Consider the following 57,671-nt stretch of genomic DNA (forward strand, 5'->3'; position numbering starts at 1 on the left):
AGGGTTGAATCAAAGTTCAACAGTAAACAAAGCGACTTCTTGTCGCACCTAAGCGTTTATACCACAATGCAAAACCCGTTTTATCCCAGTAAACCAACTTGAGTTTATCTTTCGCTTTGTTGCAAAATAAAAATAAAGCGCCGGTATAGGCATCACGTTCAAGCTCACCTTCAACGATTGCGACCAAACCATCAATGGATTTTCGAAAATCCACGGCATCGCGGTGTAAGTAAATATGCTCAGGTTCAACAAACATTTTCATCAGGCAAGCTCGCGTAACAATTGGCTAAGGTAAGATACGGGTGTTGTGGGTGGTAAGCTAACGTTTGCTTTGCCGATAGCAAGAGTGATCGGCGGTTGTTGCTCAGTGATATCAAGGTGTTTAGTCACTTTAGCGCGAACAAAACTCCCTGATGATTGATTAAGCTTACTTCGCGCGGCATAAAAAGTTGTTTTTGATAAAGCATGTTGTTGGCAAAATTCAGTGATAGTTAAATCGCTGGCTTATTGTTCTTCGATAATGTTACGCCACTGCTCAAGGCTACGTGTTTTTCTCATGGCTATCTCCTAATTGAAATTAGGAGATAGCTTAATTGTTTTGATGAGAGACTGGCAGGTGCATTTTGCTAGACGCTTACAACTATATCCCTCTCTCGTAAATGCGTAACTGAGGGTAATGTAAAATCGTAACTGATAGTTATTTTCTCTCGGTCTGACCGTGTTATCGTCAATTACTAATGCACAGACTCGGTGGGGTTAACCTTGCTACTTTAAAAAATTATTTCGCATAATCACAGCCTGATACTCTTTTTCTGAGTGTAATAGTGCCGAAATTAGACGGGCGTTTTTAGCGGTCAACGTAACAGTGGCTCGTTTAAACCCTCGTCGTTCAACAAGGTCTGGAATTCCCATAGAAACACTTCTATAAATCCCATATTTATTCATAAAGGTTTTTAAAGCCTTTATGGGAGCAATTTATCAATTCACAAAGTAATTTATCTAAAACTAATCTTACTTAAATTTAGACAATTCTAAAGCTGCTGCGAATTCTCAATTTAAGTGGCGCTGGCCACAAATAAAAACAATTATCAGTTTTATGCAATTATTAATTGCGAACCGTTTACGTTTAGATTAATATACAAGCTCAAATCTAATTGAGAGTGTTTTTCATTTATGTATATCTGTTTATGTCACGGTGTGACAGATAAAAAAATTGAACAAACAATTGACGAAGGTGCCACTACGATGCGTGAGCTGAGTAAAGAGCTGAAAGTCGGAAGTCAGTGTGGCAAGTGCTGCTGCTGTACTAAAAAGATCCTCAATCGTAAACTTATTGAAATTGCGGATATTACAGATCAAGTTGCTTAAAGTTGTTGTTTGAGCTTTCTTTGAAAAAATAACGCATAAAAAAAAGCAGCCTAGGCTGCTTTTTTAGTAATAACGAAAAGTTACATTTGTGATTGAAGGTAGTTTTCAATACCTGTGCTCTTAATTAGCAACTGCTGTGTTTCAAGCCAATCAATTTGTTCTTCTTGCTCGTTTAAAATGTTGTCTAGCGCTTCACGGCTAATATAATCTTTTTTGCTTTCGGCAAGTTTGATTGCATCTTTTAAATCATCAAGCGTGTCTAGCTCAAAACTCATATTTGCATTAATCATTTCTTCGCTGTTTTCACCAATGCGTAAACGACCAAGATCTTGAAGGTTAGGTAAGCCTTCTAAAAATAAAATACGCTCAATTAAACGGTCGGCGTTTTTCATTTTTTGGATTGATACTTTGTAGTCGGCCTTATCTAAAACACTAAAACCAAAATCTTTAAACATACGTGCATGTAAAAAGTATTGGTTGATACCAACTAATTCATTCGCTAAAACTTTATTTAGTGCTGCTATAACGTCTTTATCGCCTTTCATGCTTTAGCTCCTATTCACCCATTTGTGATTGATGATAGTTTTGGCTACCAATTTTATCGATTAGGCCAAGTTGTTGCTCTAACCAATAAACATGATCTTCTTCTGTATCAAATAACAGCTTTTCAAGAATTTCACGTGATTGATAATCTTTTTCTTGTTCACATACTGCAATAACTTCTTTAACACACTCAACAACTTCTAGCTCAAGTGTTAAATCGTTTTGCATCATGCTTTTTACGTCGTGACCAATAATTAGGTCGCGGCGTTTAGTCATGTTTGGTACACCTTCGAGGAATAAAATGCGTTTGATCAGCCAATCAGCGTGATCTTTTTCTTCTTCCATTTCATGATTTAAGCGAGCATAAAGTTTATCTAAACCCCAATCATCATACATGCGAGAGTGGATGAAATACTGATCAATTGCAGCAAGTTCATTGGCTAACAACTTATTAAAGCTGTCGATAACTTTTTGATTACCTTTCATAACGGTGGCCTTTTATAAAACTCAATGTCGCTAGTGTAGTATAAAAATCAGCAATTGCAAGTTTTTCCTTTATAAATCAGGTGGTTACTATTGATTGTGATTCTCGTTTAAGTTTGCATTGTTGGTTGCTTTATGAACAGATTGTTATTTATATTTGTGGTACAAGGTTTAAGTTGAAATGCTAAGAAAGGTCTCGTTCATTGCGCAGGGCAATGAACGAGTTGCATAGTATTTAAAATTGGTATTTAACACCCAGGGTTGCAGTTGTACCAAGGCCTTTAATATTGTAACCGCCATAAGTATACGATTGTGCGCGGGCAGGGAAGTAGTCTTCATTAAATAAATTTTCAATTCCCATAAATCCTTGCCAATTGGCAGCAAATTGATATTGGCCACTTAAGTTAAATACGTTGTAGCTTTCTATTGGCCCTTGATCGCCAACATATTTACCATCATCACCTGCCTCAAAGCGTTTTCTATCGCCGACATAGAGATAGCTTAATGTAAGAGACAAATCATCACTTGGTTGCCAATTAATGTTTGCAGTTGCTTTTGGTGGGCTGATTTGCCTTGAGCCCAAATAAGTATCGGCTTGTGTATCTTTGCCTTCAACATAACTGTACGTAGCGAGTAATTTCACGCTTGGTGTTACAGTGTAGTCTACAACTGTTTCATAGCCCCAAATCTCTTGTGGCGCACGCACAGGCTCATACACACCGGTTACTTCGTTAAATGAGTTGGTAGTGCCAAACTCTGATGTACTACGATAAGCAGCTACTTCAATGCGTAGGTTTTCAAATTGCGAGTTAAAGCCAATTTCATAGTTATCAATGATTGACGCTTGGGTTTGGATAAGGCCTATATCATTCACTGTTGCAGCGCGTAGTAAACGGCCTACATCTGAGATATCAGAACCTTGCGAATAACTAAAGAATGGGCTGAATTTTTCATCTAGGTTATATTTAATACCCACGTTATAGGTTGTGGCGTCATATTCTATGGTGTCACCTTTTACGTTAATAGGCACCGAGCATTGTGTTGCTGTTTTGCATAGCTTGAGAGTACGGTAATCATCAACAGTTAAATCGATAGACTCCTGACGAACGCCAGCTTTTACAATTAAATCATCTGCAATCACCCATTTGGTTTGTAAAAAGCCTGCAATGCTTTTCATATCCATTTCTGGTACCCAAACTCGGCCATCAACAAGCGGTTGTGATGTCACATCATTTAATGCATCAATACCATAAATGAATGAAGCTTCAATTGAGTCAAAGTCTACTTGAGTATTAAATGTTGCACGTGCGCCTTTTTTATCTGAACTAATTATAGATTGGCCGCCATCGTAGTTTTCATCCGGGTTAGCAAGACTGGGTGAGAAGAAAAATACGTTTTCAATATCTTGCATATACAAGTCTAGGGTCATTTGGGTGTTTTCAAATAACGCATAGTCGGTGTATTTTAAGGTTATATTTTCGTTTCCTTCTGGGCCTTGAGGTTTCCCTTGCTTTTGCAGTTCCGGTGGGACGTGAATTGCGTAAGTTTTTTCACCTAAGCTGATATCGCCCGGTACATCACCTAAGTCAGTTTTTTGCTGTGAACTAAAATAGTTATAGCTAAACTGTAGTTGTTTTTCATCATCAAAATCATAGCCAAGCTTGGTAAAGTAATTTTGTGTAACGGCATCTGATAAACCATATTGCAAACCAAGAATGTCACCATCAGCATCGCGTTGTACGCCATTTTCTTCATAGCTTGCAGTTACTAAATAGCTAAGTTTGTCAGCGCGGCCATTTATCGCTGCTGAGAGTCTTGCACCAGCGCTTTCTTCTAATTTTACTGCGCTAAAGCGGCTTGATAAGCTAATTTCACCTTGGGCTTTGCCATCTGTTCTAGCCTGTTTGGTGATGTAGTTAATGATACCGCCTGACGCACCGTTACCGTAAATAGAGGTTGCACCTTTAATGACTTCTATTCTGCTAATTGCACTAGGGTCGAGCGTTTTTACCCCTAAGGAGCCGTTTCTCAGCGGGGTAGATTGCGGCACGCCGTCAATCATTACAAGCGGGGCGCGGCCGCGCAAAGATTGCCCTGTATTACTTGAGCTGCCCGTATCAGGCGCAAGACCTGGTACCATTTGCGCGAGCAAACTTTGCAGCTCAGGGTTTACTTTTAAGTGCTCTTCAATTTGTTTTTGGTTGATTATAGTAATGGATGCAGGTACTTCATCTATGCTTTCGAAAATACGGCTACCAGAGACTACAACTCGCTCCATTTGCTCTTCTGTAAGTTGATTTTTATTGATTGATTCGTCAGCAAATAATGAGGTACTTACCGTTAGAGCTAGCAAGGTTAAAGGCGTTTTGAACATGAAAATCCTTAAATTTAATGGGAGGTGTGTCTAATGGGCGATATGGTAAATGTAAAGAACTGTAAAGGCAAGGTTAATGATAATTGTTTTTATTGGGTTGTTCGGTGGATGTATTAATGGCTGTTTGTTGTCATGTATTATTACTATTTATAGCCTCCGATAACAAAGCTGAAACATTTACTGCATTGTGTAGCTTTTACAGTGAAGGCTGATAAAGAATACGCCAGTAAACAATATTAAACATTTTATTTGTTCGTTTTAATTGTATTATTTTTATTTTATAACCTTATAAATCAATGCTTTATTTTTGTTGGTGTTAGGTGGGATGTACCTTTGTTCTCAGTATACTTATTTATTGATAGTCGGTATTTTTTTTGCACATATTTTATTGCGACGGTTAGTTTTTGAAGATCGAGCTCTGGCTAACAGCGCAATTAAGCTTTTTATTCACTTGGAGGTGTAAGTCATGGCTACTTCGTTAAATAATGAAGAATTTGCAACAAAAATAGCTGGTATATTTGATACTAAGGAGCAAGCAGACAATGCTTTTTCAAGCTTATGCGAAGACACGGAGTTTGAATTGAGTAATATCGAAATTATTTCAGCACATGATCAACGCTTTGATGAAAAAATAGAGCCTGAAGATAAAAACATAGGGAAGACCTTGCTCAAAACTCACCTTTTGTTTGCTGTATTAGGTCTTGTTGCTGGGCTAATAATAAGCAGTGTATTTTTATTCATTGATGTTGAATTTATGCAAAGTTTTGTACTAGAAACTTACGCAGGTGTAAGCACTGTATGTATTTTTATTGCGTTGCTGGTAGCAGGGTTTGTGTCAATTCGCCCAGATCATGACCCATTAATTAATGAGGTAAGAAAAGCAACTAACTTGGGCAAGTGGGCACTTGTTGTTCACACTGACTCACATAAAAAAGGAGATAAGGCTAAGGAGTTAATCAAGCCATTTGCCACTAATGTGACGGCAACATTTTAATCATAATGATGTTAAATGCTGTATTAGCGGTAGTGCCTTTTATACCAAAAGTACAGACCTGACAAGGTAAAAAACAATGGCAATAACGCTATTAATAGCCAAAGTAGCTGTACTAAAGAGCCAGCAAAATCACCAATATGAAATTTATATTTAAAGTTCCAAGCTTGAGTGGTTAAGTTGGCTTTTGATGCATCATATGTTTGCAGTACTTGGCCTGTGTATTGATTTGCCCAAACCCAGCTGTAAGCATGACTCTCGCCAGGGTTTTTAACCCTCAGAGCGAGTGGTTCTGAGGCTAGCTTAGGGAAATAAATACGAAACAGATCGCTTTGTGGAAACGCACTTAAAGCATTTTTTAAAGCTAGCACAAAATTATCAGAATTCGCCTGTGCTGGCACTGTGAGAATCGGTGGTTTCGGCCTTGATTCAACGCTGTTTTGTGTAGTGAATTCTAGTACGGCTTTAGTTTGATCTTTCCAGTTGAATGCCATTCCTGTAAAAGCGATTAAAATTAACACTAAAAAGAAATACATCCCCAAAACTGTATGCAGTTGATAAAGTAAAATACGAAGTTTAGCTTTGGGTTTAATGACTAAACGCTTCAAACGATTTTTTGGTTTTATCCACAAATACACGCCAATTAACATATTGATAATGAAAATGAGTGCAGATATTGATACCCAGTTTCTAAGGGGTCTTTTACCGTCATTGTCTTGGTAAAGCAACCAGCGATGCAACGACATGGTAAAGCCATAAAGTGTACTGTAAAAATCGTATGTAAGGAGTATTTCACCTGTATAAGGGTTCACACTGGCATATTGTTTATCAGCTAGTTGTATTTGCCAGGCATATTCACGGTTTTGCTCTGGCATAAGTAATCTGAGATCTTGTTGGGTATGTAATCTGATTGTGTTGATAAGTTCAGGGTACGCCAATACTGCGGCTTTTGGCTCTACAGTCCATAATGCGGGGTTAATTAGGCGTTGTATATCTTTAGCGTAAATTAAAATTGCACCTGTAACGCTTAAACATATTAGAAATAATCCACTTATCAACGTAAGTAGTAAATGAGTACGACGTAACCACAGTTTCAACAGCTCACCTGACAGGTATTAAAGTTAACAGCAGGTGATGAGTATAAATGATAATAAGTGCGTTATTCAATATATAGCTACGGTTATGGTATTGCCTAGGCTGTTACATTGATCACCAGAGACAGTTAGGAAATCTCTGAAATGCATACAATAAGGCTTTGCCGCTCAAATAAGATCTGTTATTGTTTAGGCCGTTCAGACTGTTAGGTAATTTTGTTTTTGAAGCATTTAGTGGTGTTACTTTTAGCTCTATTGTTAATTCAACCAATGTTGGATAGCTTTGATGTGGCTGATTATAACGGCGCTATCAAACAGGCTTCTACTTTATTGATACAACAATCTGAATTAGATGCACATTGTATCAAAAGTGATGATCATAATACCCATCAGGCTGATCATCTTCAGCTTGCAAATGCACTTGCTGATGCGCTAGAAGATAGTCATTGTCATGTTTGCCATGTGTCTGCACTTTTTAGTCATATATGGCATTACTCTGTTTCTGCAATTGAAAACGAATCCATTAGCTTGGCAGATATTCGCTTTAAGTCGCGCCTTATTGTTCCAGATTTAAGACCTCCTATCCCTTCACTAATAAGTTAAAAAATTCGACCTAATTGGTCATTAATTTATTAGTTTAAGAATTTATCAAACCTTTATTAACCTGTAAGTAGTTACCGTGTTTATGATGCAATGCTTGGTATAAAATGCTTGCGAATGCGCATAAACTCACTGCTCTGTCGGGTTGTTTTAAAGCTATTGAAGATTCTTTGTTATGGGAAGCCCAAGATGAAGCAAATCTATTTTATTACGTTATTTATTATTTTTTCTATTTACCCTATGAGCAAAGCGGTAGGCGCTGTTGCTATAAAAGCTGAGCAAAACAAGCAGCACCAGCATGAAGAAGGTGATGGGCATGGCTCTGAGGCGAAAACCGAAGGGCTTAGCTTAACGCAAGAACAATTGAATATGGCTGATATACAAATAGCGCCGTTGGCAAAGCAGTTTTATCAGTCTCAAATTTATGCGCCAGGGGAAATCAAAGCTAACGGATACACGAGTTATTTATTGTCACCGCGCGTTGATTCTATTGTGGTAAAACGCCATGCCACGTTAGGGCAACATATAGCTAAAGGTGCGCCACTGGTGACTTTATTTAGCGCGGATGTAGCCACTGCACAAACGAATTACCGCTTAGCGCAAGCACAATGGCAACGGTTAAAAAAGATGGCCCCAGGTACTGTGAGTGAAAAAGACGCGTTAACCGCTAAGGCTGAATACGAAGTGGCTTATAGCCAGCTTGCAGCGTTTGGTTTGATCCAAAAAGATATTGAGCAATCAATACAGATACCTCCCGAAAAGCTGGGTGAATACACCTTATATGCTCAGACTTTCGGCGTCATTTTAAGTGATGACTTTGCTCAAGGGCAACGGGTTGATTCCGGTGCACAATTAATGTTGATTGCTGATGAGGGTAATCTTTGGGTTGAAGCTCAATTATCAGCAAATCAAACAGTAGAAATAGCTAAAGGCGCTCATGTACAAATTAAAGTTAATGGCAAGCGTTACCCTGCAACCGTGTCACAAGAAGCACACACAATTAACCAAGTTACCCGCTCTAGAATCGTCAGATTAAATGTTGAAAATAGTTTGCACCAGTTGCATCCAGGTATGTTTAGCGATGTGTATTTTTCGTTTCCTACTGCAGAGCAAGTGTTGGCAGTGCCAGAGCAAGCATTAGTGAGAACCGCGGATGGCGATTGGGCGGTATTCGTAGTCAACGGCGAAGGTGAGTTTGTTGCAACTGAAGTAGAGCTTGGTGTTAAGTTTATCGGGTTACAACAAATTAAAGGGCTTACAGAGGGAACCAAAGTGGTGACTCAAGGGGCATTTTTTGTCGCATCAGAGCAAGCTAAAGGCGGCTTTGATCCGCATAACCATTAGGATCGACGACTATGTTTGATAAAATAGTGAATGCCGCTGTTAAGAATCGATTAATTGTGCTTTTAGCATTGTGTATCGTGGTTGCGATGAGCCTTGTGGTGATCCCAAAATTAAACCTTGATGCGTTTCCTGATGTTACAAATGTTCAAGTGGCTATAAATACTGAAGCACCGGGTTTAGCGGCTGTTGAAGTTGAGCAATTGATCACCTACCCCATTGAAGCTGTGATGTATGCCTTACCCGATGTTGAGCAAGTAAGGTCAATATCAAAAACCGGTTTATCTGGTGTGACAGTGGTATTTAAGGAAGGTGTCGATATTTACTTTGCTAGGCAGTTAGTGTTCGAGCGTTTGCAAGCAGCAAAGGAGCTAATCCCTGAAGGAGTAGGTCTACCAGAAATGGGGCCAAATACCTCAGGCTTAGGGCAAGTGTATCAATATCTGTTATCAGCTTCTGCGCAGTCCGGTATTGATACTATGGCACTACGCAGTATCAATGACTGGATTGTAAAGCTATTACTGTTACCTGTTGATGGTGTTACCGAAGTTTTGTCATTTGGTGGCGATGTACGTCAGTACCAAGTTAATTTAAATCCAAATAAATTACTTGCTTATAAGCTGACTCAACAACAGGTTGTGACAGCACTTGAACAAAACAATACGAACGTGGGTGGTTGGTATATGAATCGCGGCCAAGAGCAATTGGTGATCCGCGGTACGGGCTGGTTCAATGCAGGCAACCGAGGCTTGCAAGAAATTGCACAAACGCCTTTAAAATCAATTAATGGTTCTGTGGTTACTATCAGTGATGTAGCGCAAGTAGCATTGGGTAGTGAGATCCGCCAAGGTGCGGCAACCATGAGCAAAAAAGATGCACAAGGTAACGTGACTACACTTGGAGAAGTCGTTACTGGCGTGGTGTTAAAACGCATAGGAGCAAATACTAAGCAAACCATTGATGGTATTAATTCTCGTGTTGACTTAATTAATCAGGCACTACCTGATGGCATATTGTTCGAGCCACTTTACGACCAAGCCGATTTGATCAGCAAAGCGGTTGATACAGTCGTGGATGCATTGTTATTGGCGTTTGTGTTTATTGTGGTGGTGTTAGCACTGTTTTTAATGAATTTACGGGCCACTTTATTGGTTCTCTTATCAATACCCATCTCAATAGGTTTAGCGTTATGTGTGATGGCATGGTTAGGGCTATCTGCAAATTTAATGTCATTAGGTGGCATTGCTGTTGCAATTGGTATGTTGGTTGATGGCTCTGTAGTAATGGTAGAGAATATCTTTCGCCATTTAACGCAATCAAACAGTCAATCACTTAAATTTAGTGAACGAATTAAATTAGCTGCGCAAGAAGTAGCTCGCCCAGTCTTTTTTGCCGCGCTGATTATACTTGTGGTATTTATGCCGTTGTTTAGTTTTGAAGGTGTTGAAGCAAAACTATTTCAGCCGATGGCAGTGAGTATTATGTTGGCGATTATCGCTGCGGTCGTTGTGGCCCTTGTAATTGTGCCTGCACTGGCGGTGTACTTGTTTGCTAATGGTGTTACGTTGCGTCGTAGTGTGGTGTTAGAGCCTTTAGATAAAGCATATAAGTTTTGTTTAAGCTGGGCTGTGTCTTCGCGTAAAATTGTTATTACATTAGCCGGTGCATTAGTACTCGTTGCGGCTTTATTAATCCCAAAGCTTGGAACAGAGTTTGTGCCTGAACTTGAGGAGGGTACTATTAATTTGCGCGTTACACTAGCACCTTCTGCGAGTTTAGAGACCGCATTAGCCGTTGCGCCAAAACTTGAAGCCATCTTATTGCAATTTCCTGAGGTAGAATATGCGTTGAGCCGTATTGGCCGCCCCGAAGTGGGAGGCGATCCTGAGCCGGTTAATAATATAGAAATTTACCTCGGACTGAAACCTGTTAATGAGTGGCGTTCAGCCTCAAATCGAGCACAACTACAAGTATTGATGGAGCAAAAGCTAGAACAGTTCCCAGGCTTGTTGTTTAATTTTTCACAGCCAATAGCGACCCGTGTGGATGAGTTGCTATCTGGCGTTAAGGCACAGTTGGCAATTAAATTGTTTGGGGCAGATTTAGATGTATTAGTCAGTAAAGGGCAAGCCATTGAGCAGGCAGTAAAAAGTGTTACAGGAGCAAAAGACGTCGCAATGGAACAAATTGCGGGTGAGGCACAATTGGTTATTAAACCTGACCGCTTAGTACTATCGCGTTATGGTTTATCGGTTGGTGATTTAATGTTGGTGGTGCAAGATGGAATTGGCGGCACAGCTGCAGGGCAAATTATAAATGCTAACGAACGCTATGATATTTATGTAAGGATGGCAAAGCAATTTCGTAATACGCCAGAGGCTATCGCTGATTTACGCCTAGCATCACCGTCAGGCGCCTTAGTACGGATAGGCGATGTGGCAACCGTAAATATCGAGTCCGGTCCACCCCAAGTACGCCGTGATGACGTACAAAGACGTGTTGTGATCCAAGCGAATGTGCAAGGACGAGATATGGGTTCCGTGGTGGCTGATATCCGTACTGCTATTACCGAGCAGGTTGAGTTACCACCAGGTTATGGTGTAAATATTGGTGGGCAATTTGAAAACCAGCAGCGCGCTCAGCAGCGCTTATCTATTGTTGTACCTCTCTCTTTGGCGTTAATAGCTTTACTGCTTTATTTTGCGTTTGGCTCTATAGGCCAAGCCTTACTTATTTTGGTTAATGTACCACTAGCCGTTATTGGTGGAGTGGTTGCTCTTTATATCTCAGGGCAATATTTATCAGTGCCGAGCTCCGTAGGCTTTATAACCTTGTTTGGTGTTGCAGTGTTAAATGGTGTAGTGATGGTTGAGAGTATTAATAACCGTGTTAAAAGCGGTGATAGCTTAGATACTGCTGCATTTAACGGGGCATTATCACGGCTACGCCCGGTATTAATGACGGCCCTTACTTCTGCTTTAGGTTTAATTCCGATGTTGATGTCAACTGGTATTGGCGCTGAAATTCAAAAACCATTAGCCACGGTGATTGTAGGCGGGTTATTTACAGCAACATTTTTAACGCTATTTGTGCTGCCCACACTTTATCCAAAATTTAGTAAACACTTAATCGAGCAGGTAAATAGCAGGGAGCTTTAATCTTTCATTATTGTGCACTAAATATCACTGGGTATAAACTTGCGTCCTGTGGTATTTAGTGCATTATTAATAAGATATAAATGGAACAGGTATTGGTTAAAAATAATAATGCAAAAAGAACAGTTTAACTATAAAGGCCAATCCATCCGCAGTAAGTTGATAGTTACATTTATTGTTATTTCGTTATTGCCTCTTTGTGTGCTCTCTTGGTTTAGCTTTAATCATGTTACGCAGTCATTAAAAAAAAGCGCCGAAGTAGAACTTAATGAATTAAGCCGCATAGGTAAGCAATTTTCCGAAATTTGGTTTACTGATCATGTTAAGGATATCTATTTACTAAATGATCAGCTCATTTATAACCCGCTACAAAAAAAATTATTTATTGATAAGTTTATAGCTCGCTATGATTTTGTTCGTAATATTCATATTGTATTTGACCCTCAAAATACGCCAAACCCGCTCAGCAATGACAATTTTGTTCATTTAGATCAAGATGCCCTTATTCCCATGCTTGCCAAATTAGAGCAAGGCGCGCAAAGCGTATTTATTTCTACCTCATTACCAGATGTTCATCACTTTATTGCCATGCCAATACGTAATAAGTCACGTGAACTGACCTCTATTGTGTTGGTTGATGTTAATTTTCAAGGATTACTAGATAGCTTACAAAGTATTCATGACGCAAACCCAAGCTTAAACTTTTACCTTGTTAAAAACGGAGTTATTCAAGGCGAAAACCAATCTTTAAGCTTTATTGCTGACAGTGTGAACAATGAAATACACCAGGGGGTATTTACATATTCTAAAAATACCAATGAATTATATTATGCAATTTTAACTGAACTTAACTTTGCCGATGCGAAAGGCTGGCAGTTACTTGTTGAAAAACCAAGTGATGTTATGTTGTTAAGTGCAAGGCAGTATAAACGAATTGCAGTAATAACCAGCAGCATAGCACTGGTGATCATTTTGATATTGTCATTATGGTTTGCACGGCGATTATCACGGCCATTAGTGCAACTAGCTAAAGCAACAGAAAACATAACGAATGGAACTCAAGAACATGTACCAATTTTAACAGATAGTGCTGAGCTACATCAGTTATCTATCGATCTTGAGTTGCTAGTTAACAGTAAAGAGCAACAGCAAACGCGTTTACAACAGCAAAGTGATGCCCTAAAACATGCTTTAAAACAATTAACCGAACAAAAAAATGCTTTAGATGAGCACGCAATTGTGGCTATTACTGACATTAAAGGCAGTATTACATTTGCTAATAACAAATTTTGTGAAATTAGCGGTTACAGTGAAGCTGAGCTGCTGGGGCAGAATCACCGTATACTTAATTCAGGCAGACACAGTAAAAGCTTTTTTAAAGGAATGTATAAAACATTAAAACAAGGCAAAGTGTGGCACGGGCAAATTTGTAATAAAGCAAAAAATGGGTCTTATTACTGGGTTGATACAACGATTTTACCATTTTTCGATGAGCAAGGCCGTACCCAAAGTTATATTGCTGTTCGTACAGATATTACAGAACTAAAACATCAAGAGCTTGAGCTGGAACAGCACAAAACCCAACTGCAGCTTGTACTTGATAGTACTGCGGTTGGGATCTGGGACTGGTATATAGATACCGATAAAGTTTATTTTAATAATCGTTGGGCTGAAATTATCGGGTATACCTTAGCCGAATTAGAGCCAACGAGTATTAATACTTGGCAAGGTAATGCACACCCTGATGATTTAATTGTTTCAGAGCAAAAGCTCGCTGAGCACTTTTGTGGCCAAACAGATTATTATTTTGCTGAGTCTAGAATGAGGCATAAAAGTGGGCAGTGGATTTGGATTTTAGACACCGGCCGTGTTGTTGAGTGGAATACTGATGGTACGCCAAAACGCATGATCGGTACCCACTTAGACATTACTGAACGTAAAGAAATCGAAACCCAATTACAACAAGGGCGTGATCGGTTTGCGTCGTTAGTTGAAAATATCCCGGGTATTGTTTATCGGTGTAAATTTGATAAACAATGGACCATGCTTTACATGAGTGATCAAGCAAGGTTAATTACTGGGTATGAACCATTAGATTTTATCAATAATTACCATCTTGATTTTGTAAATATAATTCACCCAGATGACGTGGCCTTAGTTGAGAAAAGTATTACCGCTGAGGTCCAAAAGCGCAAACCATGGTCAATTGAATATAGGTTAGTAGCATGTGATGGCAGTATTCGCTGGGTTCATGACAAAGGGCAAGCTGTTGTTAATCATGAGGGGGAATTACTCTATTTAGATGGTTTTATTTTAGATATTACTGAGCAATATAATACCCAAGCCCAATTGTATCGTCAGCAGAGCCTGCTTGAAACTATGAGTAAGCAAGGACAAATTGGCGCTTGGGAGGTTGATTTAGAGCACTCGAAAATGTTTTGGTCTGAAGAGGTAAAAGCGATTCATGAAGTCGCCGAAGACTATCAACCCAAAATAGATCAAGCCCTTGATTTTTATAAAGAGGGTATGCATCGTGATAAAATAAGCGAACTATTTGAAGACGCAATAGCTCATGGGCGCAGCTGGGATGTTGAGCTTATAATAATCACTAAAACCGCAAAAGAGCGGTGGGTAAAATCAATTGGACAAGTTGAGTTTAAAGACGGTAAATGTATACGGGTTTATGGCTCTTTTCAAAATATTGATACTTATAAACGGCTTGAATTAGAAAGCATAAAGGCAAATCAATACAATAAAAACCTAGCTAGTTTAACAGTTTCGCCGCAAATACTGTCTGGTAATTTTGATAGAGTAAAAGATTTAGTCGTACAATCTATGTGTGAGGTACTAAACGTTCAACGTGCATCTGTATGGCTGTTTGACGCTGATAGCCAAGAAATGCATTGCATGAGTTTATATATTGCACAGGAAGGTGTACAGCAGCAAGCGTTTACACTAAAAGTTGCAGAGTACCCGAGTTATTATAAAGCTATTTTTGCAGAGGGTTTATTAGCAATTAATAATGTTAATACTCACCCCGCGACTTTAGAATTTATAAAAGATTACACTAAGCCTTTAAATATTAAGTCGATTCTTGATGCTGTTATTTCTACGGGTGATGGGATTTTAGGAGTGCTATGTGCTGAAAGTATTGGTGAATACCGTGCATGGAGCCAAAATGAAGAAACTTACCTACGATCACTGGCCACACTGGTTGGCAGTGTTGTTATGTCGCAAAATCAAAAAGAAACAGCCGAAGAACTAAAAATTGCGCTAGCAAAAGCCAATGACGCGGCATTGGCTAAGAGTCAATTTTTAGCCACTATGAGTCATGAAATACGCACACCAATGAACGGTGTATTAGGTATGCTAGAACTCATAGAGCTAGAGCCTCTTAATAAACCGATACAAACAAAAGTTTCAATTGCTAAAAATAGCGCCCACTCATTACTCTCTGTGATTAACGACATTCTTGATTTTTCTAAGGTAGAAGCGGGGAAAATTGAACTTGAAAGCATTAACTTTAATGCGTGTGATTTGCTAGGACAAGTTGCTGAATCACAAGCATTGCGCGCTCAAGAAAAAAGCATTGAGATTATTCTCGATGTAGTAGGGGTTGTCCCAGCCGAACTCAAAGGAGATCCAGGGCGGATCCGGCAAATACTTACCAATCTAATAAGTAACGCAGTAAAATTCACACAACAAGGTGAGGTAGTTATTACCGCTCATTTAGTGCCATTAGATGAGCGCTATAAGTTAACAATTTCAGTGAAAGATTCAGGGATAGGGATTGATAGCGCAAAACAAAAAGATTTGTTTAGTCCGTTCTCACAAGTGGATGCGTCTACGACACGGCAATACGGCGGAACAGGATTAGGCCTTGCCATATGTAAACAACTTTGTGAGCTGATGGATGGTTCAGTTAGTCTTACTAGTGAGGTGGGTAAAGGCAGTGAATTTACTGCCAGCGTAATGCTGCTTGCGGGTAGTGAAACTCAGCAGAGCATGCCAACTATTGATATGAATCAACTGACTATCTTAGTAGTTGATGACAATGAAACTAATCGCATAGTTATTAGCCAGCAACTGGAACATTGGGGAGCCAAAGTAGAGCTTGCCTGCGACGCAGATCAAGCAATTAGCCTATGTAAAAACCGCGTAAGTAACAATTTGCCGCTTTATGATATAGGTGTGCTCGATATGCAAATGCCTGACATTGACGGGATTGAATTATGTCGTATATTAAAAGCCGATGATGCGTTTAAGGCGATGCCATTAGTGATGATGACCAGTATTGCAGGTATGGAAGGAGCACAGAGATATAGCGATGCCGGTTTTCAGGCTTATTTTCCAAAACCAATCACCACCGCTGACTTGATCTCTGCAATGGCTGTAATTGCTAATAAGAACGGGGTAGTAGATTTGCCCCTTGTAACATCGAGCTATATTTCATCTTTACGCAGTAAAAAACTCAGCAATCACATATTACTTGTTGAAGATAACCCGATTAATCAACAAGTCGCTAAGTTAATGCTAAGCAAGCTAAATTACCAAGTTACATTAGCTGAAAATGGTCAACAAGCATTAGCCACGTTGTCTAAGGTTGCTGGTGGTCACTTTGCCTTAGTGTTAATGGATTGCCAAATGCCGGTAATGGATGGTTTTGATACCACCCGTGCTATTCGTGCCGGTGTTGCAGGCTACAAACACCAAGATATTACTATCATTGCATTAACAGCTAATGCAATGGGTACAGACCGAGAATATTGTTTAGCTACCGGAATGAATGATTACTTAGCTAAACCAATTCAATTGGATATATTAAAAGATAAGCTTGAGCAATATTAAATCGAATCCAAAACCAGTATTAAAACCCATTAAAATAGTGATATTAAGTAAGGGAGCTTATGAGCGATAATAAAAAAATTACTTTAAGAGATGCACAGCCATCTGATGCAGCAACCATTTTGCACTTTATTACTGAGTTAGCAATTTATGAAAAAGAGCCTGATGCAGTAAAAACTGATGAGCAAGCAATTTTAAAAACCCTGTTTAGTGAAGGAGCAACCGCACACAGTATTATTTGCTTTGATGGCGAAGAGGCGATTGGCTTTGCTGTTTATTTTTATAACTACTCTACATGGCTCGGTAAAAATGGTTTGTATTTAGAAGACTTATACGTCAGTCCCGATAGCAGAGGTAAAGGGGCTGGTAAATTAATTATGAAGCACTTAGCACGCCAGGCAATTAGTAAAGATTGTGGCCGCTTCGAATGGGTAGTGCTGGATTGGAATAAACCAGCGATTGATTTTTACAATAGCATTAATGCAAAGCCACAAGATGAATGGATTATATACAGATTAACAGGGCAAGAATTAATCGATTTTGCAGATAATTAAAATGGCAATATAAATAAAAATCATTTGCATTAAGTTTTGTTGCTGTGTAGATTAAACACATCAATATAATTTTGTGCAGGTGATCTCATGGCACGTCCTCAACTAAATGATAGCTTAGATTTACCGCAAGTCGCTCAAGCGCTTAGTCCTTGGCAATCAAATATCATGGCAGGTAACTATGCATTTGAACGCGGTGCGTTACTCGAAGCTCGTGATAAGTACACCACAGCGCATACTCTTGCTGCCCACCTTTTAAGCCAATTTAGTCGAGCAAAAATATGCCAGTCGGTGATTGGTGCTATAGAACATTGTTGCCCGGCATTAGTCGTTGCTGCACATAACCTAGCAGACACGTATCGAGCAATGAATCAATGTGAACAAGCATGTAAATGGCTGTGTGATGTTCATATTACCTTGAGTGATTTAATTCAGCATCCGTGTAATACAGTGCGTACTGTTGTTGTTCATCATCACCATAAAACTTATTTAGAGCTTGTCCAATTTGCTAAGTTGCATAGCCAGCACCCGCACTTGATTGAAAAAATAAATTACACTTTAAGTTATTCATCAGATCAAACAGCAACCTTGCATTAATCAATAAAGCTTAAGCCTTAAAGGAGCAATCATGGCATATACACTACCCCCGTTACCGTACGAATACGATGCACTCGAGCCACATATAGACGCAAAAACCATGGAAATACACCATACTCTGCATCATCAAACTTACATTAATAAAGCCAATGCAGCGCTTGAAGATACGCATTATGCGCAGCAAGATACACAGACCCTATTGCGTAAAATAAATACTCTGCCAGAGTCACTACAAAAAGCCGTACAAGAGCATGCTGGTGGACATAATAACCACTCGCTATTTTGGACAGTGATGAGTCCGAATGGAGGTGGAGAACCACAAGGCGAATTAGCGCAAGCCATTAATACTGCATTTTCAGATTTTGAAAGTTTTAAAACGCAATTTACTAATGCTGCTGTCAGTCGTTTTGGTAGTGGTTGGGCATGGTTAAGTGTTACAGCTAATAAAGAGTTGGTAGTTGAGAGCAGCTTAAACCAAGACAGCCCATTGATGCATGGTAATACACCTATTTTAGGTTTAGATGTGTGGGAGCATGCATATTACTTGAAGTATCAAAATCGTCGCCCTGAATACATTGCCGCTTTTTATAATGTAATTAATTGGGATGAAGTGCAGCGCCGCTACCTTACTGCAATAGGTTAAGTGCCGAAAATGGCTAGTAAACTGTATTTTTTCGCGTAACCTAGTTGTAAGTAGCAGTTAGTTTGAGCATTAATTTATGGATACCAGCCATTGGCAACGTGCCCGTCAAAGCCGCGATCATCGTTTTGACGGGCTGTTTTTTATTGCAGTGAAAAGCACTGGTATATATTGTCGACCAATTTGCCCCGCTCCAACCGCAAAAGAACATAACGTAGAGTATTTTCAGTATGCTCACAGCGCAGCGCAAGCAGGGTTTAGACCGTGCATTCGTTGTCGGCCAGACAGTGCACCAGGCAGTAGCGCTTGGCAAGGTACAAAAACCACTGCACTGCGCGCAAAACAATTAATTGATAATAATTTTACCCAAGAACAAAGTTGCGAACAGTTAGCTGAACGTTTAGGGGTAACAAGTCGTTATTTACGCCGTTTGTTTAGCCAACATTTCGGTATTTCAGTGACGCAATATCGTTTATTTAATCAATGTCATTTTGCTAAAAAGCTGCTACAAGAAACCAGTCTACCTATATCTGAGATTGCTTTTGTAGCAGGGTTTAATAGTATTCGACGCTTCAATGATGCGTTTTTGAATCAATTACATATTTGTCCAAGTAAAATGCGAACCAGTGTAAAGCCTGTAAACTCAACACTCACTTTAAAAATGCCATTTCGACCGCCTTACAATTGGCATGCACTGCGACAGTTTTTAGCAAAGAGACTGATCCCACCAATTGAGTGGTTAACAGATACTAGCTATGGCCGTAGTTTTAATACTGATCATTACCAAGGGCAATTTACAGCCACGTTTGTTGAAGATAAGCATTACTTTTCAGTGGCAATCGACATAAATGAACCACGTTTGTTACAGCCAATTTTAGCTAATATACGTCGGGTACTTGATTTAGACGCAGATACCTCGATGATAGAGCAGCACTTAAACGGCCATATTAGCGGTGCGTTCACATTGACTAAAGGTTTACGTTTACCAGGCATTTGGTCAACCTTTGAAGCGGGGATCCGAGCAGTACTTGGTCAGCAGGTCAGTGTCACTGCGGCGCATAATTTAGTAACGCAGTTAGTGAAAGAACTAGGGGTAACTAACGATGAGCGGACCTACTTTGTGACACCTGAAGCAGTCGCTAACAGTGACTTAGACTTTTTTAAAATGCCTCAGGCACGTAAAAATGCATTGCGAAATTTAGCTAATTTTTGTCAACAACATCCTGAATGCGTCGATTTAGAGCAATGGCTGACATTAAAAGGAATAGGCCCATGGACGGTCAACTACGCTAAGTTACGAGGGCAAAGTCAGCCAGATATCTTACTTGATGGTGATTTAGGCGTTAAAAAAGCACAAGCGAATGCTGCGAGTTTTGACAGTGAGGCGTGCTCTCCATTTCGCAGTTATTTAACTTTTCAATTATGGCAACAACTTGTATGAACAAAGCAACACACACAATTCAAACGCAGATCGATAGTCCACTTGAAAATGTCATCATTCAAGCGACAGATAAGGGAGTGAGTTATGTTGGCTTTTACCCACCAGCACACTACCGCGAAATAAAGATTGAGCAAATCACTAACCCTCATATTATTGAATGTGCAAAACAACTTGGGCAATATTTTAATAAACAGAGACAGAGTTTTTCATTAACCCTGGATACTCAAGGGACTGAGTTTCAACAAGCTGTTTGGCAAGCGTTAATGGCGGTGCCTTTTGGTCAAACCCAAAGCTACAGTGATATCGCAATTGCATTAAATAATCCCAAAGCTGTAAGAGCTGTTGGTGCAGCAAATGGAAAAAATCCAATCAGCATTATTGTACCTTGCCATCGCATTATCGGCGCGAGTGGTAAATTAACTGGCTATGCTGGCGGGTTAAAACGTAAGGAATGGTTATTAAAACATGAAGGGATTTTATAAAATTAGCTAATTTTTTATTTTAACGTCTACACTAAAGGGGAACATTATTTAATAGGAGGGTGAGTGATAAATGAAAAGCTCATTACATGCTTTTATTTTAGTTAGTTTATTTATCTTTAGTTTACAGCTTTTTGCAAATACAGAGCTTAGGTTTTGTTATGAAGATAAAAATGTTGCACCAATGTTTCTAGGCGCAGGTCAAGAAATACCACTTAATGATCCGGGCGCATCTATTGAATTACTGAGACAGCTCGACAAAAAGCTGGATGGATTGACTATAAGCTATCAGCGTAAGCCATGGCAACGATGCTTAAACGATTTGAAAAATAATAATGTCGATGCTGTTATTGCAAGCTACCGTAAAGGGCGAGAGAGTTTTGCTGTATTTCCTAGTACCAGTAATAAAACTCCAGATCCTAGTAGAGCATTTAACCAATTTAGTAGTTGTCTAGTTGGTGGATATAAATTTAGAGATAAATGGCGCACACGAGAGATTTTTCAGCGAAGAGCATTTACCCTCGCGCTACCAAATGGTTATGGCTTATCTAAAACACTGGAACAAGAACCTTTTTTTATTCATTACACTCACTCTCGTGATAAAGCCTTTGAACTTGTTGATAAGGGAGTTGTTGATGCTACTGTTGAGCTTTGTAAAATTGGTAATATTGAAATCACCAATTTTCCTCATACCAATAAAGATGTGCAAGCTATTTATCCTCCTTATGAGTTAAGACATGGCTACTTGGTATTTTCACGGCAGTTTTATCAACAAAATAAAAAACTAAGCCTGAGTATCTGGCAAAAATTAACCTCATTAGATAGTAGTAAATTGTTGATCGACTACTTAACTCATACTCGTGAAAGTCAGTCTTTAACAGTTAGTAATCGATAATAAAAGCTAACTGTAAAGGGGCATTACAGTTAGCATTTATTGATACCAACTTTTATAGTAAATTATGTGAAGTGCGCAATTAACAGCAATAAAATGAGTGCTGAAAGAGCGAATATGCGCTAGCATACTCGCTCTTTTTTATAGTGATCAGTTCAAGGTAACTAAATGGCTCAGTTGTATTTTTATTACTCTGCAATGAATGCAGGTAAATCAACCACATTACTCCAATCGGCATTTAATTATCGTGAACGCGGTATGGAGCCGGTTATATTAACAGCAGCTATTGATGACAGAGCTGGAGTTGGTAAAGTATCGTCACGTATTGGTTTACAAGCCGATGCGCATATTTTTGATGCAGAAAAAGATGTGTTTGAACTGATCAAGGCACTTAATACTGAGCAAAAGCGCCATTGTGTTTTGGTCGATGAGTGTCAGTTTTTATCTAAGCAGCAAGTATTACAGTTAACAGACGTGGTGGATGAATTGGGTATTCCAGTTTTATGCTACGGCTTACGTAATGACTTTAGAGGCGAGCTATTTACTGGATCACATTATCTTTTAGCATGGGCCGATAAACTCATTGAGCTAAAAACCGTGTGTCATTGTGGCCGTAAAGCGAATCACGTGTTACGTACAGACGAACATGGTGAAGCAATCGCAGATGGCGATCAAGTGGAAATCGGTGGTAATAATCGCTACGTCTCTGTGTGCCGTAAGCACTATAAAGCGGCGTTAAATCTCAGCCGCTAATGCATGTATAAACGTATCGACGGATTCTTTAGTGATACCCAAGTGTGTCACTAAACGAAACGGTGCGCTTAGCGAAAACAGTATATTTTGAGCTGCAAATTGATCGAGGGCATTGATGCTAGGATCATCGCCATACACATCATCACCTAAAGGTGCAGTGTACATAGCCTCACGCATCGATTTGCATGGTTGGGTTACGGTATCAGAGCGAAGGTCAATCATGGTGTGTTCCCTATATATTAAACTCTTGGAAAATTTCTTCACGAGTTGCTTGATCAAAATAGCTCCAAGCAATAAAACGACTCACTTTTTGCCCTTGTGCCATATCGATTATTTTAACCTCTGCGACCGGGTGTTTACTCAATTCCCGTTTTAACACACTGAGCGTTTCTTTTTTTGATACAAGTGATGTAAACCACAAGCATTGTTCTGCAAAGTCGGCACTTTCTTTGATCATAGTGGAAATAAATTGGGCTTCTCCTCCTTCACACCAAAGTTCATTATTTTGACCGCCAAAATTTAAGTCTGACTTAGGTGCTTTACCTAAATTGCGCCATTTTCGCTCTGTCCCTTGCGCTGCAGCCTCAAAGCTGGCATGAAAAGGTGGGTTGCATAGTGTTAAATGAAAGAGGTCTTTGGCGTTGATCACACCGTTGAAAATATGCTCAGGTTGCTTTTGCAGTTTAATGTTGATTTTACGGTTATTAAATTGCGCTAACTGTTTGGCAAGCTTTACGGATGTCGGATCAATATCACTTCCTGTGAAGGCCCAGTTATACTCAGCACTGCCCGTAAGTGGGTAGACTAAGCTTGCGCCTGTGCCAATATCAAGCACTTTCACTTGTTTACCAGTGGGGATAAGCCCTTGATTATCAGCACTTAATAAATCGGCTAGATAATGAATATAATCAACGCGCCCAGGGATCGGTGGACATAAGTTGTGCTCAGGCAAATCCCAAAATTCAACATCATAATAGGCTTTTAGTAAAGCTTGATTGAGTGTTTTAACTGCTTTGTTATCGCTAAAGTCGATACTTGTTTGTTTTGCTGGAGTCTCAATTAAATAAGTAGATAAGGCCGGTTCTTTAGCTGTTAAAAGCGTAAAATTATAGCCTTGATTATGACGATTACGAGGGTGTAATTTTGATTTGTTTGGCGAGGCTTTCATTATTGATTACTAACTGAATATACAAGTCGTTAGTTTAACAGATTAATAAACAGAGGGTAATTTTAAACTGCCAAATTACAGGCGTTACTGGTAGGATGAGCACATAATAACAATAGGCTGCATTATGACAATTAAACAAGAATCTGTTTATATTAATTTAAGTGAGCAACAAACGCTGCATTTAAGACGTATATATAACGATGAAAAAACCGGACCTGCGGTTTTATTTGTGCACGGGGCTGTAGAGAATGGCAAAATTTTTTATACTCACAGTAATAAAGGCTTAGCCCCGTATTTAGCCGAGCAAGGTTATGTCTGCTACGTTGCTGATTTACGAGGCCGCGGCGATAGTAAGCCGGCTATTTCAAAGCATGCGCAATATGGTCAAACTGAAGCAATAATTGAAGATATCCCCGCGTTCATTGCTAAAATTACTGAGTTGGAAGGTAAGGCTCCTGCTTACTGGGTTGCCCATTCATGGGGCGGCGTACTAATGAATAGTGTATTTGCTCGCTACCCTGAATATATTAATGATGTGAAAGCCTGTGCTTACTTTGGTACTAAGCGTTCGTTGTATAATCATCATCCTAAAAAATACCTGCAAGGTAATATTATTTGGTATTTATTAGCGCCTATTTTAGCAAAAAAGCACGGCTACTTACCGGCAAAACGTTTAAAGTGGGGGAGTGATGATGAAACACAAAAATCGCATTATCAAAGCATGCAGTGGGCAAAAAGGCGGCCTTGGGTAGATTCTGATGATGGCTTTGATTACGCTAAAATTGTCGCTGGTTTAGAATTACCACCGACACTTCACATTGCGGGAGTGAAAGATAAAGCCCTAGCTCAGCCTATTGATATTCAAAAATTTATTGATGAATCGGGCAAAGGCGTGCAAAAGCTTCAAATTTATGGTCGTAAGCATGGCCATCAGCATGATTACGACCATATTAATATGCTGACTCACTCAAGCGCAAAACTTGATCAATTTACTGATTTAGTTAATTGGTTTGCGGCTCATTAAGTAAGTTATGTAGCGTAGCTTCAAAACGCTTATAATGCTCGGTTGCTTTGGTGTTTATCGGCTTTCGAACTGCTCCTTTACTGAGCGTACTAACGGGTTGCTTCGATTTATAAAAATCTAAGCAACCAGCTTCGTATTCACACCCTAAAAAATTAAAAACGTGCTGTAAAGTTTCTTTCGGCTGGTTTACTAGCTGTTCGTACTGCAATGTGAAAATTGAGTCTGAAAATGCCCTATGCCAATGCTGCATAAGGTTTTGGTATAAGCTGTAATAAGTTTTAAATTCAGGTAATGAACAAAAATAGGGTTCATTTTCGCCAAAGTAATTACTAAAAACCGACCAAGCTGTTGCATCAAAGCCGCGTTGCATATCAATAAACTTGGCGTTCGGGTAAAGCAATTTTATCAGTCCCAGCGACTGATAATTAGCAGGTAATTTATTGATCATAAAGGCACGAATAGATTTGGCATGTTTGAGTTTTAGGGTGTAAATCTCCCTTGCTTGCATTATTACAGAGGGGGTTAGTGCTGATAAGCATTCAGGGTAGGGCAGCTTGGTTTTATGCTCAATAAAAGGCACAACATCTCGACTGATTGTACTATCTTCACCTATGGTGGCAAATTCGCTATGAGTTGCAATTATTTGTTCAAGTAGGGTTGAGCCACTACGGGGCATACCGATAATAAATACTGGCGTTAAGGTCGCGGTAAAACTGCTGTGATCAGATTGGAATAGTTCTACAGGGTGATATTGTTTTATGTGCTCATAAAACTCAACGAGTTGCGCTGTTTTAAAGTCAGTTAATTGAAATTGTAATTTGTTGGCTAGAATATAATAGTTAGCCGCTTGTTCAATATCATTTAGCTTGTCATAACTTTTCGCTAAGGCGTAATAACACACCATTTTTAAGCGTAAATTATTGGTTTGTGTAAGCAAGTGGTGCAAATTACTGATGTAATTATGCTGCTCGTCAAAGCGGCCTAATTGCACTAACTCGTAAAGTATATAAGCTGTGACTGGGTAAAGTCCGATACTGAGTGCTTGAGCGAATGTAGTATGGGCTTTATCGAGTTCGCCATAGGTTAAATAATGTTGTGCGAGGTAGTAATGTGGCTCAGGGTTGTGGCTTGCAATTGATTTTGCGTATTCAAGCACGGTCAGAGCATCTGCTGGTGAATTGACCCCGTTAAACGCATCAGCAAGGGCATGCAGCGGTTCGAGCATATTAGGTAAATGCTCGCAGGCCCGTTGTAATAAGTACACGGCTGCATCAAAGCGTTCGAGTAGTAATGCTATTCGGCCTAAGCCAAAAAGCGCATTGCCGTTGTTTGGATCTGTTTTGAGCAGGGTTTTAAAATGAAACTCTGCCTCTTTTAAACGGTTGTCGGCAAGTAATTGGTTCGCTTTTTCAAGTAGCATACGTCACTGTATTTGGTTTTTAGTGTTGTTCGTTAATTAAATATAAATCGAAAAAGGCGAAATGTCTTGAGTAATTAACTCAATGCATTTCGCCCACTAGCTATTATTGATAATTAAAACGTGTAAGTTGCTTTGACGTAATAAAAGCCACCGTTAATGCCGTAAGGTGATGTTTCATAGTATTTGCCACCAAAACTATTACTTGGAATGCCTGCAGATTCTTCAAAGTCTAACTCTTCTGCATCTTGATCAAGTAGATTTTGTGCGCCAACAGAGAAGCTAATTGAGTCATTTAAGAAATATGTTACTTCAGCATCTAAGGTCACCGCAGCGTCAGCCATTTTAGCTGTTTGGTCAAAATCAACGTGCACGCCTTGGTATTCACCAAAGTAATTTAAGCGAGTAAACGCTGAAAAGCTTTCCCATTGCTGAGCCCAGCTAAGTGTGCCGCGATGATTCGGTAAGTCATTTTCTAGACGGCTTACTTTGAATGCACCGGTGATGTCACTAGAGCGCGTTACTTCTGTTTCATTCCAGTTGTAGGCTAGACTAAAGGTTGAGCTACCACCGAGTAAATCCGCAGCGTAGTTAGCCACAAAATCAACACCCTGGGTTGTAGTATCAAAGTCATTAGTGAAAAAGCTTACTTGTGCTAGGTTTTGCACATTAGGGACGCCAGCTTCTTCAAGGACGTCTTTATCTGCTTGGCTTAAAGTAATTTTTTCAGATTGGCTAATACGATCTTCAACTTGAATGTTGTAATAATCAACAGTTAAGAATAAGTCGCCGATGGTGTAAACTGCACCAAAAGTATAACTTTGTGATTCTTCGGGCTCCAACTCTGTACCACCTAATTGTGTTGCAATTGGATTGGTTGGCGGAAGCAGTGCAGAATCAACTAAAATACCGCTGCTTAGGTTGGTTTGTACATTACTGACATTGGCCTGTCCAACGGTGGGAGCTCTAAACCCGGTACTAATTGAGCCACGAATATTCAAGTCTTCAGTAACATGGTATTGACCCGTTAACTTATAATTAGTTGTTGAACCGAATGAATCATAATCTTCAAAGCGAAGTGCTAAGCCCATCAAAAAATCTTCAGTAAAAGGCGCTTCAACATCAATATAGGCTGCATAGTTACGACGGGTATATTCCCCTGCATCCGAAGGCTTAAAGCCTGGGAAACCATTAGAGCCAATACTGAAGCCTTGCTCAGTCAGAGGACCTGCAATAAATGATGCTTCATCACCTGAGGTAACAGTAAAGGTCTCTTCATGCCACTCAAGGCCACCTGCCATGTTCACGTCGTATGCTAAACCCCAATCAAAGCCTTTTGATAAGTCAAAATTAAAGTTTTTCTCAAGTTGTGAATATTTGCCAGGGCTAAAGTCACGTGGACTTTCAGCACCAAGCGATGCGTTAATGGTATTATAAATAAAGTAACGAGATTCATTTAAACCAACGGTACCACTTAAGTCATAAAAGGCACCTTTTAGGTAGCCATCGGTGAACTCACCTTTGGTGCCTATTGTTAGAGAAGTATCGGTGATGTTACCGCCAAAATTAGGCGTGAACCCACCTGGTAGCATTTCGTTAAATACAAAGCAATCAGGGTTATTCATGACATCTTGCAAACCCTGTGAATCGTTAATATTAAGGCCACCTTGATTCATGTCATCAGTAATAGGGCAGTTGCCTGAAAAGTCACCTGTCATGTCTGCGACTAAGCGATCAAATCGATTATCACCGTTTGCATCTGTTAGTGGTATTTGATCACCATTTGAATCAAGTACTGGTGAACCTGTACCATCAAGTTCATATAATTGAACACCGTAAACTCCAGGGCGTGTATTTGGGTTACGGTAATAAAAGCCACCACGAACATCACGTTCGGAGTAATTACCGAACATATAGAACTCGGAGTTGTTGGTTAGCTCTAAACCAATATTACCAAAGATTGAAATATCATCATCAACTTTAGGTGCTCCCCATACTTGGGTAATGGGGGGAATATCTGGTACGCCGTTGTCAGCCAGTATTTTCGCATCTGCACGCTGTACAGAACGGCTAGTTGCATCGGCTGTTTTATATTGAAAGCTTAAGTTAGCAAAACCGTTATCAGTAAAGGGTAAACCAATATTACCTGAAATCTGCGTGGTATCACCATCGCCTTCATAGTATTCACCTTGGCGTACTTCAAAGCTCCCGCCTTCTGAGGCGTCTTTTAGAACAAAGTTCATTACACCAGCAATGGCATCTGAGCCATATTGTGCTGCTGCGCCATCACGAAGTACTTCAACTTGTTTTAAGGCGATGCTTGGGATCACTGAAATATCAGCACCTTGTGCGCCGTCATTAATACCACCCCCTAAGAATGCAATGACAGATGCGCGATGACGACGTTTTCCGTTCAGTAAAACTAAGGTGCTGTCTGATGGCAGGCCACGTAAATTAGCTGGGCGCACCAGTGATGCGGCATCGCTGATAGGCATTTGATGAACATTAAGAGATGGAATCGCACCTTTTAATAGCTCTAGCATATCAGTATTACCTGATTTACCCAGCTCTTCGCCACCAATGATATCTATAGGTACCGGTGAATCACCAATGGAACGCGGTGCAGAGCGTGTGCCAACCACTGCAATTTTTTCGACATGTTTATTTACTTGTGTTTTTTCTGCTTCTTCAGCTAACACACTACCTGATACGAATAGACCAGCAGTCGTTGTCGTTAAGGCAAGTTTTACGGCTTGATTTAATATGTTGTTTTTAAGATTCATTCTAATTTCCCCAGTTAGAATTGTTTCGATTATTACACCAATATAATCTTAATGATTAGAGGTGTTATTCATTTATACATATTGTTAATTAATTGTTCAAGATGTTAAAATAAATGAATTTTTGTGTGTATTGTATAGAGGAAAATTAAATATGATTAACCCACTTGATAAATAACGATTTTAATTGAGTGGCTTTAATGGCGAAGCTGCTTTATGAACATAAATGGCTATTTTTTAAATGAAAAAATTTACTAATTGCTGCAGTTTCGTTTTTTAAAATAGGTTATAGCAAAGTATATCCTTTGCATTATAGCTTATCTGTAAGTGGTAACGGGTTATTTTCCCGCCATGTTTTTAATGCTTCGCGGTATTCGTCCCATACACATGGGCAACAACTTCCACCGCCACAGCATTCATCAGAGGCGGGCCTTTGTGGTTTATCTTTTTGCTCTGTCGTGGCTATTATATTGTTGTCAATCTTCATAGTCGTAGTAATTTCGAGTCGGGTAACAGCGATTATATCACAGCAAATATAAATACTGCTTTGTGAACACGCCCAGCTATGTGAAAATACTTTCATGCGATTATATAAAGTAATTCACCGTGCGCCCTTTCGGGTTGCTAAGATCAGCAAAAGACGCCAACAACTGCGTTTTAAGCGTTCTATGGTGGCATTAAAAATTGCACTTGCGCAAGAAAAACAAGAAACAAAAGAAATGCTCACCATCTACCGTCGTTATACGCACGGCGAAGTGAGTAAAGAAGATTTAAGTAAAGCCAATGCGCAATTTGTAGATATACTCAAAGGCTTGGGGTTGGGTGTTTTTGCAGTGCTTCCTTTTGCCCCAATAACTATTCCTTTAGTTGTTAAGTTAGGGCGCTATGTTGGTGTAGAGGTATTACCTAGCTCTTTTAATATTAACAAGCCACTAAAAGAAATAGATCAAAAAATAGCCGAAGATGAAAGGAAGCAGCAAACTTCGGCCCCTTCTGTAAAAAAATAATGCCACTTTGTATTATTTGCTCTGCGCTTAGCTATACCTTTTGACTAGGTATATTGGTATGCTAAAGTTCTAATTATTTTAAAAATGAGTCATTTAATGAGTGCATTAATTCATCATACTTCTTCAGCAATTCCTTTATCTTTTATTACCAAAAGTGACTTAGCTAACTGGTTGCAACACCAATCTACTTTTTTACAAAACTGGCTACAAAGTTGTGACTTTAAAAAGCAAGGCTTGGCCTTGGTAGTTGATGAGAAATCAGGGGCATTGGCACACGTTTATTGTTTGGTTAATAGCCTTGACGATTTTTGGGTAGCCGGTGAGCTGGCGACTAAACTCCCTGCTGGCTGTTACCAAATACAAGGCCTAGAGCACAAGCTAGAGCAAGTTGCGCTAGGTTTTATTCTAGGTGGCTATGAGTTTAGCGAATATAAAGCGAAAGGGGCTCCTAAAGCACAATTAGCTATTGCAGATAAAGCTATGTTTGAGCGCTTGGAACAGCAAGCAAGTGCAATTAATTTGGTACGCGATTTGGTTAACACGCCTGCGGCCGATATGATGCCTCAGCATTTATCGCAAGTTATGACCGACTTAGCTAGCACTTTTAAAGGTGAATTTAGTGAATGGGTTGGCGATGAGTTGCTTGAGCAAAACTATCCAACAATCCACATGGTTGGGCGCGCCAGTGAAAATAAACCGCGTTTACTTGATTTAAAATGGGGTGATGAAAAAGCACCATTAGTGACGCTCGTTGGTAAAGGCGTGTGTTTTGATTCAGGTGGCTTGGATCTGAAACCAAGTTCAGGTATGCGTAACATGAAAAAAGACATGGGCGGTGCTGCCCATGTTATTGGCTTGGCGCAATTAATAATGGCGGCTAATTTACCGGTGCGTTTACGTGTACTTGTTCCTGCTGTTGAAAATGCTGTATCACGTAATGCATTTCGACCAGGTGATGTGATTAAAACACGCAAAGGCATTATGGTTGAAATAGATAACACAGACGCAGAAGGGCGCCTAGTTTTATGTGATGCTTTAACCGAAGCACAAAATGATAAACCAGAATTGCTTATTGATTTTGCAACATTAACAGGGGCTTGCCGTGTCGCACTAGGTACGGAGTTACCAGGGTTCTTCTCTACGAGCCGCGATGTTGCAAACGGTATTGTTGATTCAGGTATGAATGTAAGCGATCCGGTATGGCAACTTCCTTTATTTGAACAATACACAAGCTTTCTAAAAAGCGATGTTGCAGACATGGCTAACTGTGCCAGCACACCTTTCGGTGGTGCCATAACGGCCGCTTTATATCTAAAAGAGTTTGTTGAGCCGAACACCGATTGGGTACATTTTGATGTTATGGCTTGGAACTTACGATCTTTACCAGGTCGCCCAGCTGGTGGTGAAGCTCTAGGAATTCGCGCTGTATTTAATTACTTAGCAAGTCGTTTTAACTAAGCTTTATATTTTTCCTATAAAAAAAGCGCGAAAATCGCGCTTTAAATGACGCTTCATGCGATTAATCTGTGCCTTTACATGCAGCCACAGCAGCTTCAACAAGCTCTAAACCTGTTTTGTCACATAAAGGTAGTGCCGCGTCACAGGTGTTAATAGGGGTAACACGCTCGCCCCATTTTATGTAACTTGCGGCCCAGGTTAACCCGGCACCAAATGCAGCAGACATAATATTAGCATGAGGCTTAATTAAACCTTGTTCAACAGCTTCACATAGTGCGATAGCGATAGTGGCTGCCGATGTGTTGCCATATTCGCCAATATTTACCATTACTTTTTCATCAGCCACTTTAAGGCGCTGTTGAATGGCTTGGATAATACGTAAGTTTGCTTGATGCGGGACCAATACGTCGATTTCATCTAAGCTTAAATCTGCTTGAGTTAGTACATCATCACACGCTTCGCTCATGCCTTTTACTGCACGTTTGAATATTTCGCGTCCCTCAAACAATAAATCTGATGGGCCTGCTGGACTGTACTTGTCAATATCACTACCGAAGTTGGTAATATGCAAAATATCGCGCTCTTCGCTGTCGCAGCCTGTTTTACTCGCCAATAAGCCTGATGGTGTATCGGCAGCTTCAAGTACAACGGCACCTGCGCCATCGCCAAATAATACTGCGCTGTCACGACGATCCCAGTTAACATACCAAGTCATTCGCTCAGCAGCAATAACCACTGCCTTTTTGATCATTCCTGCTTGAATTTGTGCAGTTGCAGCTTGTAATGCATACAAAAAGCCAGAACAGGCCGCATTTGTATCCATTGCCGCAGCACCGACTGCACCGATATTTTTTTGTACCAATGAGGCAGTATTTGCCACCATGGTTGAAGGTGAACAAGTGGCTAATAAAACTAAATCTATGTCTTTAGCATCAACCCCAGCACATGCAATGGCATGTTTTGCTGCAACCGTTGCTAATTCAGCTGTGCTTACGTGGCTTACTCTGCGCGCTTTGATACCCGTACGGGTTGTGATCCACTCGTCATTGGTATCAACAAGTTGGCTAATTTCATCGTTGCTAATGCGGGCTGGTGGAATGCATTTTCCCCAACCTGTTATATGTGCGTAAGACATAGTGTGTTCTCTTATAGTGGTCAGACATCTGTCATCAATACGTGTTTTATACCAAAAATCCCGTTATAAGACTAGTTGATAGCTTTGTTTATATCGTAAATAGTGGTAATTAAACGTAATTTACGTTAATGGTAGTAGAAAAAGGGGCTACTATGAAAATTAAAATAATAAATACGCTTGTCACATTGGCTTTAACGAGTTTAAGCAGTAACTGCTTTGCTGCAAAGACTCAGGTCATTTATGCTGGGTCACTGCTAAGTGGTGTTGAACAAACAGTCAAAAAACAGCAAACGGTTGTGATTGAAGATACGCTTATTACACGTATAGAAAGCGGATATTTAACAATGGAGCAACTAGCGCTAACAGACGCAGACGCTCAGGTTATTGATTTAAAGAATAACTTTGTTATGCCAGGACTTATTGATATGCATGTTCATGTTACATTTGAGCGTGATGCTAAAGTTAACCCACATCGCTGGGCAACGGAATACGAAGCTGATTATGCTCTTAGGTCAATCAAATACTTACAGCGTACATTAGAAGCGGGCTTTACTTCTGTACGAGATTTAGGTAGTAGCCATCAAGTAATTTTCCCGTTAAAGCGTGCTATTAAGCGCGGCGAAATCAAAGGGCCACGTATTTTTGCTGCAGGTGACATGATCACTCCCACTGGGGGGCATGCTGATTTGCATGGCTACAGACAAGACATAACAGATGAAATAACTGGTGGCTTAGGTGTCTGTGATGGTGCTGATGATTGTCGCCGCGCGGTTCGACAAGTTATAAAAACAGGTGCCGATGTGATTAAAATTACCGCAACAGGAGGTGTGTTAAGCAATACGGCTGCAGGCGTTAACCAACAATTAACGAACGACGAGTTAACGGCAATTGTTGATACTGCGCATCATCTTGGGCGAAAAGTAACAGCTCACGCACACGGTAATGAGGGCATAAAAGCCGCACTTCGCGCTGGTGTCGATTCAATTGAACACGGCTCATATTTAGATAAAGAAGCGATTAAGCTGTTTAAAAAACAAGGTGCTTACTTGGTTCCAACATTATTAGCGGGCGCCACCGTCAGTAAAGAAGTCTTGAGCAACCCTAATATGCCCAAAGCTATTGCTGATAAAGTGCGTGAAGTGACACCAAAAATGCGAGCCTCGTTTAAATTAGCACTGAAAAACAAGGTTAATATTGCGTTTGGCACAGACTCAGGGGTATCTCGCCATGGGTTAAATGCGCATGAGTTTGAATTGTTAGTTCAAAATGGGATGACTGAGCAGCAGGCAATTAAATCAGCTACTGTCGCAGCAGCTAAATTACTTGGCCAAAATGCACAGCTTGGTGACTTGAGTGTGGGGAAGCAAGCGGATATTATCAGCGTTAAAGGATCGCCTCTGCAAGACATAACAACAATGCGAAATGTACAGTTTGTTATGAAAGCAGGGCAAATATATAAACAACTGTAGGAGCTACTATGAGTAGCAAAATAAAGGTATCACTATTTAATCATCTTATTGATGCCGAACGCCAGCTGCTTGAACCAGAGATCCGCCAGTCAGAGCAAGCATTAGACGCGCTACTGGATGACGAGTTTATAGAAATTGCTGGTAACGGCACGGTGTTTAATAAATACCAAGTGCTGACGCGTTTGCCTTCAGAAGTGGTGCCGCAGTTTTATAATCAAAACTTTAAAGGGCGTATGCTTAGTGACAATATTGTTCAACTGAGCTATCAAGCTGCTTTCAGGCGTTCGGCGCGCGCCGAATTTAATTACTCTTTGCGGATGTCGCTATGGCGCTATAGTGACGCGTCGTGGAAAATGGTATTTCATCAAGGCACACCCTGCGCCGTATTTAATATATCAATGGATGAAGATTAACTCTTAGCTTTAGGTCTACGTAAATGGCATTTCTAATGCAAACAGATCCCGCAATCAGCCGCTTATTGATGCTACGAAGTGGCGCGATAGCGATTCAACTCTTAGCGGTGATCGCTGTTTATTTTTTATTGGAACACCAGATCCCACTCTATGAATTACTGCTTGTTATTTCTCTAGAGGCAGTATTTCAAATATTAAGCGTGATTGATTATCGTAATGTGAGTAAAGCAAAAGAGGTGGGGATGTTAATGCAACTCACCGCGGATGTTTTGTTTTTAAGTGTTTTATTGTCACTCAGTGGTGGCGCAACCAACGCATTCGTCTCATTGTTACTATTACCTATTATGATTGCAGCTGTGAGTGTAAGTGCTAAAGGGCTGGCGTATATTGCGCTGCTGGCAATATCTGCTTACAGCTTATTACTGTACAAAATTCCACAACACAGTATGCATCACATGGATATGACCAGCCACTTCGTGGGCATGTGGGTTAATTTTGTCATCAGTGCCAGCGTGATTGCTTTGGTAATTGGCACTATGAATCGCTCATTACACTCTAGAGAGCGTACTATAGCAAAGGTGCGCGAGAAACAACTACGCTCAGAGCAGTTAGTTACACTTGATGGTGCAGCTGCCCAAATTACTCATCAACTTGCCAGTCCAATAGCAAATTTACAATTACTTTTTGAAGAGCTACAAGAAGAGCAACCTAGTAATACGCTCATTAATGAAATGCATAAACCGCTTATGCAGTGCGCAACCCAACTAGATAACTTTAGAGATTTATCGGCACAATTAAGAACTCGCAGCGATATTGGGTTTATTGAATTACCTGCGCTAGCACAGCAGATCCAAGACAGTATGCTTTTACACTATCCTGATCAACAACTGATATGGAAAAATGATACACCAGCTGTCAATGTAAAAGGTGACGCAATGCTGTTATCTGCCATTCTTAACTTATTGCAAAACTCAGTCACAGCAAATCTACAAAATAAGCAAGCACAGTTAGCTTTGACTTGGCAAGCGAGTGATAATGAAGTGAGCCTGCTGATACGTGATCATGGGGTGGGGTTTTCTAGTGAACAATTAACTCAACTTGGCGGGCACATAATGGATAGTAAATCAGGTATGGGGCTCGCAGTATTACTTTCTAACGTAACACTTGAACGATTACACGGCTCTTTAACCCTTTATAATCACCCCGAAGGGGGCGGTGTTGCTAAGGTACAGCTTGCAGTATTAAATGAAGAAAAATAATGAAATTACTTATAATTGAAGATGATATAAATTTAGCAAGTACGTTGACACGACGTTTAACTAAACACGGCTTTGGTTGCGAAGTAGCACATAATAGTGCGCAAGCATTGCAACTTGTAAAACAATATAAACCAAGCCATGTGTTGTTAGATATGAAGCTAGGTGATGACAATGGGCTGTTATTAATAAAACCAATAAAGGAATTATTGCCGAGCTGCCATATAGTCTTGCTGACGGGTTTTGCCAGTATAGCGACTGCTGTAGAAGCAATGCGAATTGGTGCCAACGATTACTTAACAAAACCCGTTGATATGCCAACTTTAGTCAAAGCCTTAGATATAAATAATCAACTACCAACCGAAATCACAACTGCCCCAAGTACTGTTATGTCAGCTGAGCGTGTTGAGTGGGAACATATTCAACAAGTACTTCACTGTAACCATGGCAATATCTCAGAAACGGCGAGGCAACTTAATATGCATAGACGCACCTTACAACGAAAATTACAAAAAAAGCCTGTTAAGCAATAAAAAACCATGGCTGAAAATTTCGTTGTTGTTATTTTTGCTACACTGGAGGTTTGCTGTAATAGCATTCATTAACTAAAGTAAAGTTATCCTTTTTTATTTGCCGTCCTAATTGAGCCGTATATGGATTTTTCCCAAGTTAACTTTTTTGCGGTGTTTATTGCTTCTCTATCCTCCTTCGCTTTGGGCGGGGTTTGGTATTCCCCTTTTTTATTTCAGCGAATTTGGATGGAATCATGTGGGCTCACAGAGCTTGATTTAAAGGCTATTAATCCAAAAAGGGTATTCGTAGCTAGTTTTTTCCTCTCGTTCTTTATTGCGCTTAGTTTATCATTGTTCGTTGGGCCAGCGCCAAGTCTGGGAGTGAGTGTTGGAGCAGCATTCATTATTGGAGTTTGTTGGGTCAGCAGTGCCTATGGCATCACTTATTTGTTTGAGCAACGCCCGTTAAAACTATTTATGGTCAATAGTGGTTATCATATTTTGCAATTCACCCTGATGGGGCTGGTTTTGGGGCTTTGGCCATAACCTGTTACCCTACAGAGGTATTTGTAGTAAAAGAAGTAGTTAAAATGGCAAAACCAAATAAAAAAGGCCCCACTAAAACCGTCGATATATTTTGCAGTCAATGTAAAACCCAGTTATTCAAATACCGAAAAGGCGGGAAAGGTGCTTTAGTTAAATGCTTTAAAGAGCGCATAAACCAAGACTTCACCACAACCCCTTGTATTTGCCCGCAATGCGAGCGCCCCTTCGCCCGCGAAACCATCATTCGCGGCGCCCCTGCGTATAAAATGATTGGTGGCAAAGTTACGTTTAAATAATATACCGATGTAATGAATTAGCTTAAACGAATGTTTCTTTTTACAATCAGTACCTTAAAAATTATCGTGCTATAAGTTGCGCAAATAGGCTTCAACAAACTGAGCTTGGTTAGGTGCTTTAGGCGCTGTTTTGAAGTGAATTAATGAATCGGTATGACGCAATTTTAATTCATTAGTAAATTCACATTCTACTTTGCCAAACTGTTGTGCAACGGATTTGAATTCGCTTGAGTTTTCACATTGTTTTGCAAGAGAGTTAGCGACTTGTCCGCAATATGCGCCGATGGCATAGGTTTGTAATAAGCTGTCGTCGATTTCTTGCCAGTTTATAGTTGTTTCAATTTTGCTGCCACACTGTTTTGTAAACCTTTGCTGCGCTTTGTCTAATGCTTCAAGCGAATTTGCAATTGCTTTTTCTCGGTTAAATTTTGCGAAGTCGGCTTGAATATTATCAGCTAGCTGAGCTTGATATTGTGCGTAAGTATCCTCAGATATTGCTTTATTACGTTTGTCTTTTTGCTCAGATAAATAAATTGCTTTACGAGTGTCTGGTAAATACAAAGCGTAGCTGCAACAGGCATAACCTTGTTCACGAGTAACTAGAGCACGTTGTTGGCCATCGAAGGTATATTTATATGCTTTAATACTTCCATGGGGTAATAGGTCGGTGAGAAATACCACCTCATCGATAGGGTGATTTACGCCGACAACTTTGATCAGTGCTTGAGCTTTGTCGAGGGTTTCAACGATGATGACTTGCTCACCACGTGATGATTCAAGAACGACAGGGTACTTTTGAAACTCTAACGCAAACGCAGTGTTACAGAGTAAAGTGAGAAAAATAAGTAGTTTTTTCATAAACAAATCCTTTTAGAATAATTTATCTATTATTGTAGCAACCCCTGTTTATAAAATGAATACGCTGGGCTTGTTTAAATTTCATTAAAATAAATAACGATGGTGCCTCCGTCCAACGAGCTACCATTGTTTATATTTACCCCGATGCCAAAATTATCAAGCCATTTTGTCCAGTTAGAAATGTCCCATAAAACGCCAAAACCATACTCGTAAAAATGATCTGTGCCAAGTGGTGTACGACTATCAGCACCTAAATCAACTCGTTGTGCTTTTAGATAAAATGATTGTTGAAAATCAAACACTTTAAACATATTAAAATTTGCTTTGATTGTGTTATTGGTTTGCCAACTTTCAGGCCTTACAGGGTCAAGTTGCTCAGGTTGTGATAACGCCCAGCCATAGTAGTAGCTAAACTTTAACTTATACTCGTAGTAGCCCCAATTACGCGGTAATCTGTAAATTAGTGAGGCGTTTGGATTTAAAACCAAAGCATTACTTTGTATGTTAGTGTAAAGGCCTTCGAACAGAGGTTTTACTTTCGCTAAGCTTTGCTCAGAATTATAGTTGTATTGATTTTCAAAGTGCATTAAATGTGTATTGATCCGCAATCGATAAAACCATTTTGAGCTTATGGGTTTTTCTATACTCAAACCGAGCATGGCTGAGTGCATGGAGTCTGTATCACTGTCTGCAATCACATCATCAAAAAAACGAATATTTTGTTTTTGCTTTAAATAACTTACTTGGCTATGTAAGGTACTTATATAGTCAAAAATTTGTTCTGTTAGCTCATAATCATAAGGGATACTATATAATGAAAGCTGATGCCTGAGATCAATAAGGTCGCTACTATTGTCAGGTTTATCAGAAGAATCAAAAAAGTTTTTTGGGTCAAAGCTTCCGTAACCTAGTGTAATGCTATCACCGTCAGTTAATACCAGTGCGGTCGCAAAAGATGACTCAAGTTCTTTAGTTGCATTTGCGTAGAGTTGTAGTGAAAAAAGTGCCGAAGTAAAGCAAATCAGCAAAATAATGTAACGCATATTCAATTTACATAGATAAGTTATACTACATTGTAATTGCTTTATTTTTAAAAACAAATTTAAAAAAATACCAGCCGAAGCTGGTATTTTTTATCAATGATTAAGGTGTGTAATAGATTGGCGACTCAGGGCCTACAGGTAAACCAAATACAAAAACCCATAAATAAAATAATGCGACCCAGCCAACAAAGAAGAACATACTGTATGGCAGCATAGTTGCAACTAGCGTGCCTATTCCCATGTCTTTTTTGTATTTAGTTGCTACTGCGAGTATTAAGCCAAAATAACTCATCATTGGGGTGATCAGGTTAGTAACAGAGTCGCCAATTCTGTACGCGGCTTGAATCGTTTCAGGGGCATAGCCTATTAGCATTAACATAGGGACAAATATAGGGGCAGTAACAGCCCATTGCGCTGATGATGAGCCTAAACTTAAGTTAACTAAAGCACACATAAAGATAAATAACACAAATACTTCAGGGCCTGTAAGGCTCAGTGCTTGTAACATTGCAGCACCATTGATAGCTAAGATAGTGCCTAAATTTGTCCATTTAAAGAATGCCACAAACTGGGCTGCAAAAAATACCAGTACGATATACATACCCATTGAGCTCATACTTTTGCTCATGGCATCGATGACATCTTTATCGTTTTTCATGGTGCCTACAACGCGACCATAGACAAAACCTGGAATGCCAAAAGTTACAAATATAAAGACCACGATACCCTTTAAAAATGGCGAGTGCGCCACTAAGCCAGTCTCTGGATTACGTAAAATGCCATCTGCGGGCACGATAGTCCATGCAAGTAATAAAGATACAACAAGTAAAGAAACACCAGCCCACTTTAAGCCTGACTTTTCAATCTCAGTTAGTCCTTGGATATTGTTATCTGCAAGGTCCGAACTGGCTTCATCAGGGTTATATTTTCCTAAGCGTGGTTCAACTATTTTTTCAGTTACGAATGTGCCTAATAAAGCGATAAGTAATACTGATATCATCATAAAATACCAGTTAGCTTCTGCGCCTACTTGGTAGGTGGGGTCAATCATTTGTGCAGCTGGTGTGGTGATACCCGCCAGTAATGGGTCAATCGTGCCTAACAATAAGTTTGCACTGTAACCACCTGACACACCGGCGAAAGCCGCTGCTAACCCCGCTAAAGGGTGACGACCAAGGCTGTGGAAAATCATTGCTGCCAATGGTATCAACACTACATAACCCAGTTCAGATGCGGTATTTGACAAAATAGCAGCAAATACCACCATGAATGTAACTAAACGTTTTGATGCTCCCATCACCATGCCGCGCATGGCTGCTGATAATAAACCTGAGTGCTCTGCTACACTCACACCTAATAAGGCAACTAAAACAGTGCCTAGAGGGGCAAAGCCGGTAAAGTTAGTTACTAGGCCTGTAACAATACGCTGTAAGCCCTCAGCACTTAAAAGGCTGACTACTTCAATTACACCATCAGGATCGCGGCCTGCAGAACCAACAGGTCGTGGGTCTATGGCACTTAAACCAAACCAGTCAGCGATGCCGCTGAAAATAATGATAGCCACACAGAATATGGCAAATAACGTAATAGGGTGGGGTAACATATTCCCCAAAAACTCAACTGTTGCCAAAAAACGATTAAATAAACCTGATTGTTTTTCTGGGTTTGTTGAGTTTGCAGTGTCGACAGCTTTTGACATAGCAAGGTTCTCAAAATAATAAAATTGCCGCAATCTAGCATTTTTCACCGCATCAATCATCTATAAACGACAGTTTTCCAATCAGGTACGTTGAATAGGCCTAGTTGATAACCCCTTTAAATAGCAGTGGGTAGCGCCTTAGGCGGTTACCAATATAATCATCAGCCATTATTTGGTCGCAAATTTGCTGCACATCGTCGGTTGCTTCAAACACCCAGTCAAAACGCTCAATTGCGAGCAAGAAACCGCGTTTTAGAAACTGTTGTTGGCGGTATTCATTTAAATTGTTGCGGATGATTGCAAGTTTACCTGGATCAGCTAGCAGTGCTGCAATAACTTGATTAATGAATGCGGCGTTTCTAATTGGTGTTGTGCGTCTTTTTCGGTGCTCTGTGGTCACATACTCTCCTATACTTCATTAAGAATATTACTCAGCTTTTTTAAAAAGTCATCTTTGTGTTTATTGTGTTCATAATCTAAGTGATAGGTGTTATGAAAACCAAACCTAAGGAGTACACCACTGCCTTTAAGGTAGATGGTATACCCATCAATATCAGAAAAGGCGGTTAGGCCCATGTAGTGTTTACCGTCGTCAGTATTTTTACCAAGCTGTATAATGCGTTCGTAAACAGCTAGTATTTGTTTTCCGTCAATTTCGTTTTTCATAATAACTCCTAGCTTTAGGTTAGTGTACGCTTTGAAGCGTACATTGGTTTAAACTGATTGTGGTTCATTTTTTAGTCACCGAAAGTTGGCCGTGTTTTTGATTGTGATAGCGGGCAGGCGTGACACCAATCACCGCTTTAAATTGTTTTGTAAAGTGAGCTTGGTCAAAATAATTTAAATCCACTGCAATTTCAGATAGCGGCTTCGTTGGCTGCGATTTAATCGTATTCATTGCATGCTTTGATTTTGTTATTTGGCAACTTTGACGAAAGTTAATACCGATGTATTGACTAAAAATGCGTTCTATTTTCTTTGTATGTAAACCTGTATTCTCACTTAGTTCAGCTAAAGTTATATAGCCATAATGGGCATCAATTATCTTTAATAAACGCTGGCTCAATGTCTGCTCTAGTGAATTTAAGTTGTGGTTATCTTGGTTAATACTATTTAAGAAAAATAGTTCTAAAAAACGCACTTGATGTACAAAATTACTGCTTTGTGCTAATTGCTCATAGAGCTGTGATGTTAGGGTGTAGTTGATATCCGTCGTTATCAGTTCTTTGGTGTCCTTAGCATGTACATTCGTAAATAACCTCGTTGCGGCAGGTTTAAAGCGAATGCCTAGCGTATTTATATTCCCAGCTAATTTGAGCTGTTGAGACTTTATGAATGAAGTACAAATATAGCCTGCATTTTTTAATGCTATGTCATTGATTTCGATTTGATCACTAAAGTTAAAAATCATACCCGATGCACAATCGCTGTGAAGTAGGTGGCTGGTATCTAAAAATGGCGCTGTACGCTTTATAGTCCAAAAATTATCAATAAAAGGCTGTAATTGGGAACATGCTGCAACTGTTTTGAAGCCTTGTAACGATAACTGGTCGTTTCGCATAGCCTGACTGGTTCCTTTAATGTCGTAAACTTACAATACAGAAATAGTTTGTATCGTTAGACTGGCTATTATTTAAGGAATAACATATGAATAACAAAGTAATCTCTTTTATGGTCGTGGTTATTTTACAGCTTATGAGTTACCAAGCACTAGCATCCGAACAGCCGCTATTTTTAACAACTGAATCAGGTAAACTCCTAAATTTAAGTGCCTATCAACCAAAACAGCCAATGTATTTAAAATTTTGGGCTACTTGGTGTAAACCATGTATGGAACAAATGCCGCACTTTCAAAATGCTTACACTAAATTTGGTAAAAAAATCACATTTATAGCCGTAAATATAGATTTGAATGACGATACCGCAGCTATAAAAAAAGTAAAGCAACGCTTCAATTTAAGCATGGCCATGATGACAGATCATACTGGTAAAGTTGCCAAATATTATGAATTCATCGGTACGCCTTTTCATGTTTTACTTGATAAAACGGGCAAAGTTATTTTTCAAGGCCGTAAAGCTGATACAGCGCTTGATAACACCTTAAAGTTGTTATCACATGACGGCGTAGTTTCTCAAAGCAAACTTATCGATAAAAAAGATAATCCAGTAACTAGCCCACTGCTTATTCCCCCAAAGGGAAATAAAGCTGTCTTATTTACAGCAACGTGGTGCGACTGGTACTTAGCCGATACGCGCCCTGAAATGGCAAAAAACTGTATTTCAGCACAGCAGCAAGTGAATAAATTGGCCAAGCAGGGAATTGATACTGAAGCCGTCATTAGCCAACTATGGACAGATCAAGCCGCTGGTACTGAGTATAAAGAAAAATTTAATGTGGTTCATCCATTAACAATTGATTACGGTAATGATTTATTTATTGATAATGAAGTTAACACAGTGCCAACATTATTGATTTATAAAGATGGTAAGATAATAAATCGAATTACTGATTTTTCAAGCCCAATTAATATGCAAGTTAGGCACTAATGTGCTATGAAATTACGTTAATTTAACCTATGCTCAAAGCTCATTTATTAGTGAGCTTAGAGTATGATAGATAAGGCATTACTCCTAAAAACCCGTGAATTATCAGATAGATTAATAGCCCTGCAAACACCCATTCGTATCTTAGACGCTATCAATTGGGATAAGGGCGTTAAAGAGGAAATTTTTAAACAAAAATGTCAAAAAACCTACTGGTAGATAAGGCTTATTATCAACAACGCGACTTAGGTTCTGCCGAGTGAGTTACACCAAGCATTTTCTGAACTTAACCGCAATATTATCAGCCAGCTAGGGCTGTTAAATCCGATAGCTCAATATATGAGTAAAATGTGTACTGAATATAAAACCGTACTCAGTTCGATTGAATACCGTGGTACAGGCGAATTTCATGACTTATCGGTGGAGTTGTTTGGTCACCGAAAAGATTTACTCCATGCAGATACTTTACCTGATGATCCAAAAAATATTGGCAAAACAAGTACGCTTAAGCAAGCTAGGTATTGATGTAGAAGCCATAATCAGTGATGGTATTGTCAGCGATGCAGCTGCGGAAGCTAATAATATTAAGTTTAATCAAGATGTTAAGTTTTCACAGCGTGAATTAGATATTTAGGGAGTGCACGAGGGCTGAATCTATTGATATTTATCGAGATCATGTAGCGCAAGGTTTAAGTAAAGGTGAAAGCTACACCTTAGCACAACGAGTATTTAGAGGCAGTACACCGACAGGTTGACTGTTTATTAAAGATATTGATTATTAAAGGCTTTTTTGATTTATAACCTTATCCGCGTGGCGATTCAACTTGGCCGTATTGACCATTGACCCGTTACCTTTGTTGTTAGTCGGGAAAATTTCGATTGATGATTTTAGATTAATCTCGCAATTACATGATTTAGGCGTGATTGAAGACCCAAAATTTGTGCCACCGCACTTTAAAGATTTACGTGGTTTGCAACAAGGCTTAATTTTGGTCGGTTTATTGGTACTTGTCGTTTGAACAATTAGAAAATTATTATTAGTCTTTGTTTCTATAAGTGAGCTAAGTTGTAAATATTTTGATACAAATTTGTGGTGTTTCATTTATTTTTATTGAAGGAACAGCTCGGAACCCCCTATGGGTACTGCATTTATTGCTTTTGAAGAAGATAAATCATCAATTTTGTTGTTAATTTGTTTATTTTGTATTTTTGTTGTAAAAATTGATACGTCAGTGAAAATTAATTAGTTAGGAGTCTCTTGTACAATGCATTTCCTTGCTTTGCTCAGCCCTAATGTATTTAGTTTATATAAGCTTTTAAAATCGTTTACATAAACTCTGTTTAGTTTGAACTGATAACCGATTTTTTCGGTTAAATAATTATACTTCAGGGAATCAATATGAAAAATAATAAAATATTTAAAAAAGCAGCCCTATGCGCTGCTATATGTTCTTCTTTAACATTCTACTCTTCATTATCATCTGCAAGCAATGTTGATGGATCAATCAAAGGTGTTGTTGTCCAGCAACAAACTGATGCACCTTTAGCTGGTGCATCAGTTATCATTACCAATGAACAAAATGGTTATAGCAAGACTTTGGTTGTTGATAAAAATGGACAATTTAACTTGAATTCAATTCCAGTTGGACAATATAACATCCGTATTGAACAGCAAGGTTATCAAACTTCAGAATTGAAAGATGTAACAATCGGGATTGGTAAATCATCAAGCCTTGAAATTGAAATGACTAAAGGTGATGTTGAAGTTATATCGGTTACTGGCAGCCGTATTGCTAGAGTAGATGTAACAAGTTCGGAAGCTTCTTTTAATATATCTGCTGAAGAACTTAATCGTTTACCAGTCGCGCCAGATATAACATCTGTGGCTTTATTAGCACCAGGTGTAAACTTAGGTGACTCACGATTTTCAGATGCAAAAGGCAACTCTTTGGCTAGCTTTGGTGGTGCATCGCAGGCAGAAAACGTCTATTACGTAAATGGTTTGAATATGACAAACTTCCGTAATGGTGTAGGCGGCGCTTCAATTCCATTTTTAGCTTATAAAGATTTTCAAGTAAAAACAGGTGGTTACTCTGCTGAGTTTGGTCGTTCGACTGGTGGTGTTATAAGTTCTGTTACCCAATCAGGTTCTAATGAATTCAAGTTTGGTTTACAACATCGTCAAAACATAGACTCACTTTATGGTGATCGTCCAAGTTCATACTATCAAACAGATGATTGCAGTCAAAAAATTGTTGATGGTGAGATACAGGAAACATGTTCAAATCGAATTGGTGATGTGATTTCTGATAATAGCAAGGACAGTCGTAAGTCTAGTCAAACAGACATTTTTGCAAGCGGTGCAATTATAGAAGATACACTTTTCTTTTACGGGCTTTATGAAATGCGTGACACCGAATACACTGATTTAATTAATCGTGGTAATGGTATTAGCGTTCGAACAGATGACGACCCATATTATTTAGCTCGCTTAGATTGGCACATAAATGAAGACCATAGTTTAATGGCATGGGTATTCAATGATGAAAGTACTCAATATACAACTGACAGTAGTTATGACGAAAATGGAAACATTGAAGCCGGAAGTGATTTAAACTCTAATACTGCTTCAGGCGGCCAGAGTTGGTCTTTACGGTATAACGGTAACCTTACTGATTATTTATCAATCTCAGCAATGGCTGGTAAAGTGGAGTTTAATGATACAACACGAGCTGATGGCTCTGATTGTCCGGTAATCTATGATCTAACGGCAGGCCAAAATTTGGGTTGTTGGGCTTCTTTTACAATTGAAACAAACAGTGATGAGCGTGAGCAGTACCGCTTTGACGTAGATTGGTTAATATCAGATAATCATAACCTTCGTTTTGGCTATGATGCAGAGAAAAATACTTCAACTAGCCAAGTTAATTTATCTGGTGACATCTATTATGCTTACCAAAACTATGAGGCAGGCGCAGTACTTCCAAATGGATATACAATCCAAGAGTCTGATCGTTATGCTCGAGTTCGTAATTATGAAGTAGGCGGCTCGTTTGGCATAAATAATTCAGCGTTCTATCTTGAAGATATTTGGAATGTAACAGAGCAATTAACTCTAAATATTGGTCTTCGTTGGGAAAGCTTTGAAAACTTAAACGCAGACGGTGAGACGTTTGTCGAAATGAAAAACCAGTTTGCTCCGCGCTTAGGCTTAGCTTATGATATTTTCGGAGACGGTGAACATAAAGTTTTTGCTAATTTAGGTCGTTATCACCTGCCTGTAGCTTCAAATACAAATGTTCGTTTAGCTGGTTCTGAACTTTATACCCATGATTACTATGAGCTAGATGGTGTAGGTGCAGATGATGTTCCAGTTTTAGGTCAGAAGTTGGGTGATACAGTAGTCTTTGGTGATGGTACAGCACCAAGCCCTGTAAGTGTTAGAGATTCAGGGCTTCAAGCAATGTATCAAGATGAATTTATCCTTGGTTATCAGGGTATGATTAATGATGATTGGTCAGCAGGTATTAAATTCACTCGTCGTGAGCTTAAAAGTGTAATTGATGATGCGAGCGCCGAACAAGCATTTGCTAGTATTGGCATCGATGATGATCACTTTTTATTGTTGAATCCAGGTGAAGGTGTATCTTTTGAGTATGATGCAGACGGCGATGGAACGTTAGAGCAATATGACTTTACTGCTGAGCAATTAGGTTATCCTGATGCTAAAAGAAATTATAACTCAGTAGATTTAATGCTAGAGCGTGCATGGGATGGTCAGTGGATGATGAAAACCACTTATACATGGGCACAAAGCTATGGTAATGCTGAGGGTTATGTAAAATCAGACAATGGGCAGGATGATGCTGGCTTAACTACTGATTGGGATTTTCCATACTTAATGGATGGTGCATATGGTTCATTACCAAATGATCGTCGTCACTCACTTAAAATATTTGGTTCTTACGCGTTAACAGAAGAGTTAGTTATGGGTATTAATACTCGCCTAACTTCAGGCAGGCCTCGTAACGCTCTAGGTGCAGGTTATGCTCCTGATCAAGATGCTTACCATTATGGTGATACCTATTATGTTGGTGATACCAAATTTAGTCGTGGTAGCTTCGGTAGAACACCGTGGACTGCTACTGTTGATATGAATTTCAAGTATGATTTGAGCAATATAGACTTATTTGAGTCTGCTTATGTTGCATTGAATGTTTATAACTTATTTGATGCCTCTAATGTGACTAATTACGAAGAAATTGCTGAAAATGATGCAGCATTCAATGCAAATGCTCAATTTGGAGTTCCAGTTTCTTGGCAGGCGCCACGAAGAGTTGAAATGATATTTAACATGATGTTTTAACTTTAAAAGTTAAAGTTTTAACATTTGATTCAGCAAAGCACTAAACGAAAGTTTAGTGCTTTTTTACTTTTGAAGTAGTGTACAATTAAATACACAACATTATGAGTTGGTTTGGGTAGAGCAATTTAACCCGTTAAAACTTGGCTTTGTACTTGCTCATTTAATACAACCACTTCTGCACGTTTAAAAAAATTAAAGTCTGTCGCGGTGGCTAATGTGTATGCCCCCATCATACGGCTGATGATTAAATCACCGTTATTTAATTTAGGTAACATAATTGCTTCACTTATGACATCGATGCTGTCACATGTTGGGCCTGCTAATACTGATTCTACGCGCTCACCTTCTTGTTTTAGAGAGTCGATAGGGTATGCGGCTTCATCAAATATTAAACCACTGAAAGAACCATATATGCCATCATCTAAATAGTACCAAGGTTTGTCTTCTCTAACAGCTTGCCCCATGACAGATGCTACACTTGTTACACAACTTGCAACAATGAAGCGGCCAGGCTCTGCAATAACCCTTACTGTTTCTGGCAGTTTTGCCAATGCGTCATTTATTGGCGCGCAGAACACATCAATAAGCAGTACATCTTTACTATAAGGTACCGGGAAACCACCGCCAATATCCAAGGTGCTAAGGGCAGGTAAGCCTAACTCAGCAATGCGCTGTATTACAAGATTACACGCTTCAATAGCACTAACGTATTTTGTTGGGCTAGCTGTTTGTGAGCCAACATGGAACGATAGACCTTTAATACGAATACCAAGCTGTTTAGCATAGGTAATAATTTCAATGGCCATTGCTGGACTACAGCCAAACTTTTTCGAAAGATCGGCAAAGGCATCGGCGTTACGAAAGCTCAAACGGACTAAAAGCTCAACGCTTTCTTTGTAAGCTATAAATTTTTCAAGCTCATTGATGTTATCAATAACAAACACATTACAACCATATTCAAGGGCATCACGAATATCAGCATCACGCTTGATTGGGTGAGTGTGAATCGTACGCTCGCTTGGTACGCCTTGGCTGGCAACTAAAGCAACTTCACCGCTGGTGGCTAAATCAAAACACGCACCTTCTTCTAATAAAGTGCGTACAACAGCGGCGTGAGGTAATGGTTTTAATGCAAAGTGTAGCGTAACACCTGGTAATGCATTGCAAAGTGAACGATATTGAGTGCGAACAGCTTCGCAGTCTAGCACCATTAAAGGCGCACCGTGCTGGGCAACTAATCGTTCAATTAATGTGTTAGACGGTTGTGCAATTTCATCATGAATAGGTTGGTTTGCAGCAACCGTTGATGCAGGAACTTTGATTGTTACGTCAATTGATAAAGCCATTATATTCTCCGAGTAAAGCAACTGCAGGGGTATGTTTTATCCACATGGCAGTTGAGTGTCATTAAGTGCGTTAAAACCAAACAATGATTGATTTCATACAGTCAAATCACTCTTGGATAGTTGCTCTATTGCCTTGCTACAAACTAGATTTGTAATGTACTCGGATTGGCTATCATCAAGAAGCGGCGAGATATTAATCTCGGTTTATAATTTATGCAACAGTTATTTTGAGTATTATTTAATTTAGTTTGCATCTTGGCGAATAGGGAGATTTAGTCGCTATAGTGGCGAACAATAATATTAATTGATTGATTCAGACGGTGACAAATTATATTTGTTTTTGAATTCTGACAACATATTAGTTGCGGTTTGTTTATCAAATGCAGAAAAGTGTGTTTTTTTGATAAAATTATACATCTGAGGTGTCGACATATAAGCATTAATAATATCGAGTGCTTTACTGCCTTCTGGGGTTCGGCTACAAGCAAAGTGGCCAGTTACAAATTCTGGGTATTCAGCTATTTTTCGGCTATCGAGAGTGGCTAATTGTTCATTTGTTAGTAATGTTTTCATTACTGAGTCGTAATTGATTATAAAATTGACTCGTTTGTGAAGTAATAGTTGAGCTAATTGAGTGAAGCTATCTGCGCCATGAAGTGACACTACTTGATCATGATAATTGCTAAACATTTTATCAAGCTGCTCATAACTTACTGATGATACAACGCCAAACGTTTTATACTGAGCAAGTAGTTTAGACACTGATACGGTTTCAGGCAGGTTTTTAAGTGTTTCTTTATCACCATATATTTTGCGTTGAATATGCATTGATGTTGGTATGTGAGAAAACTCAAATAGCTTCTCTCTTTGGGGAGTTTTGATAATATTATAACTGCATACAGCTTCGTCACTTTCGAGACGGTGTATCAAACGGGCATGATTTGTCCATTGAAACGTAGTGGTAAATTCATCTTTTAGTGCATGGGAAAAGGTATCATAGAAGAGTTTATCTGATGTCCTCTCGATATTATCATCTTTTAATGCGCGAGAGAGAATAACTAAAGAATCTTTTGCTACTGCTGATGAGCACGATAAAATAAAAACAATTAAGCAGCTTATGATACTCAAAAGCCTCATTCTGAGATACCCCAATTAATTAACAGTAGAATTATAGTATGACATAAAAAAGCCCCGTAAGGGGCTTAAAGGATATTCTACTTTATTAACGCGCGTTAGTGCTTTCAAATATCTTATCTGCTGAGGCTGCAACAAAACCAGTATAGATTTCGCCATCGGGTTTGTTATAACGCAGGGCAAACTCATAAAAACAGCTAGGTACACTCATTTTTCCATCGCTAAACTCTACCGCAAAGTCATCCGCGAGAGTTGATGATTGTTCTAATAAAACCTCAGCAGACCCTTTAACTTCACCACCAGATGTATTCAATGCAAAGCCTGCATCTTTAAGGGCTTGGTTAACGTCTTCAATATTATCAAACTTTGCAAGTTCATTAATATTCACCGTAAAGTGATTCGCACGGTAACCCCATGCTGACATCCATGCAGCATATTCGCTTTCCGCTAGTAATTTTTTATATGTATCAGAGCTTACTTGCCAATGCGTGCCTGAGTATAAAAAGTTATCGTTAGTAACAGCATCAGCATCAATACTGTCAACCATATCATTAACGATAGCCTGTAGCTCTGGTGAGCATTTATCTACCAGTAATTCAGAGATAAATACTTTAGGCTGTGTCGTATCTGGGTGCTCATAATGCTTAGCATACAGTTTTTTTGCTTCAAAGTGGTATTCACCACACTCTTTATAGCCAACGGCTAAAAAATGGGCCGCTAGTTTTTCAAGGCCAATTTTTTCATGGTTAAAGGTACGCAGTGCAATGTGATCATTAATGATGTCATCTTTTTGCGTTGATCCAAGTAACTCATGTACTTTTACGGCCGATGGTGTAACAGCTAAGTAGTTTTGCCATAAGTTTTCAAATAATGTATTTACATCTGTGTGCATTTTAATTCCTTAATTTTTTGACTGTTTCGTCTGCTAATTATTCTATTATTAAGCCCGGCGCGAGGGTTGCTGGTAAATTAACGTGATCTGCTTCTACTGATGAAACAGGATATGAGCAGTAATCAGCAGCATAGTAGGCGCTTGCTCTATGATTACCACTGGCTCCTATACCACCAAATGGCGCGGCGCTTGATGCACCTGTGATAGGGCGGTTCCAGTTAACAATCCCAGCACGTATACGCTTTAAGAAATGTTGGTAATCTGTGGCTGAATCACTTAATAACCCTGCTGATAAGCCAAAAGAGGTATTATTTGCCTCCATAATAGCGCTATCAAAGTTGTCATAACGATATACTTTTATCAGTGGACCAAAATGCTCTTCATCGGGCATTTCGCTGATGTGGGTAACATCGATAATTCCCGGGCTGACAAAGCCCGTACCAGCCTCTAAGTGTTGTAGCTCAACCAATGGCTTAGCGCCTAAATCAATCAGGCTTTGCTGAGCCTTGAGCATGCCAAGCGCTGCTTGCTCACTGATCATCGCCCCCATAAATGGTTGTTGCTCAGCGAAGCTGTCAGCCACCACGATATTTTTAGTTGCTTCAATAAGCTTTGCTAAAATCGCATCACCATTTTGACTTTTTTCGATAAAAACACGGCGCGCACAGGTACAGCGTTGCCCAGAAGTGATAAAGCCAGACTGAATGATATCGTGAGCTGCTGCGCTAATATCAGCTACATCTTTAATAATTAGTGGGTTATTACCGCCCATCTCCAAGGCTAAAATTTTACCTGGGTGGCCGGCAAATTGCTTATGTAATATATGGCCAGTGTTTGAGCTGCCGGTAAAAAATAAGCCATCAATGTCTTTGTGGCTAGCAAGCGCTTTACCTGTTTCGACTTCACCTTGGACAAGGTTGATCACACCTTGGGGTAAGCCGGCTTTTAACCATAATTCTAGCGTAAACTGTGCAACATAAGGGGTTAATTCAGAGGGTTTAAATACCACGGTATTACCCGCTAAAATGGCCGGCACAATGTGCCCGTTTGGTAAGTGACCAGGGAAATTGTAAGGGCCAAATATAGCCACTACACCATGTGGTTTATGGCGTATAAATGCCTTTGCACCAGGCATAGGATTTTCAGTAGTGCCTGTGCGCTCATTATGTGCTTTGATAGAAATAGCGATTTTACCGGCCATTGCTCCCACCTCAGTACGCGTTTCCCACAATGGTTTGCCAGTTTCTTTAGCAATAATGATAGCGAGTTCTTCACTATTGTCTTTTAACAGAGCTGCAAATTTTTCAAGGATGTTAATACGTTCTGAAATTGGTTTGTCAGCCCATTCAACCTGCGCGTTACGTGCGGCTAGAATGGCGCTATCAACCTGTGCAGGGTTTGCAGTAGCACCCTGCCAAATAATGTCACCATTACTTGGGTTGATTGAATTAAATGAATGCCCTAGGCCTGCTTGCCATTGGTTATTGATTAACTGTGTATTGATTGATTCTGTACTCATAATATTCCTACTGCGGTTACAGGCGGAAAAATCGCGCTGCATCCCCTTGTTTTAATTTAAGTGCTTGAGCAACGGCTTGGCTTACAATTAAGGTATGCTTGGCATGATTATAATGGGCATGTTTGGTGAAGGTCGCTCTGAAGTCGCTCACCCCTTGATTACAAATTGCTAAAGTATCAGAGCTTTGCTCGTCTACGTAATCAAGCTCTCCAATTGATATTGGGCATACAAGTGACTCTCGTACGCTGCGAATGTTACCTAGCTTGGCTTCCACGGTAGGCCCTGCATCAAATAAGTCTACATAGCCGCGGTGCTCAAAACCTTCTTTTTCAAGAAGTTTAAGTGCGGGCTTTGTTTTTTCGTGTACTTTGCCGATTACTGCTTGTGCTTTTTTACTAAGTAAATTGGCATAAATAGGGTATTTGGGCATTAATTCACTAATAAACACCTTATCACCTAAACCGACAAGGTGATCAGCTTGAGGAAATTCAATACTAAAGAAATGCTCTTCTAACCATTGCCAAAAAGGTGAGTGACCATCTTCATCACTTACTCCACGCATTTCGGCGATAATGGTATCGGCAAAGCGTTCACTGTGTTGTGCCATAAATAAAAAGCGAGAGCGGGATAAAAATCGCCCGACGAGACCTTGTCTGCTAGCTTCACGTAAAAATAAGGTACAGATTTCAGAGCAACCTGTGTAGTCGTTACACATGCTGAGTATATCAACTGTATTATAAACGTTGAGAGTACGTGAGTGATGAACGGTTTTGCCTAGGTGGTAATGATACAAAGGGACGTTCAGCCCAACCGCAGCTTCTATTGCGGTTGTACCAATAACATCGCCTGTTTCACTGTCTTCGAGTACGAAAAGGTAACTCTCATCGTGGGGCTGATTAATCTCTTTAGAAAAGCTACTTTCAGCACGGGCAATTTTTTCTTGTAAAAGTTGATCGTCTACAGGGAGTGATGTAAACCCATGCCCAGACTCAATCGCAATTTGTTTAAGTGCTTCAAAATCATTAGCCGTTATAGGACGTAATACTTGCATTATTTCTTGCTCCATTAGCGCCCCGCATTTCACTAGGGCGCTAAAATAGATTAACCTTTTACAACAGCCGCAACCGCTTTTTCAAAACGCGCTAAACCTTCTTTAATGTCTTCAAGTGGGATCACTAAAGATGGTGTAAAACGAATCACATTAGTGCCGGCTACTAAGCTCATTAAACCTTGTTCGATACTGGCAACTAAAAAGTCTCGCGCGCGACCTTCAAATTGCGCATTGAGAACTGCACCTAATAGTAGACCTTTACCACGCACTTCACTAAACACATCATATTTTTCATTGATTGCAGCAAATCCGGCACGGAATAATTGTTCACGTTTTTTCACGCCTGCAAGTACGTGTTCAGTATTAACTGTGTCAAAGGCAGCTTCGGCCACTGCACACGCTAGTGGGTTTCCGCCGTAAGTTGAGCCATGAGTACCTACTTTTAAATGCGCAGCGATATCTGTTGTAGTGATCATTGCACCGATAGGGAAACCGCCGCCAAGTGCTTTAGCTGTAGTTAAAATATCTGGTGTTACAGCTAAGTCTTGATATGCATAGAGAGAACCTGTGCGGCCTACACCTGTTTGTACTTCATCAAAAATAAGCAGGGCATTATGTTTGTCACACAATGCGCGAACGCCTTTGATAAACTCAGCTGAGGGCGAAATAATCCCGCCTTCACCTTGTAGTGGTTCCATCATAACGGCACAGGTTTTATCACTAATTAGTTTTTCAAATGCTGCAAGGTCATTGTAATCACAGTGATCAATAGCGGCAGGTTTAGGGCCAAAACCATCTGAATAAGCTGCTTGTCCACCTACAGTGACTGTAAAAAATGTACGACCATGAAAACCTTTATTAAATGCAATTATTTGTGTTTTGTCTTCGCCATGTACATCTAGTGCAAAGCGACGAGCAAGTTTTAGTGCGGCTTCGTTAGCTTCTGCGCCAGAGTTAGCAAAGTAAACTTTGTCTGCAAATGTAGCATCAGTGATTTTTTTAGCTAAGCGCAGTGCAGGCTCATTGGTCATAACATTTGATAAGTGCCAAATCTTCTCACCTTGCTCTTTTAAAGCATTTACAAGTGCAGGGTGGCAGTGGCCTAAACAGTTAACGGCAATACCACCGGCAAAATCAATAAACTCTTTATCATTTTGATCCCACACACGAGAGCCTTCACCACGAACGGGGATAACTTCAGATGGATTATAGTTAGGGACCATAACTTCGTTGAATAAATCTCTTGTTACTTGCATTTGACGCACCTTAAATTGAAAAAAGATATTGATTGCTAAACTATTTTATTGTTTATTTGCAACCAAATAATATTGCCCTAAGGGCTAGGTTATTTTTATAACTCTATTATCTAGTTTCGTTAGTTAAATTTGCAGTGCTAAATTGTGTAAAATGATTATAATAAAAGTCATATTGATGAATTGAGTTATCAAAATGATTAGTAAGCAGGATGAAAAGTTACTCGCTATTTTACGCACTAACGCCAGAGCTAGTATTTCAGACTTAGCCAGGGCATTGAATTTATCGCGTTCAACAGTTCAAAGTAGAATGCTAAAGCTTGAGGAAACAGGAGTCATAAAAGGTTACAGTGTTGATTATGGTGAGGCGTATTTAAATGCCATGGTTGCAGCGCATGTGTCTATTAAAGTAAAGCAAAAGCTCACCACAAAAACGAACTTAGAACTTAAGCAAATTGACGCCATTTCTCAATTATACGCAATCAGTGGTGAGTTTGACTTAATAGCCGTTGTACAAGCTCAGAACTTGGAAAAGCTAAGCCATTTACTGGATGATATAGGTAATCTAGACGGCGTCGAAAGAACTACATCATCGGTTATTTTAGAAACTAAGTTTAATCGTTAATTGATGTAATGAGTTAAATAATAGTAGTGATGCTGTTATTGTGTTGGAGCTGTGCGAATAACTTTTTTTTCTACTTCATCAAGCTTCACTACATATGCATTACCACCAATGCCTTTGAACTCTTCATCGGTAAAAATTAGCGTGTTTTCGTCATAAAAGGTAATAGCTTCTTTTTGTGTAACAATACCTAAATCTATTAATGACACGTCACCAGAGAAAAACTTGTCGCCTTCAAAGTTTTCAAAAAGCCAAATACTGGTTGAGTCTAGTAGCACTAGCTTTTTGCGATCAGGGCTCAAAGCAGCTGACGTGATCCAACATAGTTTTTCCATGGTGGTACAGGTTTGAAATGAATCTATCAATTGGGCATCAAAGTTTGCTGCATGATCACCCACTTTATAAACATTGGTGATGCCATCGAAGGGCTTGGTTCTATTTTTAGTAAATAAATATAAGTGTCGACCAAAAGAGACAAATGCTTCTAAATCAAAGTTACGTTTATCTGGAGCAACAGGTTTATCGCCGAGCTCAGGATAAGTGAATTTAATTATTTCAGCTTGAGTTGTATCGCCTTTGATATCGATAGGATTTTCAATTTTATAAATTGTTAGCCACTTTCGCTCTTGTTTGTTATTGCCGAAGTCACCTAAAAAGAAATGGCCAAAATCGTTTTGAGTCATATCTTCCCAGTCAATATTCTTGGCATTGGTAACCAGTACTTCTTTGGAAATGGAACCATCATCAGCCAAACGATACAGTTTAGCATCATCGCCGCCGTCGTTAATCGCCCAGAGTTGCATGGATTTGTCGAATTCAATACCCGAAATTTCTTTTAAGCGCGGATCAACTGAGACTTTCTTTTTACTATAAAGAGTATAAATAGATGTGCCAATGACAGCACTTACACCAATGATAAAAATCATTAATGTGACATAAAAGCTTTTTTTAAGCATAAACGTTTGAAGGAGATATTAATTTTTGACTATTATGCTGTATTTTGTATTTGATTACTATGTTAAAGCTCTTTTGCGTCACTTTCTAATTGCCACACACCAGTCCCTGTTGCTGCAATATGATTCACATTTCCTTGCAATACTTTACAGCCAACATTTACCGATGATTGCGGGCGGCTGACAAGGTAGCCTTGTACGCTGCTAATCCCCATTCTTTTAACTAGCTCAAATTGTTCTAACTGCTCAACACCTTCAGCCACAATTTTCAGGCCTAGCTTTGTCCCCAGCTCACTAATTGAGTTAAGTATTTCATTATATTTAGGATTCTCATTAGCTTGAGCAATAAAGAGTCGGTCTATTTTGATAACGTCTATAGGCAAGTCGGCCAGGGTGCTCAGCGAGCTAAAACCTGTCCCAAAATCGTCAATGGCAATCGTTACGCCTTCTTTACGTAACTTTTCAAGCTCATTAATAATACTGTCACTGGCGGTGATCAGTGTTGATTCAGTTATTTCAAGCATTAAAGCTGTAGCAGGAAGCCCGGTTTTGGCAAGCTTTGCCATAACCCAGTCACAGATTGGTCGGTGTTTTAATTGAATACCTGATACATTGACAGAAATCTTTACCTTACGCATACCAGCATTGTGCCATGCAGACATTTGTCGGCAAGATTCAAGCATAATCCAGTCACCAAGTTCTAAAATTAAGTTGGACTCTTCAGCAATTGGAATAAATTCGACCGGAGAAATAAGCCCTTCAACGGGGTGATCCCACCTTACTAAAGCTTCAAAGTAATCAATAGCACAATCTTCAACATGAACAATTGGCTGAAACGAGAGATGAAAGTTTTGACACGCTATTGCTAAACGTAGCTCTTCGAGTAAGTAATGATATCGGCGCATTTTATTGCCCATTTCAGGGGAATACACTTTGAAGATACCGCGCCCGTCGGTTTTTGCTCGGTACATGGCAACATCGGCCATTTGCAATAAGGCATGCGGGCTTGAAGCGCTTTCAGGGTAAACTGCAATACCCACACTGGCACTAATTTTTATAAGTTTATTACCGAGGACAAAATCGCGTTCAATTTCATTTAAGACGTTTTGTGCTACATCTAAAGTTTTGGTGTCAGAATCAATATTATTAATGAATATAGAGAATTCATCGCCGCCTAAACGGGCAAGGTTTTGCTCCAACATGCTCGTAGGGTTTACATCATTAAGGTTATGATTACGTAATACATTAGCTAAACGTTCGGCAACTTGAATCAGCACTTCATCGCCAAAACTATGTCCAAATGAGTCATTTACTTGTTTGAAACCATCTAAATCAATAAATAGCAGAGCACAGTGTATTTTTTCAATCTCAGCATTGTTTAGTTGTCTATCTAAATGCTCAATATAAGCATGGCGATCGATAAGTTGGGTAAGTTTATCTTGGCTAATACTAGTTTGTGTTTCTCTAGCATAGGTTGAAATATGGGTGTTTAAGGCGGCTAGAGCTTGGTTTAAACGAGTAACTGAGTTACTAACTTCGAGTGAAGAAAGCTGAATATTAAAAGATGATAATAATTTATCTGTTTGTAAGTTCAGTTGCTCGATGTTTATATTCTGCTGTTTAAGACGTTTTAGGTTTCCTAAATACCAGGTAATCAAAAGCCCCATTAAGATTAAAATGATGATATTGGCTGGTGAAAGTAAGGTGGATACCAGTAAAGTGGATGACTTAGCTGTGACAAATTCAGTGTCAGTTATTTTGAC

The 57,671-nt window shown here is 39.5% G+C and carries 51 protein-coding genes and 2 pseudogenes (1 of these 53 running past the window's edge); 28 read left to right on the plus strand and 25 right to left on the minus strand.

The features are described 5' to 3' along the window. Nucleotides 1-16 precede the first annotated feature (16 nt). Entirely contained in the window at nt 17-262 is a 246-nt protein-coding gene (gene tnpB, locus QMA12_RS15490) for an IS66 family insertion sequence element accessory protein TnpB (protein ID WP_290210561.1), read from the minus strand. A 911-nt stretch (nt 263-1,173) separates the two neighbouring features. Between tnpB and QMA12_RS15495 the strand changes: the two genes are divergently transcribed. Further along, the gene (locus tag QMA12_RS15495; RefSeq protein ID WP_087531593.1) at nt 1,174-1,368 is read left to right on the plus strand and encodes a (2Fe-2S)-binding protein; all 195 of its coding nucleotides are present in this window, start codon (nt 1,174-1,176) and stop codon (nt 1,366-1,368) included. Nucleotides 1,369-1,448: 80 nt separating this feature from the next. Here the strand turns inward: QMA12_RS15495 and bfr (QMA12_RS15500) are convergent, their stop codons facing one another. The 3 genes from bfr (QMA12_RS15500) to QMA12_RS15510 form a co-directional block, all read right to left on the minus strand. Then, nucleotides 1,449-1,913, minus strand: a complete 465-nt coding sequence (gene bfr, locus QMA12_RS15500) for a bacterioferritin (protein ID WP_087531592.1) — start codon at nt 1,911-1,913, stop codon at nt 1,449-1,451. 10 nt (nt 1,914-1,923) lie between these two features. After that, nucleotides 1,924-2,397 carry a bacterioferritin gene (bfr, locus tag QMA12_RS15505; protein WP_290210563.1) on the minus strand — a complete coding sequence of 158 codons (474 nt, stop codon included), beginning with the start codon at nt 2,395-2,397 and terminating at the stop codon, nt 1,924-1,926. A gap of 232 nt (nt 2,398-2,629) precedes the next feature. Continuing rightward, the gene (locus tag QMA12_RS15510; protein WP_290210564.1) at nt 2,630-4,768 is read right to left on the minus strand and encodes a TonB-dependent receptor; all 2,139 of its coding nucleotides are present in this window, start codon (nt 4,766-4,768) and stop codon (nt 2,630-2,632) included. Nucleotides 4,769-5,234: 466 nt separating this feature from the next. Here QMA12_RS15510 and QMA12_RS15515 point away from each other — a divergent pair, with 466 nt between their 5' ends. Then, a complete protein-coding gene (locus tag QMA12_RS15515; protein ID WP_290210565.1) occupies nt 5,235-5,762 on the plus strand; it encodes a hypothetical protein in 528 nt (175 codons plus the stop codon). A 23-nt stretch (nt 5,763-5,785) separates the two neighbouring features. On the opposite strand, the gene QMA12_RS15520 is transcribed toward QMA12_RS15515, so the two are convergent. Then, nucleotides 5,786-6,856, minus strand: coding sequence for a PepSY-associated TM helix domain-containing protein (locus tag QMA12_RS15520; RefSeq protein ID WP_290210566.1), 1,071 nt, complete (start codon nt 6,854-6,856; stop codon nt 5,786-5,788). A gap of 219 nt (nt 6,857-7,075) precedes the next feature. On the opposite strand from QMA12_RS15520, the gene QMA12_RS15525 reads away from it, so the two are divergent. The 11 genes from QMA12_RS15525 (at nt 7,076) to QMA12_RS15575 (ending at nt 22,147) form a co-directional block, all read left to right on the plus strand. Then, nucleotides 7,076-7,456, plus strand: coding sequence for a hypothetical protein (locus tag QMA12_RS15525; protein WP_290210567.1), 381 nt, complete (start codon nt 7,076-7,078; stop codon nt 7,454-7,456). A 186-nt stretch (nt 7,457-7,642) separates the two neighbouring features. After that, a complete protein-coding gene (locus QMA12_RS15530) occupies nt 7,643-8,797 on the plus strand; it encodes an efflux RND transporter periplasmic adaptor subunit (protein WP_290210568.1) in 1,155 nt (384 codons plus the stop codon). 11 nt (nt 8,798-8,808) lie between these two features. After that, nucleotides 8,809-11,952, plus strand: a complete 3,144-nt coding sequence (locus QMA12_RS15535) for a CusA/CzcA family heavy metal efflux RND transporter (protein ID WP_290210569.1) — start codon at nt 8,809-8,811, stop codon at nt 11,950-11,952. A 108-nt stretch (nt 11,953-12,060) separates the two neighbouring features. Beyond that, entirely contained in the window at nt 12,061-16,797 is a 4,737-nt protein-coding gene (locus QMA12_RS15540) for a PAS domain-containing protein (protein ID WP_290210570.1), read from the plus strand. Between the two features lie 59 nt (nt 16,798-16,856). Next, nucleotides 16,857-17,348: a GNAT family N-acetyltransferase gene (locus tag QMA12_RS15545; protein ID WP_290210571.1), complete on the plus strand. Its 492-nt coding sequence runs from the start codon at nt 16,857-16,859 to the stop codon at nt 17,346-17,348. Between the two features lie 87 nt (nt 17,349-17,435). After that, nucleotides 17,436-17,942 (plus strand): hypothetical protein, encoded by a 507-nt coding sequence (locus QMA12_RS15550; protein ID WP_290210572.1) that lies wholly within the window; start codon nt 17,436-17,438, stop codon nt 17,940-17,942. 31 nt (nt 17,943-17,973) lie between these two features. Beyond that, nucleotides 17,974-18,585, plus strand: coding sequence for a superoxide dismutase (locus QMA12_RS15555; protein WP_087531581.1), 612 nt, complete (start codon nt 17,974-17,976; stop codon nt 18,583-18,585). A gap of 76 nt (nt 18,586-18,661) precedes the next feature. Continuing rightward, nucleotides 18,662-20,023, plus strand: a complete 1,362-nt coding sequence (locus QMA12_RS15560) for an AlkA N-terminal domain-containing protein (protein ID WP_290210573.1) — start codon at nt 18,662-18,664, stop codon at nt 20,021-20,023. Then, nucleotides 20,020-20,505, plus strand: a complete 486-nt coding sequence (locus QMA12_RS15565) for a methylated-DNA--[protein]-cysteine S-methyltransferase (RefSeq protein ID WP_087531579.1) — start codon at nt 20,020-20,022, stop codon at nt 20,503-20,505. The genes QMA12_RS15560 and QMA12_RS15565 overlap by 4 nt, the downstream gene beginning before the upstream one ends. Nucleotides 20,506-20,575: 70 nt before the next feature. Then, the gene (locus QMA12_RS15570; protein ID WP_290210574.1) at nt 20,576-21,397 is read left to right on the plus strand and encodes an amino acid ABC transporter substrate-binding protein; all 822 of its coding nucleotides are present in this window, start codon (nt 20,576-20,578) and stop codon (nt 21,395-21,397) included. A gap of 165 nt (nt 21,398-21,562) precedes the next feature. Beyond that, the gene (locus QMA12_RS15575) at nt 21,563-22,147 is read left to right on the plus strand and encodes a thymidine kinase (RefSeq protein ID WP_087531577.1); all 585 of its coding nucleotides are present in this window, start codon (nt 21,563-21,565) and stop codon (nt 22,145-22,147) included. A 90-nt stretch (nt 22,148-22,237) separates the two neighbouring features. Here QMA12_RS15575 and QMA12_RS15580 read toward each other — a convergent pair. Both QMA12_RS15580 and rlmF read right to left on the minus strand, forming a co-directional pair. Further along, nucleotides 22,238-22,369, minus strand: a pseudogene (locus QMA12_RS15580) (beta-eliminating lyase-related protein); the annotation flags it as partial. A 10-nt stretch (nt 22,370-22,379) separates the two neighbouring features. Beyond that, nucleotides 22,380-23,315 carry a 23S rRNA (adenine(1618)-N(6))-methyltransferase RlmF gene (rlmF, locus tag QMA12_RS15585; RefSeq protein ID WP_087531576.1) on the minus strand — a complete coding sequence of 312 codons (936 nt, stop codon included), beginning with the start codon at nt 23,313-23,315 and terminating at the stop codon, nt 22,380-22,382. A gap of 124 nt (nt 23,316-23,439) precedes the next feature. Here rlmF and QMA12_RS15590 point away from each other — a divergent pair, with 124 nt between their 5' ends. Beyond that, nucleotides 23,440-24,339, plus strand: a complete 900-nt coding sequence (locus QMA12_RS15590; protein ID WP_290210575.1) for an alpha/beta fold hydrolase — start codon at nt 23,440-23,442, stop codon at nt 24,337-24,339. On the opposite strand, the gene QMA12_RS15595 is transcribed toward QMA12_RS15590, so the two are convergent. From QMA12_RS15595 to QMA12_RS15605, 3 genes are all read right to left on the minus strand, one after another. Further along, nucleotides 24,317-25,759, minus strand: a complete 1,443-nt coding sequence (locus tag QMA12_RS15595; protein WP_290210576.1) for a tetratricopeptide repeat-containing sulfotransferase family protein — start codon at nt 25,757-25,759, stop codon at nt 24,317-24,319. The two genes, QMA12_RS15590 and QMA12_RS15595, sit on opposite strands and share 23 nt — an antisense overlap. A 113-nt stretch (nt 25,760-25,872) precedes the next feature. After that, the gene (locus QMA12_RS15600) at nt 25,873-28,539 is read right to left on the minus strand and encodes a TonB-dependent receptor (protein ID WP_290210577.1); all 2,667 of its coding nucleotides are present in this window, start codon (nt 28,537-28,539) and stop codon (nt 25,873-25,875) included. Between the two features lie 307 nt (nt 28,540-28,846). Then, nucleotides 28,847-29,023, minus strand: a complete 177-nt coding sequence (locus QMA12_RS15605) for an oxidoreductase-like domain-containing protein (protein WP_087531616.1) — start codon at nt 29,021-29,023, stop codon at nt 28,847-28,849. A gap of 94 nt (nt 29,024-29,117) precedes the next feature. Between QMA12_RS15605 and QMA12_RS15610 the strand changes: the two genes are divergently transcribed. Both QMA12_RS15610 and QMA12_RS15615 read left to right on the plus strand, forming a co-directional pair. Continuing rightward, a complete protein-coding gene (locus tag QMA12_RS15610; protein ID WP_087531572.1) occupies nt 29,118-29,543 on the plus strand; it encodes a hypothetical protein in 426 nt (141 codons plus the stop codon). 96 nt (nt 29,544-29,639) lie between these two features. Further along, nucleotides 29,640-31,001 (plus strand): leucyl aminopeptidase family protein, encoded by a 1,362-nt coding sequence (locus QMA12_RS15615; protein WP_087531615.1) that lies wholly within the window; start codon nt 29,640-29,642, stop codon nt 30,999-31,001. A gap of 61 nt (nt 31,002-31,062) precedes the next feature. Here QMA12_RS15615 and QMA12_RS15620 read toward each other — a convergent pair whose 3' ends face one another. Further along, on the minus strand, nt 31,063-32,136 hold the full coding sequence (locus QMA12_RS15620) for a ketoacyl-ACP synthase III (RefSeq protein ID WP_290210578.1): 1,074 nt from the start codon (nt 32,134-32,136) through the stop codon (nt 31,063-31,065). A 152-nt stretch (nt 32,137-32,288) separates the two neighbouring features. Between QMA12_RS15620 and QMA12_RS15625 the strand changes: the two genes are divergently transcribed. The 6 genes from QMA12_RS15625 (at nt 32,289) to QMA12_RS15650 (ending at nt 36,628) form a co-directional block, all read left to right on the plus strand. Further along, nucleotides 32,289-33,605 (plus strand): amidohydrolase family protein, encoded by a 1,317-nt coding sequence (locus tag QMA12_RS15625; protein WP_290210579.1) that lies wholly within the window; start codon nt 32,289-32,291, stop codon nt 33,603-33,605. Nucleotides 33,606-33,613: 8 nt separating this feature from the next. Beyond that, complete coding sequence (locus tag QMA12_RS15630; RefSeq protein WP_290210580.1) at nt 33,614-34,018, plus strand: DUF4440 domain-containing protein; 405 nt, start codon at nt 33,614-33,616, stop codon at nt 34,016-34,018. Between the two features lie 35 nt (nt 34,019-34,053). After that, on the plus strand, nt 34,054-35,277 hold the full coding sequence (locus QMA12_RS15635; protein WP_290210581.1) for an ATP-binding protein: 1,224 nt from the start codon (nt 34,054-34,056) through the stop codon (nt 35,275-35,277). Further along, nucleotides 35,277-35,807: a response regulator gene (locus tag QMA12_RS15640; RefSeq protein ID WP_290210582.1), complete on the plus strand. Its 531-nt coding sequence runs from the start codon at nt 35,277-35,279 to the stop codon at nt 35,805-35,807. Before QMA12_RS15635 ends, QMA12_RS15640 begins: the two co-directional genes overlap by 1 nt. 120 nt (nt 35,808-35,927) lie before the next feature. Further along, on the plus strand, nt 35,928-36,332 hold the full coding sequence (locus QMA12_RS15645) for a DUF1761 domain-containing protein (protein ID WP_290210583.1): 405 nt from the start codon (nt 35,928-35,930) through the stop codon (nt 36,330-36,332). A gap of 44 nt (nt 36,333-36,376) precedes the next feature. Next, entirely contained in the window at nt 36,377-36,628 is a 252-nt protein-coding gene (locus QMA12_RS15650) for a hypothetical protein (protein ID WP_290210584.1), read from the plus strand. Nucleotides 36,629-36,697: 69 nt separating this feature from the next. On the opposite strand, the gene QMA12_RS15655 is transcribed toward QMA12_RS15650, so the two are convergent. From QMA12_RS15655 to QMA12_RS15680, 6 genes are all read right to left on the minus strand, one after another. Next, the gene (locus tag QMA12_RS15655; protein ID WP_290210585.1) at nt 36,698-37,486 is read right to left on the minus strand and encodes a hypothetical protein; all 789 of its coding nucleotides are present in this window, start codon (nt 37,484-37,486) and stop codon (nt 36,698-36,700) included. A 74-nt stretch (nt 37,487-37,560) separates the two neighbouring features. After that, nucleotides 37,561-38,529 (minus strand): Solitary outer membrane autotransporter beta-barrel domain, encoded by a 969-nt coding sequence (locus QMA12_RS15660; protein ID WP_290210586.1) that lies wholly within the window; start codon nt 38,527-38,529, stop codon nt 37,561-37,563. Nucleotides 38,530-38,629: 100 nt separating this feature from the next. Next, nucleotides 38,630-40,228 carry an AbgT family transporter gene (locus tag QMA12_RS15665; RefSeq protein ID WP_290210587.1) on the minus strand — a complete coding sequence of 533 codons (1,599 nt, stop codon included), beginning with the start codon at nt 40,226-40,228 and terminating at the stop codon, nt 38,630-38,632. 100 nt (nt 40,229-40,328) lie between these two features. Continuing rightward, nucleotides 40,329-40,628, minus strand: a complete 300-nt coding sequence (locus tag QMA12_RS15670; protein ID WP_290210588.1) for a hypothetical protein — start codon at nt 40,626-40,628, stop codon at nt 40,329-40,331. An 8-nt stretch (nt 40,629-40,636) separates the two neighbouring features. Further along, nucleotides 40,637-40,894: a DUF3081 domain-containing protein gene (locus QMA12_RS15675; RefSeq protein WP_290210589.1), complete on the minus strand. Its 258-nt coding sequence runs from the start codon at nt 40,892-40,894 to the stop codon at nt 40,637-40,639. A 64-nt stretch (nt 40,895-40,958) separates the two neighbouring features. After that, nucleotides 40,959-41,789: an AraC family transcriptional regulator gene (locus QMA12_RS15680; RefSeq protein WP_290210590.1), complete on the minus strand. Its 831-nt coding sequence runs from the start codon at nt 41,787-41,789 to the stop codon at nt 40,959-40,961. An 86-nt stretch (nt 41,790-41,875) separates the two neighbouring features. On the opposite strand from QMA12_RS15680, the gene QMA12_RS15685 reads away from it, so the two are divergent. From QMA12_RS15685 to QMA12_RS15705, 5 genes and pseudogenes are all read left to right on the plus strand, one after another. Then, nucleotides 41,876-42,775 (plus strand): redoxin family protein, encoded by a 900-nt coding sequence (locus QMA12_RS15685; protein ID WP_290210591.1) that lies wholly within the window; start codon nt 41,876-41,878, stop codon nt 42,773-42,775. Nucleotides 42,776-43,087: 312 nt separating this feature from the next. Beyond that, complete coding sequence (locus QMA12_RS15690; protein WP_290210631.1) at nt 43,088-43,297, plus strand: tyrosine/phenylalanine carboxypeptidase domain-containing protein; 210 nt, start codon at nt 43,088-43,090, stop codon at nt 43,295-43,297. Then, entirely contained in the window at nt 43,227-43,406 is a 180-nt protein-coding gene (locus QMA12_RS15695) for a DUF1704 domain-containing protein (protein ID WP_290210592.1), read from the plus strand. The genes QMA12_RS15690 and QMA12_RS15695 overlap by 71 nt, the downstream gene beginning before the upstream one ends. Nucleotides 43,407-43,434: 28 nt before the next feature. Next, a pseudogene (locus QMA12_RS15700) lies at nt 43,435-43,791 on the plus strand (tyrosine/phenylalanine carboxypeptidase domain-containing protein). Nucleotides 43,792-44,171: 380 nt separating this feature from the next. After that, nucleotides 44,172-47,138, plus strand: a complete 2,967-nt coding sequence (locus QMA12_RS15705) for a TonB-dependent receptor (protein ID WP_290210593.1) — start codon at nt 44,172-44,174, stop codon at nt 47,136-47,138. Nucleotides 47,139-47,263: 125 nt separating this feature from the next. Here QMA12_RS15705 and QMA12_RS15710 read toward each other — a convergent pair whose 3' ends face one another. The 6 genes from QMA12_RS15710 to QMA12_RS15735 all read right to left on the minus strand — a co-directional run bounded on the left by QMA12_RS15710 (nt 47,264) and on the right by QMA12_RS15735 (nt 54,336). Then, nucleotides 47,264-48,484, minus strand: a complete 1,221-nt coding sequence (locus QMA12_RS15710; RefSeq protein WP_290210594.1) for a type III PLP-dependent enzyme — start codon at nt 48,482-48,484, stop codon at nt 47,264-47,266. A 300-nt stretch (nt 48,485-48,784) separates the two neighbouring features. Then, the gene (locus tag QMA12_RS15715) at nt 48,785-49,612 is read right to left on the minus strand and encodes a transporter substrate-binding domain-containing protein (RefSeq protein ID WP_290210595.1); all 828 of its coding nucleotides are present in this window, start codon (nt 49,610-49,612) and stop codon (nt 48,785-48,787) included. Nucleotides 49,613-49,706: 94 nt separating this feature from the next. Further along, on the minus strand, nt 49,707-50,510 hold the full coding sequence (locus QMA12_RS15720) for a DUF1338 domain-containing protein (protein WP_290210596.1): 804 nt from the start codon (nt 50,508-50,510) through the stop codon (nt 49,707-49,709). Nucleotides 50,511-50,547: 37 nt separating this feature from the next. Then, nucleotides 50,548-52,029, minus strand: coding sequence for a succinylglutamate-semialdehyde dehydrogenase (gene astD / locus QMA12_RS15725; protein WP_290210597.1), 1,482 nt, complete (start codon nt 52,027-52,029; stop codon nt 50,548-50,550). A 16-nt stretch (nt 52,030-52,045) separates the two neighbouring features. Continuing rightward, nucleotides 52,046-53,080 (minus strand): arginine N-succinyltransferase, encoded by a 1,035-nt coding sequence (gene astA, locus QMA12_RS15730; RefSeq protein ID WP_290210632.1) that lies wholly within the window; start codon nt 53,078-53,080, stop codon nt 52,046-52,048. Nucleotides 53,081-53,130: 50 nt separating this feature from the next. After that, on the minus strand, nt 53,131-54,336 hold the full coding sequence (locus tag QMA12_RS15735; protein ID WP_290210598.1) for an aspartate aminotransferase family protein: 1,206 nt from the start codon (nt 54,334-54,336) through the stop codon (nt 53,131-53,133). 193 nt (nt 54,337-54,529) lie between these two features. On the opposite strand from QMA12_RS15735, the gene QMA12_RS15740 reads away from it, so the two are divergent. Beyond that, nucleotides 54,530-54,958: an Lrp/AsnC family transcriptional regulator gene (locus QMA12_RS15740; RefSeq protein WP_087531560.1), complete on the plus strand. Its 429-nt coding sequence runs from the start codon at nt 54,530-54,532 to the stop codon at nt 54,956-54,958. A 35-nt stretch (nt 54,959-54,993) separates the two neighbouring features. Here the strand turns inward: QMA12_RS15740 and QMA12_RS15745 are convergent, their stop codons facing one another. Together QMA12_RS15745 and QMA12_RS15750 are read right to left on the minus strand one after the other, a co-directional pair. Continuing rightward, nucleotides 54,994-55,911, minus strand: a complete 918-nt coding sequence (locus tag QMA12_RS15745; RefSeq protein WP_290210599.1) for a hypothetical protein — start codon at nt 55,909-55,911, stop codon at nt 54,994-54,996. Nucleotides 55,912-55,973: 62 nt separating this feature from the next. Then, on the minus strand, nt 55,974-57,671 hold the 3' portion of the coding sequence (locus tag QMA12_RS15750) for a bifunctional diguanylate cyclase/phosphodiesterase (RefSeq protein WP_290210600.1). The gene runs 231 nt beyond the window's last position; the window shows 1,698 of its 1,929 coding nt (coding positions 232-1,929); its start codon lies off the right edge, out of view; the stop codon is at nt 55,974-55,976.

Origin of the sequence: Pseudoalteromonas sp. APC 3893 (assembly GCF_030408095.1) — a bacterium.
Lineage (GTDB): Bacteria > Pseudomonadota > Gammaproteobacteria > Enterobacterales > Alteromonadaceae > Pseudoalteromonas.

Coding starts and splice junctions, on each gene's coding strand:
- tnpB (WP_290210561.1), bottom strand. CDS start 262: ATGAAAATGTTTGTTGAACCTGAGCATATTTACTTACACCGCGATGCC.
- QMA12_RS15495 (WP_087531593.1), top strand. CDS start 1,174: ATGTATATCTGTTTATGTCACGGTGTGACAGATAAAAAAATTGAACAA.
- bfr (WP_087531592.1), bottom strand. CDS start 1,913: ATGAAAGGCGATAAAGACGTTATAGCAGCACTAAATAAAGTTTTAGCG.
- bfr (WP_290210563.1), bottom strand. CDS start 2,397: ATGAAAGGTAATCAAAAAGTTATCGACAGCTTTAATAAGTTGTTAGCC.
- QMA12_RS15510 (WP_290210564.1), bottom strand. CDS start 4,768: ATGTTCAAAACGCCTTTAACCTTGCTAGCTCTAACGGTAAGTACCTCA.
- QMA12_RS15515 (WP_290210565.1), top strand. CDS start 5,235: ATGGCTACTTCGTTAAATAATGAAGAATTTGCAACAAAAATAGCTGGT.
- QMA12_RS15530 (WP_290210568.1), top strand. CDS start 7,643: ATGAAGCAAATCTATTTTATTACGTTATTTATTATTTTTTCTATTTAC.
- QMA12_RS15535 (WP_290210569.1), top strand. CDS start 8,809: ATGTTTGATAAAATAGTGAATGCCGCTGTTAAGAATCGATTAATTGTG.
- QMA12_RS15540 (WP_290210570.1), top strand. CDS start 12,061: ATGCAAAAAGAACAGTTTAACTATAAAGGCCAATCCATCCGCAGTAAG.
- QMA12_RS15545 (WP_290210571.1), top strand. CDS start 16,857: ATGAGCGATAATAAAAAAATTACTTTAAGAGATGCACAGCCATCTGAT.
- QMA12_RS15550 (WP_290210572.1), top strand. CDS start 17,436: ATGGCACGTCCTCAACTAAATGATAGCTTAGATTTACCGCAAGTCGCT.
- QMA12_RS15555 (WP_087531581.1), top strand. CDS start 17,974: ATGGCATATACACTACCCCCGTTACCGTACGAATACGATGCACTCGAG.
- QMA12_RS15560 (WP_290210573.1), top strand. CDS start 18,662: ATGGATACCAGCCATTGGCAACGTGCCCGTCAAAGCCGCGATCATCGT.
- QMA12_RS15565 (WP_087531579.1), top strand. CDS start 20,020: ATGAACAAAGCAACACACACAATTCAAACGCAGATCGATAGTCCACTT.
- QMA12_RS15570 (WP_290210574.1), top strand. CDS start 20,576: ATGAAAAGCTCATTACATGCTTTTATTTTAGTTAGTTTATTTATCTTT.
- QMA12_RS15575 (WP_087531577.1), top strand. CDS start 21,563: ATGGCTCAGTTGTATTTTTATTACTCTGCAATGAATGCAGGTAAATCA.
- rlmF (WP_087531576.1), bottom strand. CDS start 23,315: ATGAAAGCCTCGCCAAACAAATCAAAATTACACCCTCGTAATCGTCAT.
- QMA12_RS15590 (WP_290210575.1), top strand. CDS start 23,440: ATGACAATTAAACAAGAATCTGTTTATATTAATTTAAGTGAGCAACAA.
- QMA12_RS15595 (WP_290210576.1), bottom strand. CDS start 25,759: ATGCTACTTGAAAAAGCGAACCAATTACTTGCCGACAACCGTTTAAAA.
- QMA12_RS15600 (WP_290210577.1), bottom strand. CDS start 28,539: ATGAATCTTAAAAACAACATATTAAATCAAGCCGTAAAACTTGCCTTA.
- QMA12_RS15605 (WP_087531616.1), bottom strand. CDS start 29,023: ATGAAGATTGACAACAATATAATAGCCACGACAGAGCAAAAAGATAAA.
- QMA12_RS15610 (WP_087531572.1), top strand. CDS start 29,118: ATGCGATTATATAAAGTAATTCACCGTGCGCCCTTTCGGGTTGCTAAG.
- QMA12_RS15615 (WP_087531615.1), top strand. CDS start 29,640: ATGAGTGCATTAATTCATCATACTTCTTCAGCAATTCCTTTATCTTTT.
- QMA12_RS15620 (WP_290210578.1), bottom strand. CDS start 32,136: ATGTCTTACGCACATATAACAGGTTGGGGAAAATGCATTCCACCAGCC.
- QMA12_RS15625 (WP_290210579.1), top strand. CDS start 32,289: ATGAAAATTAAAATAATAAATACGCTTGTCACATTGGCTTTAACGAGT.
- QMA12_RS15630 (WP_290210580.1), top strand. CDS start 33,614: ATGAGTAGCAAAATAAAGGTATCACTATTTAATCATCTTATTGATGCC.
- QMA12_RS15635 (WP_290210581.1), top strand. CDS start 34,054: ATGCAAACAGATCCCGCAATCAGCCGCTTATTGATGCTACGAAGTGGC.
- QMA12_RS15640 (WP_290210582.1), top strand. CDS start 35,277: ATGAAATTACTTATAATTGAAGATGATATAAATTTAGCAAGTACGTTG.
- QMA12_RS15645 (WP_290210583.1), top strand. CDS start 35,928: ATGGATTTTTCCCAAGTTAACTTTTTTGCGGTGTTTATTGCTTCTCTA.
- QMA12_RS15650 (WP_290210584.1), top strand. CDS start 36,377: ATGGCAAAACCAAATAAAAAAGGCCCCACTAAAACCGTCGATATATTT.
- QMA12_RS15655 (WP_290210585.1), bottom strand. CDS start 37,486: ATGAAAAAACTACTTATTTTTCTCACTTTACTCTGTAACACTGCGTTT.
- QMA12_RS15660 (WP_290210586.1), bottom strand. CDS start 38,529: ATGCGTTACATTATTTTGCTGATTTGCTTTACTTCGGCACTTTTTTCA.
- QMA12_RS15665 (WP_290210587.1), bottom strand. CDS start 40,228: ATGTCAAAAGCTGTCGACACTGCAAACTCAACAAACCCAGAAAAACAA.
- QMA12_RS15675 (WP_290210589.1), bottom strand. CDS start 40,894: ATGAAAAACGAAATTGACGGAAAACAAATACTAGCTGTTTACGAACGC.
- QMA12_RS15680 (WP_290210590.1), bottom strand. CDS start 41,789: ATGCGAAACGACCAGTTATCGTTACAAGGCTTCAAAACAGTTGCAGCA.
- QMA12_RS15685 (WP_290210591.1), top strand. CDS start 41,876: ATGAATAACAAAGTAATCTCTTTTATGGTCGTGGTTATTTTACAGCTT.
- QMA12_RS15695 (WP_290210592.1), top strand. CDS start 43,227: ATGCAGATACTTTACCTGATGATCCAAAAAATATTGGCAAAACAAGTA.
- QMA12_RS15705 (WP_290210593.1), top strand. CDS start 44,172: ATGAAAAATAATAAAATATTTAAAAAAGCAGCCCTATGCGCTGCTATA.
- QMA12_RS15710 (WP_290210594.1), bottom strand. CDS start 48,484: ATGGCTTTATCAATTGACGTAACAATCAAAGTTCCTGCATCAACGGTT.
- QMA12_RS15720 (WP_290210596.1), bottom strand. CDS start 50,510: ATGCACACAGATGTAAATACATTATTTGAAAACTTATGGCAAAACTAC.
- astD (WP_290210597.1), bottom strand. CDS start 52,029: ATGAGTACAGAATCAATCAATACACAGTTAATCAATAACCAATGGCAA.
- astA (WP_290210632.1), bottom strand. CDS start 53,080: ATGCAAGTATTACGTCCTATAACGGCTAATGATTTTGAAGCACTTAAA.
- QMA12_RS15735 (WP_290210598.1), bottom strand. CDS start 54,336: ATGCAAGTAACAAGAGATTTATTCAACGAAGTTATGGTCCCTAACTAT.
- QMA12_RS15740 (WP_087531560.1), top strand. CDS start 54,530: ATGATTAGTAAGCAGGATGAAAAGTTACTCGCTATTTTACGCACTAAC.
- QMA12_RS15745 (WP_290210599.1), bottom strand. CDS start 55,911: ATGCTTAAAAAAAGCTTTTATGTCACATTAATGATTTTTATCATTGGT.